General features: G+C 28.6%; 49 protein-coding genes, 9 tRNA genes and 1 rRNA gene (2 of these 59 only partly in view). 23 read left to right on the top strand and 36 right to left on the bottom strand.

Annotated features, from left to right (window positions below; genetic code table 4):
* Both T385_RS0102395 and T385_RS03580 read left to right on the top strand, forming a co-directional pair.
* Positions 1-399 carry the 3' portion of a rhoptry family protein gene (locus T385_RS0102395; RefSeq protein ID WP_029906211.1) on the top strand. Its footprint begins 10,197 nt before the window's first position, so the window shows 399 of its 10,596 coding nt (coding positions 10,198-10,596); the start codon falls outside the window, past its left edge; its stop codon occupies positions 397-399.
* 794 nt (positions 400-1,193) lie between these two features.
* Positions 1,194-2,231 (top strand): HAD-IIB family hydrolase, encoded by a 1,038-nt coding sequence (locus tag T385_RS03580; RefSeq protein ID WP_029906210.1) that lies wholly within the window; start codon positions 1,194-1,196, stop codon positions 2,229-2,231.
* A 307-nt stretch (positions 2,232-2,538) separates the two neighbouring features.
* Here T385_RS03580 and T385_RS0102385 read toward each other — a convergent pair whose 3' ends face one another.
* Positions 2,539-3,915: a M17 family metallopeptidase gene (locus T385_RS0102385; protein WP_029906208.1), complete on the bottom strand. Its 1,377-nt coding sequence runs from the start codon at positions 3,913-3,915 to the stop codon at positions 2,539-2,541.
* Between the two features lie 107 nt (positions 3,916-4,022).
* Here T385_RS0102385 and T385_RS03575 point away from each other — a divergent pair, with 107 nt between their 5' ends.
* Positions 4,023-4,667, top strand: coding sequence for a hypothetical protein (locus T385_RS03575; RefSeq protein WP_029906205.1), 645 nt, complete (start codon positions 4,023-4,025; stop codon positions 4,665-4,667).
* Positions 4,668-4,702: 35 nt separating this feature from the next.
* Here T385_RS03575 and gap read toward each other — a convergent pair whose 3' ends face one another.
* Together gap and T385_RS0102365 are read right to left on the bottom strand one after the other, a co-directional pair.
* Positions 4,703-5,710 carry a type I glyceraldehyde-3-phosphate dehydrogenase gene (gap, locus tag T385_RS0102375; protein WP_029906204.1) on the bottom strand — a complete coding sequence of 336 codons (1,008 nt, stop codon included), beginning with the start codon at positions 5,708-5,710 and terminating at the stop codon, positions 4,703-4,705.
* A gap of 230 nt (positions 5,711-5,940) precedes the next feature.
* Positions 5,941-8,319 (bottom strand): phosphoketolase family protein, encoded by a 2,379-nt coding sequence (locus T385_RS0102365; protein WP_029906202.1) that lies wholly within the window; start codon positions 8,317-8,319, stop codon positions 5,941-5,943.
* A gap of 389 nt (positions 8,320-8,708) precedes the next feature.
* Here T385_RS0102365 and T385_RS0102360 point away from each other — a divergent pair.
* From T385_RS0102360 to T385_RS0102350, 3 genes are all read left to right on the top strand, one after another.
* Positions 8,709-8,792: transfer RNA gene (locus T385_RS0102360), tRNA-Tyr, on the top strand.
* 1 nt (position 8,793) lies between these two features.
* Positions 8,794-8,868: transfer RNA gene (locus T385_RS0102355), tRNA-Gln, on the top strand.
* 70 nt (positions 8,869-8,938) lie between these two features.
* Complete coding sequence (locus tag T385_RS0102350) at positions 8,939-9,712, top strand: MAG0110 family membrane protein (protein ID WP_029906200.1); 774 nt, start codon at positions 8,939-8,941, stop codon at positions 9,710-9,712.
* 159 nt (positions 9,713-9,871) lie between these two features.
* Here the strand turns inward: T385_RS0102350 and T385_RS0102345 are convergent.
* Both T385_RS0102345 and T385_RS0102340 read right to left on the bottom strand, forming a co-directional pair.
* Positions 9,872-9,947, bottom strand: a tRNA-Arg gene (locus T385_RS0102345).
* Between the two features lie 37 nt (positions 9,948-9,984).
* A tRNA-Arg gene (locus T385_RS0102340) sits at positions 9,985-10,061 on the bottom strand.
* Between the two features lie 91 nt (positions 10,062-10,152).
* On the opposite strand from T385_RS0102340, the gene lysS reads away from it, so the two are divergent.
* Entirely contained in the window at positions 10,153-11,619 is a 1,467-nt protein-coding gene (lysS, locus tag T385_RS0102335; RefSeq protein ID WP_029906198.1) for a lysine--tRNA ligase, read from the top strand.
* Positions 11,620-12,066: 447 nt separating this feature from the next.
* On the opposite strand, the gene T385_RS0102330 is transcribed toward lysS, so the two are convergent.
* Positions 12,067-13,191 (bottom strand): hypothetical protein, encoded by a 1,125-nt coding sequence (locus T385_RS0102330; protein ID WP_156953954.1) that lies wholly within the window; start codon positions 13,189-13,191, stop codon positions 12,067-12,069.
* A 24-nt stretch (positions 13,192-13,215) separates the two neighbouring features.
* Between T385_RS0102330 and T385_RS0102325 the strand changes: the two genes are divergently transcribed.
* From T385_RS0102325 to T385_RS0102315, 3 genes are read left to right on the top strand one after another with little or no spacing between them, the layout of a single operon-like run.
* A complete protein-coding gene (locus T385_RS0102325) occupies positions 13,216-15,051 on the top strand; it encodes an ABC transporter permease subunit (RefSeq protein WP_029906194.1) in 1,836 nt (611 codons plus the stop codon).
* Positions 15,044-15,808, top strand: coding sequence for a phosphate ABC transporter ATP-binding protein (locus tag T385_RS0102320; RefSeq protein WP_029906192.1), 765 nt, complete (start codon positions 15,044-15,046; stop codon positions 15,806-15,808). Before T385_RS0102325 ends, T385_RS0102320 begins: the two co-directional genes overlap by 8 nt.
* Before the next feature lies 1 nt (position 15,809).
* Complete coding sequence (locus T385_RS0102315; protein WP_029906190.1) at positions 15,810-16,505, top strand: PhoU domain-containing protein; 696 nt, start codon at positions 15,810-15,812, stop codon at positions 16,503-16,505.
* Between the two features lie 48 nt (positions 16,506-16,553).
* On the opposite strand, the gene T385_RS0102310 is transcribed toward T385_RS0102315, so the two are convergent.
* The 4 genes from T385_RS0102310 to T385_RS0102290 form a co-directional block, all read right to left on the bottom strand.
* Positions 16,554-17,420 (bottom strand): P-loop NTPase family protein, encoded by an 867-nt coding sequence (locus tag T385_RS0102310; protein ID WP_029906188.1) that lies wholly within the window; start codon positions 17,418-17,420, stop codon positions 16,554-16,556.
* Positions 17,410-18,402 carry a DnaD domain protein gene (locus tag T385_RS0102305; RefSeq protein ID WP_029906186.1) on the bottom strand — a complete coding sequence of 331 codons (993 nt, stop codon included), beginning with the start codon at positions 18,400-18,402 and terminating at the stop codon, positions 17,410-17,412. Before T385_RS0102305 ends, T385_RS0102310 begins: the two co-directional genes overlap by 11 nt.
* Before the next feature lie 495 nt (positions 18,403-18,897).
* A complete protein-coding gene (locus T385_RS0102295; protein ID WP_029906184.1) occupies positions 18,898-19,461 on the bottom strand; it encodes a dephospho-CoA kinase in 564 nt (187 codons plus the stop codon).
* Positions 19,462-19,470: 9 nt separating this feature from the next.
* Positions 19,471-19,854 (bottom strand): YigZ family protein, encoded by a 384-nt coding sequence (locus tag T385_RS0102290; RefSeq protein WP_029906181.1) that lies wholly within the window; start codon positions 19,852-19,854, stop codon positions 19,471-19,473.
* 139 nt (positions 19,855-19,993) lie between these two features.
* On the opposite strand from T385_RS0102290, the gene T385_RS0102285 reads away from it, so the two are divergent.
* Positions 19,994-21,565, top strand: a complete 1,572-nt coding sequence (locus T385_RS0102285; protein ID WP_029906179.1) for a DUF2130 domain-containing protein — start codon at positions 19,994-19,996, stop codon at positions 21,563-21,565.
* Between the two features lie 119 nt (positions 21,566-21,684).
* On the opposite strand, the gene T385_RS0102280 is transcribed toward T385_RS0102285, so the two are convergent.
* Positions 21,685-21,760: transfer RNA gene (locus T385_RS0102280), tRNA-His, on the bottom strand.
* A gap of 65 nt (positions 21,761-21,825) precedes the next feature.
* Here T385_RS0102280 and mnmG point away from each other — a divergent pair.
* The 3 genes from mnmG (at position 21,826) to tig (ending at position 25,690) form a co-directional block, all read left to right on the top strand.
* Positions 21,826-23,688: a tRNA uridine-5-carboxymethylaminomethyl(34) synthesis enzyme MnmG gene (gene mnmG / locus T385_RS0102275; RefSeq protein ID WP_029906177.1), complete on the top strand. Its 1,863-nt coding sequence runs from the start codon at positions 21,826-21,828 to the stop codon at positions 23,686-23,688.
* Positions 23,675-24,121, top strand: coding sequence for a 23S rRNA (pseudouridine(1915)-N(3))-methyltransferase RlmH (locus T385_RS0102270; RefSeq protein ID WP_029906175.1), 447 nt, complete (start codon positions 23,675-23,677; stop codon positions 24,119-24,121). The genes mnmG and T385_RS0102270 overlap by 14 nt, the downstream gene beginning before the upstream one ends.
* Positions 24,122-24,211: 90 nt before the next feature.
* On the top strand, positions 24,212-25,690 hold the full coding sequence (tig, locus tag T385_RS0102265) for a trigger factor (protein WP_029906173.1): 1,479 nt from the start codon (positions 24,212-24,214) through the stop codon (positions 25,688-25,690).
* A gap of 98 nt (positions 25,691-25,788) precedes the next feature.
* Here the strand turns inward: tig and T385_RS0102260 are convergent, their stop codons facing one another.
* Entirely contained in the window at positions 25,789-28,491 is a 2,703-nt protein-coding gene (locus T385_RS0102260; RefSeq protein WP_029906171.1) for a DUF885 family protein, read from the bottom strand.
* Between the two features lie 133 nt (positions 28,492-28,624).
* Here T385_RS0102260 and rrf point away from each other — a divergent pair.
* Positions 28,625-28,730, top strand: a 5S ribosomal RNA gene (gene rrf, locus T385_RS0102255).
* 112 nt (positions 28,731-28,842) lie between these two features.
* Here rrf and T385_RS0102250 read toward each other — a convergent pair.
* From T385_RS0102250 to T385_RS0102240, 3 genes are all read right to left on the bottom strand, one after another.
* Positions 28,843-29,460, bottom strand: coding sequence for a hypothetical protein (locus tag T385_RS0102250; protein ID WP_029906169.1), 618 nt, complete (start codon positions 29,458-29,460; stop codon positions 28,843-28,845).
* 155 nt (positions 29,461-29,615) lie between these two features.
* The gene (locus T385_RS0102245; RefSeq protein WP_029906167.1) at positions 29,616-29,834 is read right to left on the bottom strand and encodes a hypothetical protein; all 219 of its coding nucleotides are present in this window, start codon (positions 29,832-29,834) and stop codon (positions 29,616-29,618) included.
* 83 nt (positions 29,835-29,917) lie between these two features.
* Entirely contained in the window at positions 29,918-30,301 is a 384-nt protein-coding gene (locus tag T385_RS0102240; protein ID WP_156953953.1) for a hypothetical protein, read from the bottom strand.
* A 294-nt stretch (positions 30,302-30,595) separates the two neighbouring features.
* Here T385_RS0102240 and T385_RS0102235 point away from each other — a divergent pair, with 294 nt between their 5' ends.
* The gene (locus T385_RS0102235; RefSeq protein ID WP_051677968.1) at positions 30,596-32,035 is read left to right on the top strand and encodes a hexose phosphate transporter; all 1,440 of its coding nucleotides are present in this window, start codon (positions 30,596-30,598) and stop codon (positions 32,033-32,035) included.
* 303 nt (positions 32,036-32,338) lie between these two features.
* Here T385_RS0102235 and T385_RS0102230 read toward each other — a convergent pair whose 3' ends face one another.
* Entirely contained in the window at positions 32,339-34,321 is a 1,983-nt protein-coding gene (locus T385_RS0102230; RefSeq protein WP_051677967.1) for a bifunctional metallophosphatase/5'-nucleotidase, read from the bottom strand.
* 490 nt (positions 34,322-34,811) lie between these two features.
* Between T385_RS0102230 and T385_RS0102225 the strand changes: the two genes are divergently transcribed.
* Both T385_RS0102225 and T385_RS0102220 read left to right on the top strand, forming a co-directional pair.
* The gene (locus T385_RS0102225) at positions 34,812-35,438 is read left to right on the top strand and encodes a ribonuclease HII (RefSeq protein WP_029906159.1); all 627 of its coding nucleotides are present in this window, start codon (positions 34,812-34,814) and stop codon (positions 35,436-35,438) included.
* A gap of 134 nt (positions 35,439-35,572) precedes the next feature.
* Positions 35,573-36,610, top strand: coding sequence for a zinc-dependent alcohol dehydrogenase (locus T385_RS0102220; protein WP_029906157.1), 1,038 nt, complete (start codon positions 35,573-35,575; stop codon positions 36,608-36,610).
* A gap of 93 nt (positions 36,611-36,703) precedes the next feature.
* On the opposite strand, the gene rpmA is transcribed toward T385_RS0102220, so the two are convergent.
* From rpmA to hrcA, 6 genes are all read right to left on the bottom strand, one after another.
* Positions 36,704-36,967, bottom strand: a complete 264-nt coding sequence (gene rpmA, locus T385_RS0102215) for a 50S ribosomal protein L27 (protein ID WP_029906155.1) — start codon at positions 36,965-36,967, stop codon at positions 36,704-36,706.
* A 6-nt stretch (positions 36,968-36,973) separates the two neighbouring features.
* A complete protein-coding gene (gene rplU, locus T385_RS0102210) occupies positions 36,974-37,273 on the bottom strand; it encodes a 50S ribosomal protein L21 (RefSeq protein WP_029906153.1) in 300 nt (99 codons plus the stop codon).
* A 161-nt stretch (positions 37,274-37,434) separates the two neighbouring features.
* Positions 37,435-37,740, bottom strand: a complete 306-nt coding sequence (locus tag T385_RS0102205) for a hypothetical protein (protein ID WP_029906152.1) — start codon at positions 37,738-37,740, stop codon at positions 37,435-37,437.
* Positions 37,741-37,867: 127 nt separating this feature from the next.
* Positions 37,868-38,332: a large conductance mechanosensitive channel protein MscL gene (locus tag T385_RS0102200; RefSeq protein ID WP_051677966.1), complete on the bottom strand. Its 465-nt coding sequence runs from the start codon at positions 38,330-38,332 to the stop codon at positions 37,868-37,870.
* Between the two features lie 71 nt (positions 38,333-38,403).
* The gene (gene grpE, locus T385_RS0102195) at positions 38,404-39,240 is read right to left on the bottom strand and encodes a nucleotide exchange factor GrpE (protein ID WP_029906149.1); all 837 of its coding nucleotides are present in this window, start codon (positions 39,238-39,240) and stop codon (positions 38,404-38,406) included.
* Positions 39,230-40,252: a heat-inducible transcriptional repressor HrcA gene (gene hrcA / locus T385_RS0102190; protein ID WP_029906147.1), complete on the bottom strand. Its 1,023-nt coding sequence runs from the start codon at positions 40,250-40,252 to the stop codon at positions 39,230-39,232. The genes grpE and hrcA overlap by 11 nt, the downstream gene beginning before the upstream one ends.
* 217 nt (positions 40,253-40,469) lie before the next feature.
* Here hrcA and hisS point away from each other — a divergent pair, with 217 nt between their 5' ends.
* Entirely contained in the window at positions 40,470-41,768 is a 1,299-nt protein-coding gene (gene hisS / locus T385_RS0102185; protein WP_029906144.1) for a histidine--tRNA ligase, read from the top strand.
* Between the two features lie 26 nt (positions 41,769-41,794).
* Here the strand turns inward: hisS and T385_RS0102180 are convergent, their stop codons facing one another.
* From T385_RS0102180 to T385_RS0102165, 4 genes are read right to left on the bottom strand one after another with little or no spacing between them, the layout of a single operon-like run.
* Entirely contained in the window at positions 41,795-43,939 is a 2,145-nt protein-coding gene (locus tag T385_RS0102180) for an OppA family ABC transporter substrate-binding lipoprotein (RefSeq protein WP_029906142.1), read from the bottom strand.
* 1 nt (position 43,940) lies between these two features.
* Positions 43,941-45,095, bottom strand: coding sequence for an ABC transporter permease subunit (locus tag T385_RS0102175; RefSeq protein ID WP_051677965.1), 1,155 nt, complete (start codon positions 45,093-45,095; stop codon positions 43,941-43,943).
* Positions 45,088-46,020, bottom strand: a complete 933-nt coding sequence (locus tag T385_RS0102170) for an ABC transporter permease subunit (RefSeq protein WP_220094702.1) — start codon at positions 46,018-46,020, stop codon at positions 45,088-45,090. Before T385_RS0102170 ends, T385_RS0102175 begins: the two co-directional genes overlap by 8 nt.
* Positions 46,021-46,050: 30 nt before the next feature.
* Positions 46,051-46,323, bottom strand: a complete 273-nt coding sequence (locus T385_RS0102165) for an HPr family phosphocarrier protein (protein WP_051677964.1) — start codon at positions 46,321-46,323, stop codon at positions 46,051-46,053.
* A gap of 234 nt (positions 46,324-46,557) precedes the next feature.
* Between T385_RS0102165 and T385_RS0102160 the strand changes: the two genes are divergently transcribed.
* Genes T385_RS0102160 through T385_RS03570 form a run of 3 tightly spaced genes read left to right on the top strand, consistent with a single transcriptional unit; the run spans position 46,558 to position 51,632 of the window.
* Positions 46,558-48,171 carry a CTP synthase gene (locus tag T385_RS0102160; protein ID WP_029906134.1) on the top strand — a complete coding sequence of 538 codons (1,614 nt, stop codon included), beginning with the start codon at positions 46,558-46,560 and terminating at the stop codon, positions 48,169-48,171.
* A gap of 1 nt (position 48,172) precedes the next feature.
* Positions 48,173-50,851 carry an isoleucine--tRNA ligase gene (gene ileS, locus T385_RS0102155; protein WP_029906132.1) on the top strand — a complete coding sequence of 893 codons (2,679 nt, stop codon included), beginning with the start codon at positions 48,173-48,175 and terminating at the stop codon, positions 50,849-50,851.
* The gene (locus T385_RS03570; protein ID WP_051677963.1) at positions 50,841-51,632 is read left to right on the top strand and encodes a signal peptidase II; all 792 of its coding nucleotides are present in this window, start codon (positions 50,841-50,843) and stop codon (positions 51,630-51,632) included. The genes ileS and T385_RS03570 overlap by 11 nt, the downstream gene beginning before the upstream one ends.
* 44 nt (positions 51,633-51,676) lie before the next feature.
* Here T385_RS03570 and T385_RS0102145 read toward each other — a convergent pair whose 3' ends face one another.
* From T385_RS0102145 to tuf, 10 genes are all read right to left on the bottom strand, one after another.
* Positions 51,677-52,117, bottom strand: a complete 441-nt coding sequence (locus tag T385_RS0102145) for a carboxymuconolactone decarboxylase family protein (RefSeq protein ID WP_029906128.1) — start codon at positions 52,115-52,117, stop codon at positions 51,677-51,679.
* A gap of 155 nt (positions 52,118-52,272) precedes the next feature.
* Positions 52,273-52,348 (bottom strand) — tRNA-Val (locus tag T385_RS0102140).
* A gap of 2 nt (positions 52,349-52,350) precedes the next feature.
* A tRNA-Glu gene (locus T385_RS0102135) sits at positions 52,351-52,426 on the bottom strand.
* A 7-nt stretch (positions 52,427-52,433) separates the two neighbouring features.
* Positions 52,434-52,508 (bottom strand) — tRNA-Asn (locus T385_RS0102130).
* A gap of 115 nt (positions 52,509-52,623) precedes the next feature.
* Positions 52,624-52,697 (bottom strand) — tRNA-Gly (locus T385_RS0102125).
* Positions 52,698-52,769: 72 nt separating this feature from the next.
* Positions 52,770-53,531: a thermonuclease family protein gene (locus T385_RS0102120; protein WP_051677962.1), complete on the bottom strand. Its 762-nt coding sequence runs from the start codon at positions 53,529-53,531 to the stop codon at positions 52,770-52,772.
* Complete coding sequence (gene tsaD / locus T385_RS0102115; RefSeq protein ID WP_029906124.1) at positions 53,524-54,465, bottom strand: tRNA (adenosine(37)-N6)-threonylcarbamoyltransferase complex transferase subunit TsaD; 942 nt, start codon at positions 54,463-54,465, stop codon at positions 53,524-53,526. Before tsaD ends, T385_RS0102120 begins: the two co-directional genes overlap by 8 nt.
* Complete coding sequence (gene tsaB / locus T385_RS0102110) at positions 54,465-55,022, bottom strand: tRNA (adenosine(37)-N6)-threonylcarbamoyltransferase complex dimerization subunit type 1 TsaB (RefSeq protein ID WP_029906122.1); 558 nt, start codon at positions 55,020-55,022, stop codon at positions 54,465-54,467. The genes tsaD and tsaB overlap by 1 nt, the downstream gene beginning before the upstream one ends.
* Positions 55,022-55,426, bottom strand: a complete 405-nt coding sequence (gene tsaE / locus T385_RS0102105; RefSeq protein WP_029906120.1) for a tRNA (adenosine(37)-N6)-threonylcarbamoyltransferase complex ATPase subunit type 1 TsaE — start codon at positions 55,424-55,426, stop codon at positions 55,022-55,024. The genes tsaB and tsaE overlap by 1 nt, the downstream gene beginning before the upstream one ends.
* A 126-nt stretch (positions 55,427-55,552) precedes the next feature.
* A complete protein-coding gene (gene tuf, locus T385_RS0102100; RefSeq protein ID WP_029906117.1) occupies positions 55,553-56,743 on the bottom strand; it encodes an elongation factor Tu in 1,191 nt (396 codons plus the stop codon).
* Between the two features lie 621 nt (positions 56,744-57,364).
* Here tuf and aspS point away from each other — a divergent pair.
* A protein-coding gene (aspS, locus tag T385_RS0102095) for an aspartate--tRNA ligase (RefSeq protein ID WP_029906115.1) crosses the window boundary here: on the top strand, positions 57,365-57,671 show its start. 1,409 nt of this gene lie beyond the right edge of the window; the window shows 307 of its 1,716 coding nt (coding positions 1-307); the start codon lies at positions 57,365-57,367; the stop codon falls past the right edge of the window.

Genomic DNA, 57,671 nt, shown 5'->3' with positions numbered 1-57,671 from the left:
AGTAGAGATTTATTAAGCGGTGCAACGCAATGAAATATTAAATGGCCTAATGAGGCAGACATTAAAAGTCATAAATTTGGTGATTATGAAAAAACTGATTCAATACTTACATACGCCTATAGAAAAATTGGAGAAATGAATAATCTTTCAAATGAAGATTTATATAAAGCAATTGACGATATAGCTGGTTTCGGTTTTGCTAATCATAGTGACAATAATGCACAAGAAGAACATGGACTTTATTCTGTTAAAGCATTATTGCGCAGAATAAGTAGTGAACAAAATAATAATATTGCATATCAAAAAATAATGTTAGGACTCAGCTTCCTTAAAGCCTATGATTTTTACAGGGGCGAAAAAGGTAATGTTATTGATCAATATGATTTAGATAAAAAATAAAAAGCAAGCCTTTTAAGGGCTTGGTTTTTATTTTAATTTCATAAAAATCGTATTATTACTTTCAAATATCAAACAAAATGAACCTCTTAGATAGAATTCAACTAGGGATTACAATTTGGTATGGAAAACCAGGGATATGCAACAAAAAAAGATTTAATTTACACAAAATTTTCTACACTACCCTATGTATTTTTGCCTAATGAATTTTTGTCTCTATTTTTAATTTTCTTCTTTAGTTACTTATGTTTCATAATCAAAATTAATTTGTTTTCAAGCTAGATAAAATATTCCTCAGTATACATTAATATATTAAAAAACTTCATATTAATTTCAATTAACCCATTAGTTGCTTTTTAAAATCAATTTTATTTAAATCTTCATTAGAATTTTCTAATTAAATAAATTTTAATTAAATTATGATCATGTTTAACTGAATTGTTGATTTTTTTCATTAACTACAGCAAATTGGCGATATTATTAATCATTCATGTTTTTTGCCTAGTCTAAATCTAAAGAATTGTCTGAAGGAATTTAAAGTAGATCGGTAATTAATTTATGTTCTTTAGTGTTATTACTTTTATCTGTATTCGTCGGTACTTAGATAACTAATGCTAGAGTAGTAATAGTTTAAGATTTGATAATGGCTTAATCGAATTTCTCATAGTAAGCCTTTCGTTTATTGCATTATTGTATATAAGTATAAAATTAAAAAATCGGTTATTCTATGCTTAAAAAACTTAATTTTTTTATGTAGTCAAGCAAACAATAATATAATTAAATGCAGAGGTAAAATTATGATTAAAAAAATTAATGTAAGTGATTTCGTGTTTAATGAATTGTTAAAAAATAAGCAAATTAAATTAAATTTAATAAGTAATTTTAGCGAAAGTGATTTTAATTTAAAACCAAATACAGTTTTGTTACTAACAAATCTTCAAACTGATAAAAAAGAATATTTTAAATTTAAATTCTTCGATAAAGCTAGTAAAACAGTATTTTTGGAAAAATATAAATTAAAAATAAATGATTTTGATAACTTTGTTTTTGATATGGATGGCACATTATTAAAACCTAACAAAGAATTTAATATGTCTGCCATCGAACCAATGAAAAAGCTAATAAAAAAAGGTAAAAGAGTAATTATTAATACCGGTAGAAACCTATGAATGCTTGCTCCATATATTTCATTTTTACCATATAACGAGGGTTTAATTTGTGCTAATGGTGGCATGATTCACGACTATGAAAGCAATCAAATTATTCATATGCAGGAAATTGAAACGGATATCGTTTGAAAAATAATGCAAAAATTAAAAGAATTAGATTTCGCTTACTTTTTACACCATGATAAAGGTTTTGCAGCTAATAACACCGATAAAACTGAGTATTTTAAAAAAGCTAATTTAGCAAGTTTTATGGGGCAAAGTTTGCAAATGAATATTACATATAACCAGTTAAAAGAGCTTAAGGTTGCCAAGATTCTAGCATCCTTCAAGGCTAATGAAATTGAAAAATTAAATGAAATTAAAGATTTTTTAAAGCAATTTGAAGAGCTAGAGGTTGAACAAACACAGAGAACTATGCTAGATATAGGGTTTAAAGGTGTCACTAAAGGTAGCTCATATGTTTGATATGCTAATAAATTTAATTTAGATTTAGCTAAAACTATGGCTTTTGGTGATGCTGTTAATGATATTAAATTGTTTGACTTAGTTGGATTTTCAGCTACACCTAATGATGCCATGCAGCGAGCAAAAGATGAAAGTTCTTTTACAAGCAATCTTACATCTTCAGAAGACTGAATACTAGACTTTTTTAATAGGTACAATTAATTTTGTATCTCTACAAAAAAATACAAACAATTTGTGTTTTGTATTTTTTTATTTTTTAATCAAACTTTTTTTACAATGCAATAGCCTTTTTAGCAAAAATTTTACTAAAAACAATTATTTAATTTTCCCTAATAAACAAGGTATTAGTTTTGCTAATTGACAACAATATAGCAACGAATTAAAAAATATAATTAAAATATAGTGCTTAATTTTTAAAGAAACATTTACGTTCTGTTTATCTTAAACTGCTGTGGCACAGTTTAATTAGTCAAATTTAAAAACAACACAGCTATTGTGTTGTTTTAAATTATTTAGCAAAATAGATTTTAGCAAACTCAACTAAAGTATTGACTAATACACCTTGAGGTTTTCCTGATAAATCTGCCGTGCCGGCAACATCACAGTGAATATAAGGCACATCTTTGGTAAATTGTTTTAAAAACATTGCAGCGGTATTGGAATCTGATTTTTCGTCATTATTATAGTTATTTAAATCAGCCACTAATGATGCTTCATTTGGTTCATGAAAATCATCGTGTAGAGGCATTCTTCAAACCTTTTCATGAGCTTTTTGAGCTGATTTTTCAAATAATTTTCAGTTTGTTTCACTTGTAGATCAAACACCAGAATAATCTTGACCAAGTGCTTTTACAACCGCTCCGGTTAATGTCGCAACATCAACTATTGTTGTAGCTTTTAATTTTTCAGCTGAATAGAAAATTCCATCAGCTAAAACTAATCTTCCTTCAGCATCAGTGTCTGTTACTTCAACGGTTTTTCCTGACATAGATGTATAAACGTTTTCTGGTAATGAAGCGTCACCATCTTGTCGGTTATCGGTGATGCACATCACAGCAGCCACATTAACTTTTAGTTGTAATTGGGCCATTGCTTTAAGTGCATAAGCAACTATTGCAGAACCGGACATATCAAATTTCATACCTTCCATATCATATCCTTTAGTGTTCATTCCACCGGTGTCAAAAGTTATACCCTTACCAACAAAGCTAATTTTTTTATCACTTGAAGGATTGCCATTATATTCAATTACCACAACACGTGGCTCATGAGTTGAGCCACGGTTAACCGATAATAATAATCCCATTTTTAATTCTTCAATTTGCTTTTGATCTAAAACAGTTACTTTTAATCCTTTTATGTTTTTTAAATCTTCTTCTACATATTGAGCAAGCATCACTGATGTACAATAGTTTTCAGGCATAATTTGTAAGCTTCTAGCTTTATCTCTAGCTTCAAAAATTATTTTATAATCATCTAATAGCTCTTCATAGCAGTCATTTGAGATAAACAAGCCAAAGTTTTTTTTCTCGTCCGCTTTATTTTTCATGTTTCATAACTTAGCTTCATAAAATAAAATTCTATTTGCAAAAGCATGAACAACATCCTCGCTGTGCAATTCACTATTAACGAATGATAAAACATCGATTACATAATCTCTATTAGCTTTCGAGATAATATTTTGATCAATAATTTTAATTAAATCATCATAAGTTTTGAAATCTTTTTCAATGTAAATATAAGCTTGATTTTTATCTAAAAACTCTGTAATTAGGCCGTTTTTAGCTAAAAATAATTCTGAATTTGCATAATCATTTTTAGAACTTTCAAAGCAAGCTTTTAAGATTATTTCATTTTTTGGTATTTCTTTGTAGTAAGTTTGCATATTATCCTCCATATTAATTATTTATAATTATATTATTATATTAATATTAAAAAAATCTATTTTTTTCCACTTTTTCTAAAATATTATTTTTTCAGATATAAATGAGTATGGAAAATAAAGAATTTAAAAGCACAACAATAAGTTATTATGTCTTGGTTCACTCTTATTCATCCTTAAGCATCTTAAAAAAACAAGATAAATTTATTTGTCGTATTAGATTAATGTTTCGTAAGGAATTTTTTAAACATGCAATAGGTTTACAATGATCAAAAAATAATTATAAAAAGCTTAGCGATTTAGAATTTGTTTTAAAAATTGCTAATGACGAGATCAAGTTAAGTGATATTGTTAATAATTGTGATAAAAATAGTAAGAAAATGATTATAAAAAAAATAAAAGCTCTATCTTTATTTATTAAAATCATTCAAAATAACCATACACTGGCCCTAAATAAAAATAATATATATTTTCGCATTAGACAGGCGAACGAAAAACATCAAACATATGAGCAAAGCGATTTGATTATTGCCACAAAACCAGATAAAAGCAATAAGTGTTTAGTTATTTATGCAAAAAAAGGGAATTTATATAATTTTAATATTGATGAGATTAATAATTCTTTTTATAATAGTGATCATAGTGCAATAAACAGTGTTTTTTGACCAATTTCTCTGAAGTACAGTGATTTTAGTAAATTACCAAAAGGTTATTGGATAAATTCAGATTGTTTATTTTTAAATAAAGTTAATTAAAAAAAGTCTAGGCTGCTGCATAGACTTAAAAATAATTATTTTAATTTTGCAAAGTAAGTTGTTGTACGCACTAAGTTTGAAACATAAGACATTTCATTATCGTATCATGCATAAAGTTTGTAAATTTTGTTGCCATTAACATCTTGAACTTTTGTTAAAGTTGCATCAAAAATCGAACCATAGCTTGAGTTAATTACGTCTGAAGAAACGATAGGATCAGTTTCATATTTAAATGATTCACTCGCTGCTTCTTTGAATTTAGCATTTAATTCTTCAACGGTTGGCTCTTTTTCCAAAATAACTGTTAAGTCAACAAATGAACCTGTGATAGTTGGAACACGTAAAGCGATACCATCTAATTTTCCTTTTGCTTGAGGAACTACTAATCCAATAGCTTTAGCAGCTCCTGTTGTTGAAGGAACAATATTTTGTGCTGCTGAACGTGCACGGCGTAAATCTCCCTTACGGTGAGGGCCATCTTGAAGCATTTGGTCTCCAGTAAATGCGTGAACTGTAGTCATGAATCCATTAACGATTCCATAGTTATCACTTAACACTTTAACAACTGGTGCAAGACAGTTTGTTGTACATGAAGCCGCTGAAATAATATCGTCTGAAGCATCTAAAGTTTCATGATTAACATTGTAAACAACTGTTTTAACATCACTACCGGCAGGTGCAGAGATAACAACTTTTTTAGCTCCAGCTTTTAAGTGTTTGCTTGATCCCTCACGTTTAACAAAGAAGCCTGTACATTCAATAACGATGTCAATATCTAATTCTTTTCATGGAAGTAATTCAGGATCTTTTTCTGAGAACACTTTAATTTCCTTACCATTTACATAAATTGCTTTTTCATCGTGTGTAACTTCAGCATTTAAAGGTCTAAAAGCTGTATCATATTTTAATAAGTGAGCTAACATTTTTGTATCTGTTAAGTCATTAACAGCAACAACTTGTAGCTCTTCATTATTTTTTTCAATAAGGTGACGAAGAATTAAACGTCCAATTCTTCCAAAACCATTTATTGCTACTCTTTTCATTTTTCACATCCTTCATTTTATTTATTAATACTATAATTATATTTATTCTTAATAGAAGATATTTACGAAGATAAACAAAAGTGCAAAAAAAGTGGTATTTTTTCCATAAACTTTAAAGTTTTATTATATCCGGAAAATAATTATTTTGCTTTTTTTGTTCCCAATTTTCCTGTAGTATAGTGAAAATTGAAACAAAAAAAGCAACAATATTTTTTTTGTTGCTTTTTAAACTATTTAACTTTTTTAACACCTTCTCATTTTCATTCCTTAACTTCAGGAATATCTGTACCATATTGACGTACATAATCGTGGTGGAATTGTAAAGTTTCCTTCATTTTATCGATAAATGTACGAGCTTTTTCACCATAAACAGCTTTAGCTGCATCAATAGCAATGTGGTATCTATCCATATCAGACATTTGGCGAATATCAAATGATGTAGTAATATCACCTCTTTCACGGTAGCCATGAGGAATTAAATTGTGATTATTTCTGTCAAAGAAAATAGTTTTTAATAATGATTCATAACCATGGAAAGCAAAAACAACTGGTTTATCTTTGGTAAATAATTTATCAAAAGTAGTGTTATCTAAACCTCTTGGGTCAACTTTAGGGCTTCGTAATTTTAATAAATCAACTACGTTAACATAACGAATTTTAAGTTTTGGGAATTCATTATTTAACAATGTGATTGCCGCTAAAGCTTCAATGTTACTTTCTGTGCCGGCTGAAGCCATAACTAAATCTGGTTCATCGCCTAAGTTGCATGTTGATGCTCATGAAATGGCTTTTGCACCTTTTTCAACTATTTCAGCGGCTTCGGCTTTAGTGAAGAATTGTTCACGTGGTTGTTTTGATGCAACAATAATGTTAATTACATTCTTTTCTTGTAAAGATTTATCCATAACAGCTAATAATGTATTAGTGTCAGCTGGTAAATATTCACGAACAACTTCAGGTGTTTTATCAGCCATATGACCTAAAAGCCCTGGGTCTTGGTGAGTATATCCATTGTGATCTTGTTGGAATGCGTTTGATGTTGCTATTAAGTTTAATGAAGGTAATTCATTTCTTCATTTATAGTCTTTACATTTATTAATTCATTTGAGGTGTTGTGTAATCATTGAGTCAACAACTCTTAAAAATGCTTCATATGAGGCAAAAATTCCATGTCTTCCGGTTAAAACATAACCCTCTAAAAAACCTTCCATTTGGTGCTCTGATAATTGTGAATCGATAACACGGCCTGCTGGAGCCATAGCTTCATCTAACCTTGCATCTATTTTATCTAGTCATTGACGTTTTGAAACACTTAAAGCATCAAAAATTCTGTTTGATTTTGTTTCATCTGGTCCGAATAATCTGAAATTCGTTGGGTTTTTGATAAATAAATCACCAATGAATTTACCAAGATATTCCATATCTTGAGCTATAACAGTTCCAGGTTTTTCAAAATCATGTCCAAAATCTTGCCATTTACCCATGCTTAATGGTTTTGAATTATAGCCACCATTTGTAGCTGGATTCATAGCCATTCTTTTGTCGCCTTCTGGTGCTATATTTCATTTTTTTAATAGTTGGCCATTTTCATCGAATAATTCTTCTGGATGATATGAACGTAATCATTTTTCAAGTAATGGTAGGTGTTTTGTGTCTTTCGAATTAACGGGAATTGGTACTTGGTGAGCTCTGAAGCTTCCTTCAATTACGTTATTTCCAAATGTACTTGGACCAGTTCAGCCTTTAGGTGAACGTAAAATGATCATTGGTCAAAATGGTCTTTTAGCTACCGCTGCACTATTTTTTCGTGCTTCAGTTTGAATTTTAATAATTTTTTCAATTACTTTATCTAATGTTTTAGCCATCAACGCATGAACATCTCTAGTTTTTTCAGTTTCAACAAAGTGAACATCTCATCCGCAACCAAAAAAATATTGTTTTAATTCTTCATTTGAACGACGAGCTAAAATTGTTGGGTTTGAAATTTTTCCACCATTTAAGTGTAAGATTGGTAAAACAGCACCATCATTTACAGGATTAATAAATGTGTTAGAAAATCAACCTGCAGCTAATGGTCCGGTTTCAGCTTCACCGTCACCAACAACTGTAGCGGCAATTAAACTTGGATTGTCTAAAATTGCTCCGGTAGCATGTGATAATGAATATCCTAATTCGCCACCTTCGTGCATTGATCCTGGAGTTTCTGGCGCAGCATGACTAGCTGTTCCGCCAGGGAATGAGAAATATTTAAATAAGTGTGTCATACCCTTGATATCTTGAGTAACATGTGGAAATCTTTCAGTATATGAGCCATCTAAATATGAGTTAGAAACCATAACTTGTCCACCATGTCCTGGTCCTTCAATGTAAAGCATATTTAAATCATATTTATTGATAGCACGGTTTAGGTGTGCGTAAATAAAGTTTTGTCCAGGGATTGTACCTCAGTGGCCAATTGGATAAACTTTAATATGTTCTCCAACAAGGGGTTGTTGAAGCAATGGATTTTCACGTAAGTACATTTGACCTAGTGAAATATAATTAGCAGCTCTTCAAAAAGCGTCGACTTTTTGTAAGTAAGCTTTACTATCGTAAATTGTTTTAGCCATAATTCTCCTTTTATTTTTAGTTGATATATTATAAATTAGTTTGTTTTTTTATAATTCTATTATATCTAATCAATAAAATAAAATGTGGAAATGATTACAAAAATAAACTTTTTTAATTTTTTTTCGCGTAAATAAAAAAATCATGTTCCTAAAAGTACTGTAGAACAGGTTTTTTGGAAACAAACAATAAAAATTAATTATTTTTTTATTGAGATATGCTATGGGCCAGAAAACAATAGAAAATTAATAATAAATTCTGCAAAATAAACAATAATATTTAATTAAATATAGCATTGGTATATGTTTTTATAGAAATTCAAATTATAAAAACAAAAAAAATAATTATTGTTTTCTTCTAAAAAAAATTTAGTTATAATATTAAAGCATTTGGAGGGGTAGCGAAGCGGCCAAACGCGGGTGGCTGTAACCCACTTCCTAACGGTTCGGGGGTTCGAATCCCTCCCCCTCCACCATTGCCCTTTAGCCAAGCGGTAAGGCAATAGGTTTTGGTCCTATCATGCGTTAGTTCGAATCTAACAAGGGCAGCCATTTCATCACATTGTGATGATTTTTTTTATTTTTCTAATTTATTAAACTAATATAAAATATAAATATGATTATGAATGAATACAATGTTTTACAGGAAAATGACCATATTAAATATAAACATAAATTAGGTTTTAAAGGTGCAACCTTATTATGATTTGGTTTATTTTTTATTTTAGCTATTGCTGGTGCATTTTTAATGGCTTTTTATGGTCCTGATGTGGTAAATTATGTCTATTCACTAAGTTTGTATGCACAAATATTTATTATTGCAGGAAGCCTAGCAACATTATTTATTATAGCTATGATAACAATGATTTTTGGCTACAAGTTTAAATGATGGCTATTATTAATTTTTGCTTCGATTTTGTCATTATTTGTGGGTGGAATCGTAATGTTAATTGCTTTTGCAGGTTTAGCAATTGCTAATGACAATACAATTGATATTAGTGTTGCTTGAAAATTTACCGTTTTACTTTTCATACCAGCATCAGCATTTATTTTTTCAGGTGTGTTAAGCTCAATTAATCGTTTAAATGAAAAATTTATTTATGTATTAATTAGCATTAGCTTTTTTGCTTTATTAATATCAGCAACTGTTGGATTTTTCATTAGAAGAAATTGATTGGATGTTTTAATTTTAAGTATTGCATTTATCTTGATGTACCTTTATATAATTATAGATATGTACTATATACACAGATTAAGTAAACATTTTAAAAATCCGGACAATGCTGATAAAAAAGAATTTTTAAGATTGAGCATTTTCTTTGGATTTAGACTTTTCTATGATTATATGGTTGCACTTTATTATGCCTTTAGACTTTATAGCTATATTAAGGGATAAAAAATCAGCATTAAGCTGATTTTTTTACTAATTATCCTGTAATATAGAACTTTTGGAAGCGACTAATTGATATTTGTTTACTGCGATTATTAACACTTTACAAGATTTATTTTTTAATATTTTAGGCTTCAATTATTGAAAAAAAACAAAAATAAAAAATGGCGTTCCCGACTGGAATTGAACCAGCTACAACTTGCTTAGGAGGCAAGTGCTCTACCTGATGAGCTACGAGAACACTAATGGTATTATATCAAAATTTTTAATAAAAAAAATGGCGATCACGAGAGGATTCGAACCTCTGACAACAAGCTTAGAAGGCTTGTGCTCTATCCTACTGAGCTACGCGACCACGTATACATATTTTATACATTTTTCTAATAATTCAAAGAATAAAATTTATAATATTAATTATATTTCTATATTTATATTAGGAGAAAACCATGAGAAAATTCACTGAACAAGAAAATATTAGGCGGATGAAATTAGATTTTTATAAAGAAAATAATATTCCCGCATACCAAAAAGCCTACGATTTAGGTATTTTAGAAAACTCATTTGATATTAGAAATGAATATGAGAATTTCGAAAAGGATGCGTTAACTGGATTGAAAGTTAAAAAAAATGTTGCTGGTAGAATAATGACTATGCGCGGTCCATTTATTGTTATTAAAGATAAATTGGGCACTATTCAACTATATTTTAATAAAAAAGAACATGAAGAATTAGCTAAATTAGTCTCTACACTTGACTTAGGCGACATAATTTGAGCATCTGGAACCGTAATGAAAACGCAAACAAATGAAGTTTCAATTAAAGTTTCAAACTTAAAATTATTAGCTAAAGCTTTAAAACCATTACCAGATAAATTTCATGGTTTAGTTGATGTTGAAGAACGATACAGACACCGTTATTTAGATCTAATAATGAATGCGGACAGTCGAGAACGTTTTAAGATGCGTACTAAAATTGTGACTTGGATAAGAGAATATTTTAATAATTTAGATTATTTAGATGTTGATACTCCTATTTTACATGATTACCTTTCAGGCGCAGCTGCTAGACCTTTCAATACTTTCCATAATGATTTTAAACAAAATTTTGTGCTTCGTGTAGCCACTGAAATTCCACTTAAAAAGCTTGTGGTTGGTGGTTTTGATCGTGTTTACGAAATGGGAAGAATCTTTAGAAATGAAGGTGTAGATACAACCCACAATCCTGAATTTACTTCGATTGAATTTTATGAAGCTTACTCAAATGTTGAAGGCATGATGCAACGTACAGAAGCATTAATAAAAGAATTATGTTCAAAAATTGGTAAATATAAATTTACAATTAATGGTACTGAAGTAGATTTATCGCAACCTTTTAAACGTATTAATATGGTTGATGCAGTTAATGAAAAAACTGGAGTAGATTTTAGAAATATTTCATACGAAAATGCTGTAGCAGTGGCTAAAAAGCATAATGTTAAATTAGAAAAATTCTTCACAATCGGCCACATTATTAATGCTTTATACGAAGAATTAGTTGAGCATGAATTGGTCCAACCAACATTTTTAACGGGTCATCCAATTGAAATATCACCTCTATCAGCAGTGGGCGAAGATCCCCGTTTTGTTGAACGTGCTGAATTATTCATTAATACTAAAGAATATGCAAATATGTATACTGAGCTTAATGACCCAATCGATCAGCTTCAACGTTTTGAAGAGCAAGTGGCTGAAAAAAATAAAGGTAACGATGAAGCTAGCGACATTGACTGAGACTTCGTTAATGCGCTTGAATATGGTATGGCACCAACAGGCGGCTGTGGCATTGGTATTGATAGGTTAGTTATGTTATTAACTGAAACTGATAGTATTAGAGATGTATTGCTATTCCCAACATTGAAAAAAATCAAGCAATAAGTTTCGCAACTAAAAAAATGCAAACCATTTTTTTAGTTTTTTTTACTTTTTTCTATTAAAGCGTTGTTAGTCATTGAAAATTTACAATAAGCATCAAAAAATGCACAAATATAGCTAAAAAATTATTTTCTTTTGTTAAAAGTTATCGTTTTTAAATGAAATAATATATCCTTGTTATCATTTTTTTATAAGAATATTAAAAGGGTAAATTTGAATAATGAATTTTTATTATTTGCAGCTACCCCTTTAGCCACAATTTTAGTTATGTTATCAGTAAGCCGCAACACAAAGAAACTAAAAAAGAGTCTTTAAAAAAGAGCATTCATTAAAGCCGATATTACTAAAAAAACTGCGGTTGCAAGTGCAAAAAACACAACAATAGAAAAAAATGTTTAAGATAAAAAACGCATTATTTGCGGATTTTTATTTAATGATTTAATCTAAAGTCTATAAATTATCAAATTTTAATTTTGTAATTCCCGCAATAAGGTTATTTCAATAAGTATCATCTATTTGAGATAAATCTTTTTCATCCATAAAAAATTTTTTCGGAAGTGATACAGCATTATTTTCATATATTGCTTTAACTCCTTCTTTCTTAAATGAATAAAATGATTTTAAAAAAGAATAAATTTTAGGTAATTTTTTGCTATTTTTTAGTGAAAAAGCCAGGTAAAGGCTACGATTAAATATGTAATTATTATTTTCCACATCAATAAGTTCATTGCCTTCGCTTTTGTTTTTTAAGATAAAAAAACCCGAGTTCTTTGCACTATTGCTATTTAAATTATTATTTTTAAAATAACTGTAATTAAGGACGATTATTTTAGCTTCAGAGTCATATTCTTTAAAAGTTTTAAAGCTTTGCGTTGCGTTATCCTGTGTAAAAATAACATTACTTTTTGTTCCTAATTTACCTGTAGCTAGCAGTTCTTGGTTATTTTCTAAATTAATATTATAAGGGTTATAATCAGGATGTGCAAATGCTAAAGCAACCGAAGATGTATTGTAACCACCGTCTTTATAAAAGGGCAAAATACTCAAGTTCTTTTCCTCGCCATAATGTTCATTTACATCTAAAAGATCATTAATTTTTAATTCTCTTAAACCAGAAAAAGCTTCTAAAATTTTTTGATAATTTTCTTTAGAAAAATGATAATTTTTAATTTCATACCCTTTTGGCAGCTTTAATAAAAAAGCCATTTTTTCATTGGCAATTTTTGCAATTTTTATTTCTTTATCTCTTCACTTATTGTATATGTCTTGATTGATTTGCTTATGTCCATCTTGATCAAAACTATACAAAATATCTTTAGGATTTACAGAAGATAAGGCTAAATCATTTTCATTATTTAATAAGGCTAAAATTGACGATTTAGAGCCAATAGGTATGATATTGAACTCAGTATTACCTGAATAATTCTTAGCTATATCTTCAATTAAATTTATCATGCTATGCGAACCTTTAGAATTCAATACTTCACTATTATAAACACAAGAGGATGCAAAAATTGAGCTAATTGAGATTGAATTTAAGGTTAAAAAAGAATATAGAAGCTTCTTAATTTTCATAACTAAATTATATATAATATTGTTATGTCTTTAAATAACAAAGATGTTAAAAACGATAAAATAAATCAAGTATTTGTGGCTACAATTTCAACATTCGTTGTATCGGTCTTTTTAGGCATAATTTTATTTATTTTAATTAGTTCTTCTTTCGGATTTAAAGAGTTTGGGGTAAAAATCTTATCCCTTAATTTTAATTATGGTTCACTTAGTGCTGGAATATGGCTACCATTATTAACCAGCTTCTTAATCGCGTTTTTTGTTTTAATTATAAGTTGCCCATTAGCTCTTAGAATAGCAATTTTTGTGCAATTTCGCTTGAAAAGACAGAAATTAGTAAGATGGCTAAAATATTTTATTAAAGTTAGCTCAGTTTTACCCTCAGTTGTCTACGGTCTATTTGCTTTGATTGTTTTAGCAAAGACAAACCAATTTATTTTCGGCTCAAAAAGTGGACGAGATTTAATTAATGCAATCTTTTTAATGGTTTTTATAACTACTCCAATAATAACTAATAATTTAATTATTGCTTTTGACAAGGTTGATAAAAATAAAAAATTAGCAGCCTTAACATTAGGTTTAAATGATAGCCAAATTATTTATAAAATTATTTTAAAAGAAATTAAAGTTGAAAAATATAAAGCTTATATGATTGGTTTTACTAAAAGTATGGCCGAAGTAGCTGCGCTATCTTATATCTTGTCTAATCAAAATTATTTACAAGTTTATAACTCTGATTTTATTACGCTTTTAAAATCTTCTTTAAAACCTATTTCTGTATTTATTCAAAGCAATTATTTTAGTGAAAGTGGAGGAATAGCTCAGCAATATGCGCTTTATATTTATGCTCTAATACTATTATTAACTATCTTAATTACAATAACAATTTGAAATATTTTTGCAGCCAAAAAACCTGTAAAACAGATAAATTGGCAACAAAGTTTATTTGATAAATTATTAAAAAAATCCAATAATAAGTCTTTAAATAAAGCTTATCACATCAATGCTTTATGCTGGGAAATTTTAGCTTTTATTATTGCTGCAATAATGATGCTATCGGTAGGTATAGATATTATTTATAATGGTTTTAAATCCACAATCCAAGCTAATAATACAATTTTTACAACTGATTATGATTCTACTTCACGAGCTCTTTTAAACTTAGTGTATGCAGCTGCTTGGGCAATATTAATTGCCTTGTCGCTTTCACTTTTTGTAGTAATTTATATTAATGAGTATTTATTAAATAAATCAATTAAAAAAGGATTATGAATTTTTATAGATTCATATTCGGCTATACCAACATTAATCCATGGCTTATTTGGGTATGCTATTTTTATCCATTTATTCGGCTGATCACTTGGCGGTAAAAGTTCAGGCAGCTTATTAGCAGCGATGCTTACTGGTGTATTAATCATTATGCCAAACATGTTAAAAAATATAAATAGTTCATACAATAAAATTGCTTCCGAAATACGTTTAACTGCTTATTCACTAGGGTTTTCGAAACACAAAGTAATTTATAAAATTATTTTTCCAGCTTTATGACCTTCATTAATTGATGCTTTAATTATTGGTTTTGCCACATTTGCAGCCGAAAGTGTTGCATTCACTTTAACTAGTGGTTTAACTTCTTCAAAAGGTTTTTCATTATTATTGTTTGGCCAATTTTTAACAACAAGAATGGGTGCACAATTAGTTTCTAATCGAGCTAATGCATTAAATATTATGTATGAATGTGCTTTTATTTATTTAATAATGTATTTAGGTTTATATGCCTTTAGTACTTTTGCTTTACCAAAAATTAAGTTAAATATTGAAAAGAAGCAAATTAAAAAGCGCAGTGGGGAGATTTATGAATAAAAATATTTTTGAAATAAATAATCTTAATTTTTATTATTCAAAAGATAAGCAAGCTCTTTATGAAATAAATATGAATATTCCTGAAAAGAAAACTGTGGCTTTTATAGGTCCATCAGGATGTGGAAAAAGCACACTTTTGCGAATTTTTAATCGCATTTATAAGGATTACTCAGGTGGCTTTTATACTGGTGAAGTTTATTTTGATAATAAAGACTTATTTGACCAAAAAGCCTATAGTGATATTGTTTTAAGAACAAAAGTAGGAATGATTTTACAAACTCCTTCTGTGTTTCCTATGTCTATATATGAAAATATAGCTTTAGGATTAAGGAATATTGGCATCCGCGATAAAAACTTATTGGATGAACGAGTCAAACAAGCATTAATTGACGCAGCTTTATACGATGAAGTTAAAGATAAATTAAATTATCAAGCCGAAAGTCTATCTGGAGGACAAAAACAACGATTATCAATTGCAAGAACAATTGCTTTGCGTCCAGAGGTTTTATTAATGGATGAACCCACATCTTCATTAGATCCAATTGCGACTCAAAAAATTGAAACACTAATAATGGAGCTGAAAAATGATTATACAATCATTTTAGTTACTCACTCAATGTCCCAAGCACAAAGGGTCAGTGATTACACTGCTTACTTCGATGCAGGAAAATTGATAGAATATGATAAAACTAGAACAATTTTTACAAATCCAAAGATGCTTCAAACTAAAAATTATCTAACAGGAAAGAAGGCTTAAGATGTCACAAAACTATACATTACTAAAGCGTAGTGAAGAAACAATTATTGAAAATTTCAACAATTATCTTAAATTTGCTTTCGATATGTTTTCAAAATATAAAGCAATTATTGAAAATTTTAATGAGGAAAATATAGTTAATGGTGTTAAAGAAATAGATGATTTAGAAAAGCAAAGTGATTTAATGCACCTTGATTTAACAGAAGAATTAATTTGAGATTTATCCAAAGATCAGCCTTTGTTAACACACTTAAGATGGTATGTCTGCGCATTAAATTCAATTAGAGATATTGAAAGAATTTGTGACTATATTGATTTAAATATTAAATCACATAACAAAATGAAAATAATGCCTGAGTTTTTGCAAAGGCGGCTATTAGAGATAATTAATTATATTTATCTTATTTTTGAAAAATTTTTAGCTAAAGTAACCAATATGGAAGCGGTTGATTTTTTTGAATCATTCATGAAGGAAATGAATGAATTTGATAATTATTATCAAAATGTTTTAAATAATTTAATCAAAGATTTTGAGGATGTTTTATTATTTAGTCAAAAACACAGAATTAGAATCGGACTTATTTTCCATAATTACAATCGTATAATGGAAAGATTAGAAAATATTATTGAAAACATTGTTTTTATTCATGATCCGGAATATTTTAGAAGAAAATTAAATCAAGAAAAAAGCCTGTAGTACAGGCTTTTTAAATAAAAAGCAAGGAAATGTTTTCTTGCTATCTTTTTATTCATCTAAACTGTATATCTTTGATTTAGTTTTTAATATATCTCTAAAGATTTGTAATCTTGTTTTTTCACCTTCAAAATATTTATGTTTTTGATACATCTCAAAGAGTTGTTCTAATGGAAAGGGACTAAAAATATTTGTGGGTAAATTATTATTTTTTCTATGCTCTATTATGTCATATATTACATCTAATAAAAAGTAAGGGGATTTACGTTCCATGCCGATATCATCGATATTTAAAACTTTTACTATTTTGAGTTTATTAATCATATCGGCCGACAATAATTTATCTTTGGCATTTAGTGCTGCTTGTAATTGGTTTGCTTTGACATAAGCACTACTTACATTATGTACTGAACAATAAACAGCTAAACACATTGATATAAATGATTTACCTGAGCCGCTTTTTCCATATACATATATATTATTAACTTGCTTATTGTTTTTAATAAGATTAGGCAAAGATGAAATGTAGGTTTTTAAAGCTTTTGTGCTTTCGTTCGAAGCAACCAACTGACGTAAAGTAATGTTTCGATTTATGTTCGTTATATCGGTGAATCATAAATTTTCATTAAGTCTGATTTGTCTCAAAAATCTCTTATTTACAGTTTTATTAAGCAAATTTAATTTTCCATCATCTCTAGTTGCAATGTAGATATATGGATAATGTTTACGATTTTGAGCAAAATTTCTAAATTCTATTATATCAGGTAAATATTCAATTATTTCATCATCGGTAATATCTAGTTCTTCAATTAATTCAATTAATAAGTTATCACTTTTGATTGTCTCAATTGTCTTCTTTCTTGCTTCCTTTGCATCAGTCAGACGATTATCCTCTTTAAAAAAATCTTTAATATTCATCGCTACCTCTATGGATATCGTTTTCGATTCGAGCTAAATTTTGATAGTAAGTAGCTTTATAAAGATCTTTTTTGCTAATTAATGAACCGTTTTTAGCCTTTAGCATTTGATCCAAGTATTTTTCAATATTTTCGAAATTATCAATTCCTTTTTTAATAAAGTCTTTTACTATTTTATCGACATAAGCATAAACTATTTTATTATTAGATTCATATGCATAATAAAAAATTAAATTAATGCAAGGGTCATTAAATGTATTATCTCTACAATTTTTTATTAAATTAATGATATTTAAAGAAGGGAATTGTCCTGTCAATTGTGAATAAAAGAATCTAGAGTCGGTTTTTAGTATTGCTTCGTATGGATTAGGGTATTGGAATGAATTTAATTCTAATTTTTCTTGTAAGGCAACATTAATTTCAGAAGTAGTCAATTGTGAACTGTCTAATTCGGCTTTGTCGTTTTTTTGTAAATTATTAATTAATAAGTCATCTTGGATATTAAAAACATCATCATATTTTGCAGAAACATCAACTAAATACTTAGTTTTAGTTAAATAAATATTTCGTTCCAATCCAAGTAATTTATCAAAATTTTGACGGCCAATGATTTTAGTTAGTTTATTTGCAAGCAATAAATTACTTCTAAAACCTTGTTTATTTAAAGGTTTATCAAGCATAAACATTGTTTTACGATTATATTCATCTATAAAAGTGCTAAGTAATGAAACACTTTCTAATTTGATTCGAGCATCATTTAGTTGTTTTTGAGACATAGATAACAATGTGCATAAATTCTCATAATCATAATAACCGGCTTCTTGGGTATTGTTTACGTATAAATCTCTTAAATATTCATAAAGTAAAATAGCGTCAGAGCCTAAAATCGGAGTATAAAAAGTACGGAGATTTTTTAAATCTTCACCATGAATATCAGTCGTTGAACCAATAGAAAAATAATGATATTGAATATGTGAAATCATATAAATAACCTCCGCCAAAAATATAGGGCTTTTCGACCCTTTATAACTATTTTAGATTATGCTAAAGCAGAAAAAAAATATTTTCTGACTTTGTGTATTTTTCCCTAGATTATAAGGATGGTTATAAACATACATATAGCATTAAAAGTTCATTTTTTCATCTTAATATCAACCATTTAATCAACTTTTTTCATTTTTAAAAACTTATCCACGATTATTTTATTAGGTTTTTTTCCCTATTTTTTTCCCTAAAAACAATTAAATTTTTTTTGAAAAAAATATTTTCATATTTCGAGAAATGAATATTTAATTTTCGGTTTAAAAATATTAAAAATTTTTATTTTCCATTTTACTTTTTTAATCTATTTACAATATTTATTAATCAGTCAAAAACAAATATTTCTATTTTATTTTTTTCTTTTTTTGTTTGTGTTGGAAAAATGAAAAAAAATATTTTTTTTAAATTAAAAAAGTACACAAAAAAATACCTTGTTCTTAAGTGTAAAAGGTATCTGTGCCGATAGATTGTAAAGTTAATTTTATATTGTCTGTCGTGATTTTTATAAGGTTTTTTTCACCTTTTAGCTTTTTAAAAATTTCTTTAGGATCATTTTTTAAATCCATAATTTTAACTGTTTCTGGTTTTTTTAGAGCTTTGATAATATTTTGCTGCCTTTGTTTTTCCGAATTATTAATTCATATAATTGAAGAAAATAAGTCGGAATAGTCAATATTTTTATCAATTAACAAAGGAATTTCTACAAAATCATAATTATTTTTTATTAATTCTTCCTTAATTATTTTTTCAATGATTTGATTAAATTTATCCGCTTCTTTGTCATCAGTTTGATATAGAGTTCTGATCTTATTCTTATCGAGCCCATATGCATTATTTAATTTTGTTCCAAAATGGCTATTTACAGCATTATAAGTTGAATTATCTTTTAAATAAGATATTGCTAAAAAATCATCACAAACCAATGTTTTATATTTATTCTTTTGAAGGAAATTAATAAATGTGCTTTTTCCAGAGCCTATTTTACCAATTATTGCAATCATATTTCTCCCTTAAACTAATTCTAGCTGTTTATAGCCTTTTAAGGCTAATGAAGCGGAATTGTTATAAGCTCGACCTAAACCTCCCGCACCAAGCATTTTTCCGCCAAAGTAGCGTATTACAAAGATTATAATGCCTTCAGTGTTGGATTTAATTATTAAGTCCCTAATTGGTTTGCCAGCTGTGCCTTTAGGCTCGCCATCATCATCAAAGCCACCGACAATTATTCCATTTTCACGAAAATAATAACCATAGCAAATGTGATTGGGGCTTTTTTTAATATTTAACATTTCCAAAGTTTTAGTCTTAAATTCATTAATTTGTTTGCGATCTACAATTTTATAGGCAATCGAATAAAAGCGAGATTTTTTAATTTCGTAGTATTGAAATTCCATAATTTAATTATATATAACAAAATTAAACTTAAAAAAGTATAATTAAATAAAGCAATATTTTTGATTATTTTAATTTAAATTATGTAAAAATAATTTGTTGCCAAAAATACTGTTTTATAGGTTTTTTAGGGGAATGGATATGGAAAAAAGTAAATTTGTTAAATTCAGTGTTATTAATAAATACACTATTAGGTTAGAAGAAGATGCCAAAGTTGGCGATATAATCGACTTAAGAGATAAAATTGAAATTGATTTAAGTAATTTAGAAAAAGAATTTGATTATCAAAAAGATATATTAGTGGAACAAAAAATCCAAGCCAAATTAACAGAATATGGAAAACAGCTTGAAGAAAACTTTGCAAAAGAAAAAGATTATCTAACAGAAAAAAAAGATATCGAAAAAAACAAAGCTATTTTAGAAACTGAAAATAAATTAACTAAACAATTTGATGCTGAATCTGAGCAGTTAAAATCTCAAATTATAAATTTGGAAAGTACTATTCAACAGCTAAATAACAGTATATCATTATTAAACAAAGATATTGAAAGCAAAGACAAAGAGATTAATAATAATAAGTTGACATTGCAAAAAGATATTGCTTCTGGAATAGAGAAAGAAATTAGTGAATATAAAGAAAAAATAAATAACTTAAAAGCAGATGAACTGGAAAAACTCAGAAATGAAAAAGATACTAAAATCAGCCAACTACAGGATAATTTGAATCAAAAAATAGAAGAATTTACAAAACGTGAAAAGGATTCTCTTAATGATTTAAGGCTTGAATTAGAAAAAAAACAAAAATTAGAATTGGATAAAAAAGCTGAAGAACTTAAAAAATTAAGAGAAGAAAAAGACGAGCAAATTAATTTATTAAAAGAAAAAAATAATAAATTAGAACGCGGAAGATTACTTTTGAATAATAAAGAGCTTGGTGAAGAACTTGAAAAATGATGTGAAACTGAATTTAGAAATGCACAAATGAATTCTTTCACTTTTTCTAAATTAGAAAAAGATAATGAGGTAATTGAAGGCACAAAAGGGGATTATATTTTTAGCGTTTATAATCCAGAAAATCAAAATGAGATCCTAACCAGCGTCATGTGTGAAATGAAAAATACAATTGGTAAGGGATCTAAAAAAAATATAAATCATATTGCAAAATTAAGAGAAGATGCAAACAAAAAGCACTGTAAATATGCGCTTTTAGTAACGGAGTTGGAACCAGAATTTTCATTACCAATATGGAGAATTAATTACGACAATAATGGCAATAGTGTTAAAGATACATATGTTGTAAGACCACAATATTTCATTTTATTTTTATCTTTAATAGAGGCAATCCACCACAAATTTATTGATGAACTTAAACTCGGTCAAGAATTAAAAGAACAATATGCTACTGTTGAAGAAATCAAGGATGTTATAGATGGAATAAGAGATAAAATTTTAACTTCCCATGCTTTTAAAAAGTTAGGTAATAATGTAAAAAAAATATTAGATAATAATGAAGAAATAGAAAAAAATGCCACTAATATTTTAGAACTAGCTACAAAAAATCAACTAATGGCCGATGAATTGATTAATACTACAATTGAAAAATTTAAAACAAAAATAAATAGTTTTAAAATAACAAAACAAAAAATTAAAGAATTATCTGAGTCATTAAATAAAGCAAATGACTTTTTACTAGATGATGAAGAATCAGAATAATTTATTTTAAATTTAGCTAAAAATCCTGTAGTGCAGGTGAATTATTATCAAATGAATCAAGAATAATTATTTTTTATTGTTCTTGGTTTTTATTTAAATAAAAAAGGATGTAAAAAAAATGGGGCGGATGACGAGATTCGAACTCGCGCATGATGGGACCACAACCCACTGTGTTAACCGCTTCACCACATCCGCCACATGATAATAAGCCTAAGAATTATACATTGAAAATTTAAGAATTAAAATAAAATATAAATATTATGGTTAATCACAAGAATGAAAAAATAGATGGAAATTTTGATGCAATTGTTGTTGGCGGAGGACATGCAGGTTTAGAAGCTGCATTCGCTTTAGCTCATAAGAAACATAAAACTCTTTTAATTTCGCTAGATAAAAATAAATTAGGGAAAATGCCTTGTAACCCTTCAATTGGGGGGCCAGCAAAAGGTATCATAACTAGAGAAATTGATGCATTAGGTGGAATGCAAGGTTTATGGGCAGATAGAGCAATGATCCAACTTAAAATGCTTAATTTATCAAAGGGTCCTGCTGTAAGGGCTTTACGGGCTCAAATTGACAAAGAAGCCTATTCTGCACTAGTTTTAGAAGATTTAGAGCAAGAAAAAAACTTAACTTTAGTTGAAGATATGGTTAAAGAAATTTTAACCGATGAAAACAATAATTTTATTGGTTTTAAAACCTTTAAAGATGATATTTATTATGCTAAAGTTGGAGTTATTACAACTGGAACATATTTAGATTCTAGAGTTTTAAGAGGTCATAGTTCAATTGTTTCGGGTCCAGATAATGAAGCAACAAGCGATGCATTGAGCAACAGTTTACGCTTAAAAGGTTTTGAGCTGCAACGTTTAAAAACTGGTACGCCTCCAAGAATTATTTCTTCAACCATAAATTATGATGAGGTTGAAGAAGAAATATTGGATGATATTCAAACTTCTTTTTCGAATAGGTCAAACATTAAAATGCCTAAGCAAATTGCCTGTTATCTAACTTATACAACTCCAGAAACCCATAGAATTATTCAAGAAAACATTGAAAAAAGTGCTATGTATTCTGGATTAATTAAAGGAATTGGACCAAGATATTGCCCTTCCATAGAAGATAAAATTGTTAAGTTCGCAGACAAAGAAATACATCAAATATTTTTCGAACCAGAAACTAGTAAAGGCGATGTTACTTATGTTAATGGTTTAAGCACCTCATTTCCGATCGAAATTCAAGAGAAAATTGTCAAAACTATACCAGGGCTTAGAAATGCAACTGTTTTAAAATGGGCTTATGCAATTGAATACGATGCAATTGACCCAATGCAATTAAAATCATCTCTAGAAACTAAAAAAGTGAATAATTTATATTGCGCAGGACAAATTAATGGGACTAGTGGTTATGAAGAGGCCGCAGGACAAGGTTTAATTGCTGGAATTAATGCTTCTTTAAGATTAGAAAATAAAGAGCCTTTACAACTATTAAGAAGTGATAGTTATATTGGTGTTTTAATTGATGATTTAGTGACAAAAGGTACACAAGAGCCTTATAGAATGTTAACATCTCGTGCCGAATACCGTTTATTATTAAGAAATGATAATGCAGATATTCGCTTATTAGAATATGCTTATTATGCTGGAATGATTGACCAAAATTACTATAATACAGTCAAAAACAAATATTTAATGATTGAGCAAAAAATTGAAGAGCTACATAATACTTACTTATCGGGCAAATCTGAATTAGCTCAAAAATATCAGATTTTTGATGGGCAAACCTTACTAAAGGTTATTTCAAGACCGGAGGTTGATCCATATGATGTGGTTAAAGATTTTCCTTATGTTGAAGAGTTAACAATTGCAATTCGTTTATATGGCTACATTAACAAACAAAAAGCAGACGCTGCTAAATTAACTAAATTAGAAAAAATTAAAATTCCTGCTAACTTAGATTATTCAAAAATTAATAACATTGCAATTGAAGCAAAGCAAAAATTAATTAAAATTAAACCAAGTACAATTGGACAAGCTTCTAGAATTAGCGGTATAAATCCTAGTGATATTCAAATGCTAATGTTTTATCTAGAAAGTGAAAGAACCAAGAATGAGAAAAATTAAAATTATTGCATTTGGAACTTTAGAAAAAGACTTTAAAGCACTGTGGGACAGATATTTTAGTAAAATATCCCTTGATGCTTCATTACAAATAATTGAATTAAAAGAGCTTATTAATGAACGTAATTTAGATCTAAAAAAACAAAGAGAAACTGAATTGCTCTTAAAAAAAATAACTACCGAAGATAATATTATTTTATGCTCATTGCAAGGACAAAATATAGATAGCATTGAAGTGTCAAAAATATTAGAAAATAATGCAAACTTAACTTTTATCATTGGTGGTTCGGACGGTCTAAGCGAAAACTTAATCCCTTATAAACAACGAATTTGTTTTTCAAAAATGACGTTTCCGCATCAATTATTTAGAATAATGCTAGCAGAGCAAATTTATAGAGGTTTTCAAATAATTAAAAAAAGCAAATATCATAAATAGCATATTATCATTTTTATAAAAATTAGATATTAATATTAGTTTTTATATTAAAATATTAATATTATAATTATTTATTAAATTAGGAGAAAAATGAGTAAAAAATCAATAATCATCGATGAAAAAAATGTCGAAATTAAAAAAATCGTTAAGCTTGAAAATGAAGCTTGAGCTAAATTATTAAGTGAAGCCGAAAAAGAATTATTTAAAAAAGTTAAAGTAAACGGCTACCGTCCAGGAAAAGTGCCTGCACATATTGCAAAACAACACGTTTCACAAGCTTCATTATTTAACCATGCAATCGATTCATACTTTAGAGCTAATGCAAAAGAAATTTTTGAACAGCTTAAAAAAGAAACAGAAAGAGTTATTGCGGCTAGCCCAGCAATTAATATTTTAAAATTATCTGATGCTGAAGCGGAATTTGAAATTATTTATCCATTGGCTACAGATGTAAAAACCTTTAAACTTGATAAAATCAAAGCTAAATTCCCACAAATCAAGGTAACCGAAGCTGATGTTGAAAAACTAATCGAAGAAAGATTGCAACAAAGTGCATTACAATTACCTTTAACTAAAGACCAAAAAACAAAATTTGGTGATACAGTTACTTTAAATTACAAAGGTTATGTTGATGGTGAAGCATTTGAAGGCGGAGAAGCTGAAAAATACGATTTAAAATTAGGTACAAAAACATTTATCGATACATTTGAAGATCAATTAACTAATAAAAAAGTTGGCTGAAAAGGTACAATAAAAGTTACTTTCCCTGCTGAATATGCAGTAGATAAATTAAAAGGCAAATTAGCTGAGTTCGAAGTTGAAATTGTTGAAGCAAAAAGACCAGAAGAAGTTAAGTTAACTGAAGCTAACTTATCATCGTTACATGCGGGAAACGCTAAAACTATTGCTGAAGCTAAAGAAATTTACAAACACACCATCTTAAACAATAAATTAACTGAACAATTAGCTAAATTCTTAGAAGATATTGCTCACCAAGTAATGAAAAATAACGATATCAATGTTAACAGAATGTTCGTGCAACAACAAGTTGAAAAAAGAAGAGCTACAATAGTAAAACAATTAAAAGACCAAGGTATTAAATTGGAAGAATACTTAGGTTTAATTGGAAAATCAAGTGAAGAATTTGATCAAATTATTGCTGATGAAGAAACAAAACAAATGCAATATCTTTTAGCTGCTCAATCATTAGTTCAAGATTTAAATGCTAAAGTTGAAGTTATGGAAGAAGATTTCAAAGCTTGAAAAGATATGACTTCAATGCAATCTGGTCTTTCAACCACAATGATTGATACATTCTTCTTTACAAATGAACAAAACAAAGAAAATATTAAATTACAAATTGAAGAACGCAAAATTCAAAAACTTTTAGCTTCAAAATGAGATTCAAAAGCTGCTAAAATTATTGAAAAAGTTGAAAAAGAATTAGCGAAATTTGCTGGTAAAATTTCTGAATCAATTTTAGAAGCTGAAAAGAAAGAAGCTGAAAAGTCAGCTAAAAAAGAAGAAGAAAAACCAAAGAAAAAAACAAATAAAAAAGCTGTAAAATAGTATTTTTAGTAACAAACATTAAAATAGCTTTTATGCTATTTTTTTTAATAAAAGCAGAAATAAAAATCCAGAGTTAATCTGGATTTTTTAATTAATTATTATATGTTGTATGCTGATTTAATAACTGCTGATAATGCATCAAGAGGTAATGCACTATTTCTTAATAAGTAGTCAAAGAATTTTTTAATTTCAGCATGTTTTACACCGTCAACTTCTTTGTTTAAGAATTCTTCTCTACTCAAGCCAAGTTTTTTATACACTTGTTTGTATAAATCAACCATAACTTCTTTACCTGAGTTGTAAGCTGTTGCTTGTCCAGCTAAGTTAAAGTATCTCTTGCTTTCTGAAGTAATATCACCAATTCCTAAAGCTGAGTTTTTCTTCATAAATTCACGAACTTGTTTAATTGAAGCACCAGCTTTAAGGTTAGTGTCTCCCGTACCTTCACCGTGGTAGTTGGTATCAACAGCTAAACGCATATTACGCAATTGTGCTTCATTTAAAGCACCAAAGTATTGTAATAAGTTTGTTAACTTAATTGCAGCTTTAGCATGTTCTTTATCATTTTTATAAATTGATTTTTCATTAACTTTTGTTCAGTATACGCCGCCATGTAACGTTTTTATTTGGTTAACCATATCATCAGTTATATCTTTGTCTTCTTTCGCGGTAAAGAAGCTTGTGATACCTTTAGCTAATGAGAAATCTTTTAATGCTGAGTTTGCATCATCGGTGTTTAAATCTCTAGTTCCATAGAATCCATTTTCAATTCCAAATCATTCCATGAATAGAGCTCACCCTTCAACGTATGAAGTGTAATCAAATTGACTAGCGCCTAATGATTTGCCATTAACTTTAGCTAAATGGTGTTTAGCATAAGCTAATTGGTTGTGGTGTCCCATCATTGATTCGTGGTTAGCAAATGAAGTAACAGATCATTTTGGTAAGCCATAGTAAGGGTCAACGTTGAATTGGAATTTTAATGAGTTTGAGTTGTAAGCGCCAACACCTTGTTGATCTCTACCTTCATATTTGTAGGTATCAATGTTGTAGTCTGGAACCTCTTTTCCAAAGAATGTTCTTCCATATTCTTGAGTTGTATCTTTAAATTGTTTGTATCATCTAAAACCTTCTAAAGCTCCAAAGTAGAATTGTTCATTTGTAATTGAGCCATATTCTTTGTCTTTGTTATCTTTGGCAATTAAAACGTCATAGCCATATTTAGTTAATTCTTCTCTAGCTCACTTAAATTCATCAGATTTTAATTTTGCTTTTAAATCATCTGTATAGTATGATTTATCTTCACGACCAAAGAAGAAGTCTTCAGCATTTAATCATTTTAAGAAGTTTTCGAAGTTAATGTTTCCACTTTCATCTCTGATTTCAAGAGTAACTTCTTGAACTTTATTTGGACCTAATCCATCATCGTCATATTGGAATTTAGCTTCTCATTTACCTGTTGCGCCAACAATTAAATTAGCTGCTTCTTTGGCAACTAAAAGCATATTATCTTTAGCTGCTAAAGTTGAAGCGATACCTTTATCAAATACTTGTTTTGGTGTATAAGAGCTAGTTGTAGCCATTTTAAGCAATTGATTATAAAGTGTTTTACCATTAATTGAGCCTTCTTCTTGTTTTCCAGGAATATTAACAAGACCAATGTTTTCTTGGTTTAAGTCTTTTTCTGTTAAACCAAGACCATAAATTTTATATTTTTTGTCATCTTTATCCACTAACTCAATGGTATTTTCTTTTTCTGTATCGTTATCATTTGTTTTGGTTAATTTAAGCTCACCAGCGTTTTCACCGAAACCAAATTTAGATGCGTTGTAATAGGTTGTAGCATATTCTGTGTAGAATTTATCAATTCAATCTTGTGCTGTATAATCAGCTTCTTTTTTACTTGTATCTAAGCCAATTAAATCTTTAACTGTGATTTCATTCTTACTTTGATCTTTTGCAAAAGCTAAAAGTTTATCTTTATAAACATTTTTAACAACGTTATTTAAGTTATTTTTAATTTGAATTTTTGAAATAACTAAATCAAGTTCGACTGCTTCGCCTAAGGTTTTTGTTCAAGCTTTGGCTTTTTCTAAGTCATTTTCAGCATCTAATAAAATTGATTCATAGAACGAGTTAGCAGCATAAGTTGTGGCTGTTCCTCATGCGAATGAAGCAAATAAGTATCTTAAACCACTTGTGTAGTTTCCAGCTTCAATTTCTCAGTTATATGTAAGACCTTTATATCAAGCTAATAAGTCACTTTGAAGTTTTACTCCTTCTAAAATAGTTAACTCTTTAATAGTCTCTTGTAAAATGTTTGCATATTTTTCTGCTGTTTCTTTTGAAGGATAACCTAAATCAGTTAATTTAGCAGCTTTAACTTTTGCATCGATGCCATCGCGTACCGATAAAATGTAATCAGCAATACCATTTTGGTATTGTTCTTTTGAAAGTTCTTGCTTAATTGTTTCAATTTTCTTTTCAACTGTTGCAAGTTCTTCTTCATTAACTTTTAACTGGTTTTTTAACTCTTTAGTTTTATTTACACTAGCCTCGTCAGTTTTTCCTTCTAATTTTTTAATTTCTTTATTTGTATCATCGATTTTTGCTTTAACTTCATTTACTTTTGTGGTTTGAGCTTTTAAATCATCGATTTGTCTTTGTGCTTCTTTTTTTTGCTCTTCATCTTTTTGTTTTTCATCACCACTGCGGTTGCAACTTAATGCAATCATAGGAGCAGTTATTAAAGCAATGCTGCTTCCTAGTACTAAGTTGAAAATTTTTTTATTTTTTTTCATAAATAACCCTTTCTTTTATCTACATATTTAATTTATATATGCACATATATTTTACTACGATAACATTTGTAGTGTCTTTTTCACTTTTTAGCAAAAAAATATTATTATTTTAAAAAATATAGTGTGTTATATTAATAGTGGTCATAGCAAAGGGGATCAGCTGAATCCATTCCGAACTCAGTAGTTAAGCCCTTTTACGCCGAAGGTACCAAAGATGGGAGAATAAGGAGCCGCTTTTTTTATTTCTTTTTTAATAAAAAAAGCAAAAAAATTATCTTTTTAGCTTGAATAAAAAACAAACACTTAAAGGCGTTTGTTGTAAACTAGTATTTCTAGTTTATTTTTATTTAATTAATTTTTTATATTCTTTAAGACTTCTATTTTTTCTCTTTCTAAATCAAGTTTTTTAGCTTCTATTTCAAATTGTAAATCAGTGCTATTTTTAGATTCATTCATTAATTCTTCAAGTTGTTCCTGAACTGTTTCTATATTTTTTACCCTAAACAAAGTTAGTTCTTTTTCTTTAGAATTATTTGAACCAGAAACAAACGTTAAATGTAAATTTGATCCATTAGAATGAATTTCATCAATTTGATCGATTCTCATTGAAAAATTATATAAGCTACTAAAACCAATAATTTTTTTATTTATTGAATTTGTATATATCGATCCTTTTATTTTTTTATTAGTAATAATAACTTTTTGCTTTTTGTTTTTTAAATATAATAGAATACCTATTATTCCAATTTTAATACATAAGAAAAACCCAAAACCAAAAGCATAACTCAATTGTGAAATATAACTATGCAGAGAAAACGGATGACCTTTAGATCATATCATTAAAAAAACAAATGAAAAAACCAGTATAATAAAAAGTAAAATTCCTAAAACTAAGAATCCTATTTTTGGGATAAACTCAATTCTAAGTATTTCTTTTTCCTCAGAAGAATCTTTTCTTATTTCATGCATTTTTTAACCTTTCTAGACATTGTTGTCTAAATTCATTTTATATAAAAAAAAAAAAAAAAAGAAAAGAAAAATGCAAAAACAGAGCTTTTTTGAATATGTTTTCACATAATTTTCTAAACTTTCGGTAAAAAAAATTATACTAACAGCAATTATCATTATTTTTTTAATCTTAAATTTAGTAAATTTACGTATTGCAAAAGCTGATTCGTATCTAATTCAAGATCATTTAAAATCTCTTTTTGTTTAGCTGTAAATGCGTTTCTACGAAGATATGTATCTGATATTTTTGTCACTTCAATTTTGGACAATTCATTAATTATTGTGATGTATGTTTCATTTCTCTTCCTTGCTATTAAATCTTTGCAATAAAACATTATGTAGGCCCTTACAATACCACTAATAAAGGTTAGAAATGTGTTAGATTCTAAAACTCCATCAGCGTATGAATAGTTGTTATTTAAGTTGGTTTGAGTTTTGAGCCATCAAACATTTTTTCAATGCTGTCTCTATCGTGATATGCATTTTGCTCTTCATCAATTGTTTTTTCAGTGTTTGTTACTATGACACAATATCAAGCGTTTTTTATATGTTTTTCAAATGATTCTTCCTTTGGTGTTACACTTAAAATTCTTCGTTTTTCATCAAGCTCAAAATCAAGATATTCAGAAAAATTATGTTCAACTTCTTTTGTTAATTTTTTCATATTTTTAACTTGCTCAACTAAGCGTGTAAAGTACTCAGTGTAAAATGAAACTCTTTCTGATTCTTTAATAGGTTCATAGAGCAAAGCAATATTAAATTTCTTATTTACATCATCAAAAACTTTGTCTTTCACAATCATTTTGAATGATTTTTTATCATTTGTTAAATTACTAATTTTATGTTTAAAATAAAAAACAACCATTTTTGAAGAAAAAAATAGTTATTTTATGAGATTTTGGTTGTTAGTATAATTTTTTACCGAAAGTTTAGATTTAACAAGCTTTGCTTGTTTTTTTATACTCAAATATGTGTGTTTTGGTCAAAAAATGTAACTTTTTTTGCATTATGAGCAACAAAATGTGGAAACATTTTTGTTTTCCATTATAATTAAAAAGCAAAATTTAATTTTGTAAATATACAAATAAAGGACAAAATGAAAATCACACAAAACTCTGATCGTGTTTTAGATCCTAAAAAGAAAATTTTGTATGGCTTTTTCTTATGAGGTTTTATTTCCTTTGCATACCTATTATTCGTTGCTAACTGAGGTTTCGCAGTTGGTCTTGCGGGTGGTGGTAAGGGAGATCCTGGTTTTTTAGGATACTTTGGTATAGAAAAAACACCATCATTTGATCTTATTAGCAATGCAGCTAACTGAGGTATTACAATCGGCAGGGGTATTGGTTCAGTAATTGTTGCAATACTTTTAGTACGTTTTGCACACAAAAATGCAACCACAATTGCGCTTGTATTAACTCTTCTTGGAATTCCTGCTCAATACTTGCCAGGTCAACCATGAGGTTATGCATTATTTTTAATTTTAAGAACTTTTATGGCAATTGGTGGAACAATGTTAATTATTTTAACTCAACCTATTGCTGCTAATTTCTTTCAAAAGAAACAAAAAGCAATTGTATCTCAATTTGGAATTTGATTTTATCCATTAGGTACAATTATTGCTGTTCTTCCATTTGTTGTTACTGGAAACACTGCATCAATAAGAGAACATTGACAAACTATTTTTACTACTATTTCAGCACTAAATATTATTCCATTAATAATCTTTATCTTCTTTGGTTCTAAATTTGATAAAGTACCTAAAAACACTGAAAGTAATGAACCAAAAACTAGAAGTTGAACAATTTTAAAAGGTTATCTCAAACAAAAAAGTACATGAGTATGAGTATTGCTTTATGGTGGATGACTTTGTGCAGTTGTGTTTCCAACATCACTTTCACACTTTATATTTAATTCATTAAGTGGTGTGGACAGAAAAAGTGAAGAATTTACATATTTTACAAAGCTAATTAGATATTGATATATAGCATTCCTTGCAGCTGTTTTTGTTGGACCAATTTCAATAGGTCTATGATCAAAATACAATTTAAAAAGAAAAACTTATGTTGCTTCTGTAATAATGATAGGTATCATAATGTACATACTTTCATTAATAACATTCATTTATGGTGTTTCTAAAAATAGTGTAGTCGCAACTGTATTCTTCTATATTTTTGGCTTCTTATGCGGTATGTGTTTATGAGGAATTCAAGGTGTTATATTAAATCTCCCACACGAGTATAAAGATAACAATCCTAAAACAATAGGCTGAATGTTTAGTTTAATCTGAGGTCTTGGATATATTGCATTTACAATTGTTCTAATCATTATAAGCTTAGTTTCGCTTATTGGAAAAGAAATTGGTGTCGGAAGCGATTTTAGTTACAGAATTATTGAGTTTGTAATTATTATTGTTGCTTCACTAATTGCAATTATTGGAACACTTTTACTTAAAGAACCATCAGATGATGCACAATCAATGCCAAATTGAATGAGAAAAATATTTAAATCTAAACGAAATTCAGCAAACAAATAATTAATGCACAACTTTTAAAAAAACACGTAAATACTGAAATTACGTGTTTTTTGATCTTTATTTAACGGTTTAATTACATACTAAACTTTCAAAAAAATTATACTAACAGCAATTATCATTATTTTTTTGCATAGTTTCGGAGCAAAAAACAAAAAAGTGTATTTTGACTAAAAATAACAGTCAATTTTACACTTTTTGTTTTTTACTCCGAATCTCAGGATTTTTGAAGAAAAATAGGTGTTTTATGAGATTTTGGTTGTTAGTATAATTTTTTAATGAAAGTTTATTATTAATTATTTTTAACTAAGCTATATGTTTAATTTTTTGAATTGTTGAAGCTTCACCGTAGTATGAAAGTTTATGTGCAAATGGATTATCTTTTTTATCTTTTCCATCATCTTTAAAGTTTTCATCTTTATTTACATAATTTCCATAAGCAATAATAGTTTCTAACATTGATTTGTTTTCATAGTATGGAGTAGTTTTCAACATTGTGTAATTATCTCCAGCTGCCACTAAATAGTCATTAGCAACAATAATATATTCTTGATTATCTACAATCTCTTTGCCATTGATTTTAATTGATGCATCTTGTGCAACTCTTTTTTCCTTACCGTCAACCATTTCTTTTTTAATGTCAAATTCAACATTTGAAGATCATTGGCCAAAACCACCTTTGCTAAACGATTCTGCTCCAAACTTAATAGTTTTTCTTAATACATCACCCTTAACTTTAACCGCACTTACACGTCCACCAAATGGATTCATGGCTATCATAGTTTCACGGGTAATATCGCCAGTTGGGACATCAATGCGTAAATCACCAGCATTTACTAAACCAACAACATTATCTAATGTTAAACTATCATTTGGATTTGGTTTAGCTTCATAGACTTCATAAGCAATTGCATCAGCTACAAAGACACCTAAGTTAGTTTGTCTTAAACGTCCAACTGTTCCATTAACTCCATCCACTGTTTCATTGCGCCCATGGATAAACTCAACAGTGTTTTTAAAGACTACAACACTATTTTTTTCTCCGTATTCAGCTTTAAGATCATTTATTAGCTTACTTTCAGATTTTTTAAGCTCAATTCCTAAGATGCTTGAAGTAATTTCATTAATATCACGAAGTGTTGAACTAATATTAACAATTTTGCCTGTTTTAGTATCAAAACGTAAGTTAATGTCTCCTAAATATTTAGTATATGCTTCTGTTTGTGTTTGATATGTATGACTATCGATACCTTCTTGATGTAATTCTACTTTAGTATGTGAGTGCCCGTCTAATAGTAAGTCAATATTTGGAACTTTTTTCAATAATCAATTAGATTCTCATTCTTTATTTTGTTCTCTATTAACACCTAAGTGAGTAATTGCAATTGTAAAATTAACATTTTCTTGTTCAATTTCAGCTAACACTTTTCTAGCTTCTTCCACTGGGTCTCCGAAGATAACATCAACTGAATTTTTAGGGTGTGAAGTGAACGCTGTATCTGGTGTTGTGATACCAAAAATAGCTATTTTAACACCTTTTATTTCCTTAATGATGTATGGTTTAAAAACTCTATCACCTTTATTGTGGCCATCTTTAGTTTCTTTCCAACGAATATTTGATGATAAAAATGGCATTTGTGGTTTATCTTTATCAGGGTTAATTTCATTATTTAAATCAATAATATGTTGCAAACCAAAGTCAAATTCATGGTTTCCAACTGCCACAGCAGCATAATTCATTTCCTTGGCAAGTTTAGTGATTGTTTTACCTTTATCACTGTCTGATAAAGGTAAACCTTGAATTAAGTCTCCAGCTGAAAGTAATAGGTCATAGTCGCGTCCTTGTAAATATTTACTTAATCCAACCATTCCTGAATAATTAGAATATTTTCCACCATCATATTCAATACGTCCATGCTCGTCATTTGTATGGTAAATTTTGAAGGTTTTGATGTGTGATTTTTCTTCAGCTTTACTTAATTCTTTGAATAACTTATTGTATTCTTCCTTAAGTGTTTTTACTTCAGGCGCAATATTTTTTAGATATTTGTCTAAATCTGCTTTAGCTTGAGTTTTCTTAGCTTCATCTTTACCGTTAATATCTTTTCTAAATTCTTTGATTTTTGTTGCATATGAAGCAATTTTTTTGTTATATTCTTCGTTGAATTTGTCATATTTTTCTCTAACTTTATCAATTTCTTTTTCCTGATTTGAACAAGAAACAACTGAAATAGTTGCTAATGCAGTATACATAACCCCAATCACAGGGAATAGTTTTAATTTTCTCATTTATATAACTCCTTTTATTCTTAATAATATTATAAAAAATAATTTTATTCTTTTATTTATATTTTAAGTTAGTAGGATCTAAAAAATACTGAATATGCATATTCTCCAATATATTTATTTTAATCAGCCATATACAGTATCTTTAGAAAAAAAACATTTAACTATATATTTATATATAAGTGGAATTTTTATTCTGAATTAGCTAAAAAATATGGGTTAAAATGAAAAAATCTAAGTCAAAACTATTATTTCTTTATTATTCTTTGAAAGTTTGTATCTCGATGGTATTTTCTTCCGCTTAATGTAATCATTCATAAATGATGATAAAAATATTAATAATGCTCAAAACCCTGTAGTACAGTCAAATTAGCAACCTAAACCAGAAGTAGAACTAATGCTAAAAGACAATTGTAATAGTCAAACAATAAATAAAAACATTATTTTTTGTGTGATTTTGGTAATTTATTTTACCTTTTGGTATTATTTTACTATGCTTTTAAAAGAATCGTTAAATTATGAACTGACTAATTTTCCTAATGAAAAAATAATAGCTGGCTTTGATGAAGCTGGTCGTGGTTGCTGTGCTGGTCCGTTGGTAGTTGCATGTGTTGTTTTTAATAATAATTATCAAAATAATTTGATTAACGATAGTAAAAAGCTAAGTATAAACGAACGAAAATTATCTTATGAAACAATAATTAAAGACGCTTTAGACGTAAAAGTAGAGATTATTGAACCTGCTGAAGTTGATAAATTAAATCCAAAGCAAGCTTCTAAAATCGGTATGCTTAGATGCTTGGAAAAGTTAAAAATTAAGCCTAGTTTATTGATTACTGACTTTGAAAAAATAGACCAAAACACCTATAAGCAGCTAAATTTAGTAAAAGGTGATAGTAAAGCTATTACTGTGGCAGCCGCTTCGATTATCGCTAAAGTCACACGTGATAATATTATGGATAATTATGCTAATATTTATCCACAATATCAATTTCATAAACATAAAGGATACTGCACTAAAATGCATCAAGAAGCAATAGAAAAATATGGTATATTAGATATACACCGTAAAAGCTACAAAAATATTAAAAAAATAATTGATTTACAAAAAGTGGAATAACTGAAAAATTTTTCATATTTTTTCAGTTCTTTTAATAATAGATTATCAAGCTTGGCAGAATGTAATAAAATTTATTCGTAGAACAAAATCTACGTTAATATTCATTATTTTCTAGGAGTAAAAAAATGGCAAAAATGAAAGCTTTTGTGGTGCGCTCACCACGTAACTGAAGTGTCGAAATGGTAGACATTCCAGAACCAAAAGAAAAAGAAGTATTAATTAAGATGGAAACTAGTGGAATTTGCCACACTGACTTACACGCGGCAAACTTCGACTGATTAGTTGAACCTAAATACCCACTTATTCCAGGACACGAAGGTATTGGTATTGTTGAAAAATTAGGACCTGGATGTACACACCTAAAAGTTGGAGACAGAGTTTGCTTAGCTTGATTACACGATGCTTGTGGACACTGTGAATTCTGCTTTACAGGTAAAGAAACATTATGTCCTACACAAAATATGTCAGCATACACCAAAGATGGTTCATATGCTGAATATGCTATTGGACATGAAGACTTCGTAGGAGTTGTTCCTGCAGGATTGGATATCATTTCTGGTGCACCTGTTGTTTGTGCTGGTGTTACAACTTATAAAGCTGTTAAACAAACAAAATTAAAACCAGGTGAATATGTAGCTGTTATTGGTGTTGGTGGATTAGGCCAAATGGCTATACAATATGCTAAAGCTATGGGTTACCGTCCAATTGGTATTGACTTATCAGACGATAAAGTTGAATTAGCAATTAAATCTGGTGCTGAATATGCATTTAACAGTAAAAAAGTTAATGCAGTTGAAGAAGTTGTTAAAGCTACAAATGGCGGTGTTCATGCTGTAATTAACACATCTGTTGCAACCCAAGCAGCTATCCAAGGTATGGAAATGCTTCGTCGTGGTGGTCGTCAAGTATTAGTTGGATTACCAGCTAAAGATAAATTAGGTAAAGACGAATTCCCAGTTTCAGTATTCTGAACAGTTCTATTTGAACGTGAATTAGCAGGTTCAATTGTTGGTACACGTAAGGATTTACAAGAAGCATTAGACTATGCGGCTCGTGGATTAGTTAAATCAGAAGTTACTAAAGTTGTTAAACTTGAAGAGGTTGCGGACATTTTTGAAAAACTTCAAAAAGGTGAATTCCTTGGTCGTGCAGTTATCGACTTCCGTAAATAATAATTTAAAAAAATGGCCTTAAAAGGTCATTTTTTATATGTTTTTCGCAAAATAAACAAAAAATTATCCCTAACATAGGGATAATTTTAACGTTTATTTACTTAAACGTGTTTCATATACAGAGGCAAATGTACGGTTTCTACGTTTTTCAAATTTTACATATCCTGTAATTAAAGCATAAATTGTATCGTCTTTACCAATTCCAGCGTTTGTACCTGGGAAAATTTTAGTTCCTCTTTGACGGAAGATAATTGATCCCGCTGTACAGAATTGACCATCACCTAGTTTAATGCCTAGTCTTTGTCCGCGACTATCACGACCGTTTCTAGTCGATCCACCGGCTTTCGTGTGTGCCATTTCTTATTATCCTAAAATTGATGTAATGTTAACACGTGTGTAAGGTTGACGGTGACCTAATTTACGCTTGTGAGTTGATTTTGCATTGTGACGATATACAATAATTTTTTTAGCTTTTCCTTGCTTTTGAATTAAGCCTTCTACTTTTGCTTTTTCTACATATGGTTTACCAATTTTTTCGCCAACTAGTAATACCTTGTCGAAAGTCACTTTTGAGCCTTCTGCTCCTTCAATTTTCTCAATAAAAATTGTTTGACCTTCTTCAACTAAAATTTGTTTGCCTCCAGTTTCAATAATAGCTTTCATCTATTATGCTCCTGATTTTGTGGCTCATCTTTAAGGCGGAATTACTTCACTTATAGCCTGTTCAGAATGGTTACAAAGTAACATGGTTATTATAGCTTTAATTAATTAAAAAGATAGTAAATTTTTCAAAAAAATAGGAGCATTTTATACAAAATTATTTATTAATAAGCATAATAAATTGGCATAAATACTGGTTGTTGATTTGGCACGACTGCTGGAGCAGGTGCTTTTGTTTTAGGTGAGTTCGGTGTTAAGGCGACTGATTTTGGTTCATTTTTTTCTCATTTGATGCTTGATTTACCTGTTTTAGCTTCGCCCTTAGGCACTGTAAACATCCGCACAATATTAGTGATTAGTGAAATTCCTTCAAAAATTAATCCACCAATGGCGATGGCAGCAGTAATAGAACCACCATAAGTATTTGCTTGCTCATTTTCAGTTAATTTTCTTAACTTAGTTTGATTCATTTTACCTCCTTTCATAGGTTTATAACCATTAGCTTAATAAGTTTGTAAAAAAAGAAAAAAATAGAATTTTGCATTTTAAAAAATAAAACTTACCACCTAGGTAAGTTTTAAACTCCTGTTTTACTAATTAGTTTCTATGTCGAGTTCTAAAAGCTCTTGAATTATTAGCCGTTAATCTTGCACCATGATTAAATGTTTTGGTGTTATTGATTCTTTTTAACTCATTAAGAATTTGTTCTTCATTAGTTAATACTGGTTCCGCATTTGATTCTTCAGCCTTCTTTTTACGACGATTTTCAGCTAAAATGAAAATAGTGTAAATAACCATTAAACCAATATAAATGAAAAGTGAAACAATTACAAATGAGATAAGATTACTGATAAATTTACCAATAAGCATACCATTTTCTAATTTTCATTCTTCTAATTTAACACCTTTTAAATATTTAGTTATAGGAGCCATTATAATGTCGTCAGCCAAAGATCTAACTACAGAATTGAATACAGTTCCTAGTAGTAAACCAATAGCCAACATGAACATATTTCCACGTTTAACAACGCTTCATGCTTTTTTTGACGCTTTTTTTAACATAAAAATATGTTAACATATTTATTACTAAAAGCCAAATTAAAAACGGTATTTAGCCGTTTTTTAATGTTATTTTAAACATTTCTATTGATCGTGACATCAGCATATTTGATAACTCTGTCATTAAGTTTATAGCCTTTATCATTTACTTCAATAATAATGTTATCACCAACTGTCTTATCATTTTTAACATTTAAAACTTTATGTAATTCTGGGTTGAATTCGCTTCCAATGTTTGGCTCAATTTCGACTAATCCAAAGCGTGCAAAGACGTTTTCGATCATTTTTAAAACCATAGTGAAGCCCATAACATAATTTTTAACATCTTTATTATTGCTTTGCAATCCTGAGATAACAGCTCTTTGTAAGGTTGAGTATGTTGGTATAAATTCTTCAAAATATTTTTGTAAGCCATGTTTTTTAACATTTAAAAGCTCTTTTTCAAAGACATTTTTCTTAATTTCTAATTCGTTTTTTAAACCTTCAAGTTTAACTTCTAATACTGCTTGCTCTTTTAACATCGAATTGCGCTTCGCAGACATTTCAGAAAGAATGTTTTCTGTTTTTTTGATTTGAGATTCTTGAAGTAAATTTTCCTTAATTAAGCCTAGTACAGACTTAGGAGTAAAATTTGTTATTTTAATTTTGAAGATTATTTCATGATTTTGTCATGCTTTAATTTCAAAGTCTGAGGGCATCATGATTTTTAAGGTAATTGTTTCTTTTAGCTCTGTATTGATGAGGTTTTCGCTAATTATCTTTTCTTGTCATGTTACTTTATTGCCTAAAATTAAGTGGCAATCAGAATTTGAATATTTTTTATACTCTTTTTTATTTTTAGGGTTTTCGACAATTAGAGTATAGATAATTTCATCCCCTTCATTAAAAAATTTAAATTCATTAATGTTCATAGTCTATTCTTCCTTTTTCATCTTGCTCGATTATTTCTTCTAATAGTTGTAAGGCACTTAAACTTTTGCGATAGTCCATTTTATCGGTTCCAATAGCAGATATTTCAGTTATTTTTCCGCCTTTTTGTAATTTTTTAGTGATTATTGCACTGTGATCTGGATTTACACTGATACGTATATTGCTATCATCGTCGAAATGCTTTTCGATTGTTTTTCAAATTGACTCCGTTTCAATATAATGCAAGATTTTAGTTAGATCAGTTCTTGAAATTTCATCCGCAAGAATAATGTTTCCTTTGCCATAAACAATATTTTTGTTTTTAAGCTCAAAATTGAATACTTCTGTAACGAAATTATGAATCAGACCTTCATAATTTTTAATGTAGTTAGCTAAAATTGGTGAAATACTTTTAACATAAATAGGCAATTGTAAAATTGGTACGTTAATTAGTCTCTCTTTGAATACTCTTATTGCGATTCTTAAATCATCCATTGAACATTCACGAGAACTAAATTTAATTGTCTTATGTGAAACTTCGCCATAAGAAGTAACTAAAATGACTGTAGCTTGATTTTCGGTTAGTGGTACTAGTTGGATGCTTTTTAATGTTGCATCTTCGTTAGTTTCGCTTGTGACTAATGTGATGCCAGCCGCATCTGAAATTATGTTAGCAGCTTCTTGAATTGTTGTTTCAATTCCAACTCTTCTTTTAGCAAAAATATCGCTAATATGGTTTTTGATTGCTTCAGTATCTTTAGATACTAAAAACTCTGCATAATAATTATAGCCAATATTTGAAGGAATTCTTCCGCTTGAGGTGTGAGTTTTTTGTAAATAACCTTTGTCTTCTAAGTCCTTCATAATATATCTAGCTTTAGCTGATGACATTTTTAAGCCATGAGTTTCTATTAGATATTTTGAACCGATTGGGATACCGGTGCTAATATAATCTTCAACTATTAAGCGCAATAATTGTCTTTCTTCCGGGTCTAATTCATGTAAATATAGCATAAATTAATTATACTAGAAAATAGCAATAAGATAATAAGAGTGCTAAAAGTAAAATATTACCAATTTAACTGTGCTATAGTCAAAACGGGAACAAACGAAAATAAGAAATCAAACAATTTACATTATTCTGCTAATATAATTATCATTTTATTCATTGTTATATTTAATTATTGTAGATATTAGAATATAATTAAGATTATTAACTAAAGGAGCTAATATGTTTAATAAAATTAAAGGTACAAGAGACTTAAATCCACAAGAAATGTCTGTTTATGAATTAATTCGTAATGTTTTTATCTCTAGTTCACATAATTATAATTTTAATTTGATAGATACGCCAATAATTGAACCAAGCGAACTATATCGAAGATCAGTTGCTTCTAGCGATATTGTTAAAAAAGAAATGTATGAATTTGTTGATAAAGGTGATAGAAAAATAGCTTTAAGACCAGAAGGAACAGCAGGATTTGTGCGGGCTTTGGTTGAAAATAAATGATATGCAACATTAAAAAATAATAAGTTCGCTTACTTTGGCCCAATGTTTCGTTATGAACGTCCTCAAAAAGGACGTCAACGCCAGTTTTATCAAGCGGGAGTTGAAGTAATTTCTGACGAAAATGCCTATACTGATGCTGAATTAATCATTTTAGCTAGCCAAATTTTAACTATTTTAGATTTACCTTATACTTTGAAAATTAATTCAATAGGCACAATGGAAGAAAGAGAAAAATATCAAAAAAACTTAAGAGAATATTTCTCAAATTATAAAGAACAGTTAACAGAAATTAGCTTGGATCGCCTCGAAAATAATGTATTAAGAATACTGGATGACAGAAACGAAAACTTTAAGCCTTTTGTTAAAAATGCTCCTAAAATAACTCCTTTTTTAAGCGAAAAAAGCAAGAAATATTTTGATGATGTATTAAAAATATTAAAAGAAAATGACATCAAATATGAGATTGATACTAATTTAGTTAGAGGTCTAGATTATTATGATAATGTCGTTTTCGAGTTTGTTTCAACCGCTGATGAAGCAGGGACACAAGCCACATTAATAGCTGGTGGACGCTATTCAAATTTAGTTAGTGAACTAGGAGGACCAAATACTTCGGCTGCAGGATGAGGATTTGGAGTAGACCGCAGCGCAGAGCTAATTTTAGACAAAAAAAGCAATTACGATGCTGAGTCAATTGATATATTAATGGCTTCAACCTCTGAAGATAAAATGCCAAAAATGTTTTCTTTAGCTAATGAGCTTAGAAGCCTAAATATACGTACTGAATTTGTTAAAAACCCTTTAAAAAGTAAAAAAATCTTCGAAAAAGCCGAAAAGAATAACGCGAAATTTGTTATCTTTGATGATCCTGCAAAAGAAAACCTTTTCTTAGTTAAATCATTAGAATCCGGAGATAAAATTTATTTCGCTTATAATGAAGATGGGTACATGGATTTATTAGATTTTTTAGCTGATAATGGTTTAGAAAAACTAAATCAAATTGAAATTGAGGAAGAATAATTAAAAAAGTCCGTGCGTGGACTTTTTTAATCATTAACAATAATATCTTGAAAATTAGTAATTCCTTGGTCATTTAAAGGTTTTTCATAATAAAATTGGACAATTTCTTGATCAAAATCATTAACATAAGCTGTATTATTTTCAGTTGGGAATACTCCAATAACTAAATCAAGGGCCTTAATTAAGGATAATTGTTCTTCGGTGGTAAGACTTTGAGCAAATTTAATTATTTGTTTATCTTTATTTGCATCTTGGCTAGTCAATAATATTTTTAGAGGTTGTAATATATTTTTTATTTTAGTAGAATTTATTATATTCTCATTTTGCCAGAATGACTGTAGTATAGATGAAATGGAAGAATCATTAATAATTTGTTTTAAATATTGGCTAAATGTATTAATATTTGTTTCTATTGTTTTATATCTTAAAATAGCATTTAAATCATTTTGTTTGGCGTAATGATAAGATACATTTAACCTTGGATCAATAGAATTAAATAAATTTATTAGTTTTTCATAAAAAGAGTCTAAAAAAGAGTTTTTTTCTGCATAAACAGGTATTGAAAAACTCATTTTTTGATTTTTATATTTTGGATTCTGTATATAAAAATCATCAATATTATTTTTTAAAATTTCTTTGTAAATTTCAAAATCCGGAGATTTTATTTGTTTACTTACATCAATAATATTTTCATTTTTAAAAAAGTTATCAATATCATTGTTCGGTCCATATTCAGTGTGTTTAACTATTAAATTAAATTTATTATTTTTTGTCTCTCAAATTCATTTTTGATTGATTAAATATCTATATTCATAGGTTTTTTTAGCATTTGTTGTAGCTGCATTTATACTATCAAATAATAAGTTTTGCCCAATTAATGAATTTCAATAATTTCTTTTATTTAAGATATTTGCCAATGTCTTTGTATTAAATATATTACTGAATACATTCCTGAAAATAATTGAATTATAATTAAAATAATTTTCTTTAGCTAATGACGGATTTTGTTTAATTTTGTCAATATCATAACCAAAATAAAATTTTGCTAATACATCATTAAAATAGATATTTTTAGACAAATCCAATTCATTATTTCATCAAGTTTTTATAGTGTTTGTATTGGTTGAATTTGGTATTGAAAATGTCAATCCATATAATTTAAAAAGCTGAGATATTTCTTTTTGTTGTTTAGAATTAAATTCATTATATGGCGCTTGTGAAATTAAATTTTGCCTGAAACCATTAAATAGTTGCAATCGAAAAGTTTGGCTGTCAATTGGAAGTGGATTAAATTTAATACTTATTTTATTAATTCCGTTGTTTGAAGCTTTGTATTCTTCATTTTTTATGAATTTTTGGATGTTTGGTTTATTTTCCTTTAAGATAAATGGACCTGCAAAAAGTAAATTGTTAATATTTTTATTTTTAATATTCTTGTGTCCAAAAGCACTGTATACAAGATTATTTGGTAATTCATTCAAAATAAAATTTTCTAATGATTCATTAGTTAAAAATGTTATTTTATTTTCCTTAAAATCTACTTCTTTTGGTATGTTTATAGATAGTTCTTTATGTAATTTTTTGACTTTTTCAAAATTATCTTCGTAATTAAGTGAATTTCAAAAGCTTTTGGCATCTACTCTATAACTAGTTTTGTTGCCGTTATTATCTACAAAATATAAGTTATCTTTTAATACAAAAGTAATTTTTTTAGCCTTTGCTAGTGAAGAAAAGAAATTTTCACTATTAATATTATTTTTATCATCAGAATAAGCATTAACTATTCCGTTTTGATTGGCTTTTTTTCTTAATTTCTGATCGATTTCGTCCTTAGTAAATGAAATTGTTGTGCCATTAACATCTAAAATAACTTCTTTAGCTAAAGCAAACTCTAATGACTTTAATGTCACACGATAATATTCATTATTTACATAATCATATCTAGCCTTACCGTGATATTTTCATCTAATCAATGGTGCAAAAAGTGCTGATTCATAGTGCTTTTCGACACGCTTTACTCTATTTATTATTCCGCCGTCTTCTAAATCATTCACGTCATTATATTGAATAATATAATGTGATGCATCAGCTTTTGCTCGCACATTAAAACATGAAATTGAGCTAAAGGGCAAGGCAATTAATGGGGTTAAAATTAGTATTCTCTTTTTCATTTTAATTACCAGCCTTTCGACCAAAAACAGGGATAGAAGCAACGTATAAATTTAATCCAATAATCTTTAATAAAACAATATAAAGAGATGTTAGGGAGATAACAAAAACTGTATAGACTACATTATCTAATTGATCAAGGACATTTTTAAAAACATTTCCTATGTTAGCATATTTAATAATATTTTCTATATTGAAAAATGCTAAGGCTGCTAAAGTCAATAACATTAAGGCAATATTATCTGTTAAAACGCTTAATAATTTAAATAAGATTTGAGGCATTATTATTTTTCAAATAATTCTATTGTTTGATAAACCACTAACAATATATGAGCTAATAAATTCTTTGTTTTTAAGTTCATTGCTATAAGCAAAAGCTGAATAAAAAACCGATATTGTACCAAGCAATCCTAAAATCAAAATAGCATTTACATGCGAATAACCAGTGTAATTAAAGATTAAAAATGCTAAGATTAAATATGGAATTATAGCCACAGTGTTAAATAAGTATGAACTTAGTTTAGAAATATTTTTTAGTGCAAAATAACCTAAATAGGTTCCTAATATTGCGCCTATGAAAAGTTGAATTAGACCAGCTATTATGGTGATTAGAATTGAAAAACCAAGTGAATTGATGAATAAAGAAAATAAATCAAATCCATTTGCATCGGTGCCAAAAACATAATAAACTTTTTTCCCAAAAACACTGTAAATAAGGGCATATGGATCATATGTTATTAAAATTTGATCATTGCTTTGAACCAAAGATTTTATGATATCGTTATTGATTTTATGGTGTTCAACAATAAAATTAATCATTGGATCATTATAATTGAATTTTTGGAATGTTTGTGGATTGCTAGCATTAGGCAAGTTATAAAATAAGAAGCTATTTTGTACACTTTCGTTGTAAGGCTGTCTATAAAAAATGGCCGATAATATTAAAAATAGTGATAATAAAAACGAAATAATTACTGCAATAATCGCGATTTTATTATTGCTAAAACGATTAAAAAAAAGCTTAAAGGTACTTTTTTGGAAAGCAAAATTATTTGAATTATGTTCATGAGTAGTTAAATGAAAAAGGCTTTTGTGGAATTTATCTTTATTATTATTTTGAGGTAAATGAGGGTGATGACGATTTGAAAAATTATGCATTTAATACCCCCTTTTTGAAAAATTTTTTCTTTTTATAATGCAAAACAATCCTGCTAAAATACATTTTAGTTATATCGACTCTTATGAAATCATAAGTTAATTCAGCAAAAAAGTTTAAAGAAAAGAAAATTATAATCTTAAAAAACATCAAACACATTATGGTATTGATTTCTTTAATTTTAAAAAGAGAAAGTAAAATTATGGATTGGCCTGGTATTTGGAATATTCTTTCTATAATTAATGAATAACTATCCAAAAGCAATAAAAGAGGCATTAAATATAAACTGATTTCTGCTATTAGATTTTTCAAAACACCTTTAAAAAAGATGCTTTTAGACGAAAGACCTGATGCCTTCATAATTAAAATATAATCAGAAGACAAAATTATTAATGTTGCTTTTTTTACAACAATAGCCATAAAAGCTAATCCAGTTAGTGAAAGAAGTAAAACAGGAAAGGTGTATGAGAGAATAAAAAAACCAAATCCATATTCTGAAATAGTTACAGGCATAATTGGTATATCGTTTATTTCTGCAATAACTAAAAGAATTGGCGCAATTATAAAGGTCGGTATTGCGGCTAAAGCAAAAATTATTATTGAAAAAAAACTATCAATATTTGTATTGTTTTTATAAGCACTAATACATCCGAAAATAAATCCTAAAAATAAAGCAATAATAAATGAAACAAGTAAAAAACCAAATGAAACAGCATAGTAATTTCAAAATAGTTCTATTGAATTATTAAATGAAGTTTGCAACTGAATATTATTTATAGGACCAAAACCACGAAAAATATTTTTAAAAAAGTCTAAAAAACCTATAAATAAGGGTTTTTCGCTACTTAAAAATAAATTTACTGCGATATAAGCAAAAACGATACTTATAAGTATCGATAAGATTGTGAGAATAATTTTTTTAACCAAATATTTATTTATGCTCATCTCTTTTTTAAACTAGCAAATTTTTTCGTTTTCTAAAAATTCTACAATTAAATTTGCAGCTTTTTCCGCATCACTTCCTACGAATTTAATTTCAATTTCATCATGTAATCTAATGTTTAATGACATTAAATTAATTAAAGATTTTAAATCACCTGATTTTCCTAATTTCGGTAATGAAATAATAATATCGCTAGCGAATTGAGAAGATAATGATGTCAATTGGCTAGCTAATAAGGCATCTATACCTATCTGTGATTTAATAATTTTATTAACTATTTTAGTCATTTTACCTCCAAAAAGCTATCTTAAATTATTTTATTATTATATTATACTAAAAGTTGCTTCATATTTTTAAATAATAAATTTATCATTTTATATTTTACTAAAATTGCTGTGCTATTGTATTTTTAGCCAAATATAAAAATAATTTTTTTATAATCGTTATTCTCTTAATAAAACAATATATATTTAATTTTTTATTTAAATATTAATATAAAATATTGTATTAATGGAGGTATTATGACTAAATATATCATTACAACTGGAGGAGTTCTATCTGGGCTTGGCAAAGGCGTTACCAACGCAAGCATTGGAAATCTACTAAAAGCACAAGGCCACAGCGTTTTTGTTGTTAAATTTGACCCATATTTAAATATTGATCCTGGAGTTATGTCGCCTATTGAACATGGTGAAGTATATGTGACTAGTGATGGAGGCGAAACTGACCTTGATTTAGGCCACTATGAAAGATTCATTGATGTTGAACTTACCAAAGAAAGCAACTTCACTTCAGGAAAAATTTATTCAAAAATTTTTGAGAAAGAACGACAAGGAATTTATGGTGGTAAAACTGTTCAAATTGTGCCGCACGTCGTTGATGAAATAAATAACATTTTACTTAGCTTAGCTAAAAAATATAAAACAGATTTTATTCTGATCGAAATAGGTGGAACTGTTGGTGATATTGAAAGTAGTCCATATATTTACGCTATGTCTAAATTTAAGATGATGAACCCTAAACAAACATTTTTTGCTCACTTATCTTTTGTTCCGTTTTTAAACTCATCAGGAGAATATAAATCTAAACCATCACAAGCTTCGATTGCAACATTGCGTTCATTCGGAATTAATCCTAATTTATTGCTACTTCGTTCACAAGGACCAGTTAATAATTCTATTATTAAGAAAATGGCAGAAAGTGCCTTCCTTAAAGAGGAAGCTGTTATTAATATTCCAGATATAGCAAATATTTATCAAATACCTTTATTCTTACATGAGCAACACATTTTAAAGCTTATCTACAGCCATTTTGGCATCAAAAAACCAATTAATAATGAAGCTAATAATCAGTGAGCTAACTATGTTTCTAAAGTCATGGAGCCAAAAAAATCGCATACAAATTTATTATTAGTCGGTAAATATACAGCATTAGAAGATGCCTATTTATCAATTGTAAGTAGTTTAAAAATTTCAGCAACACATCAAAATACTGAACTTAAATATACCATGATGGATGCTGATGCAATTAATCAAAGTAATGTTGATGAAATCATGAAGCAATATGATGGAGTTGTAATTTTACCTGGTTTTGGTTATCGAGCTTTCGAACAAAAAGTATTTATTGCTAATTACACTAGAGATAAAAAAATTCCAACCTTGGGAATATGTCTAGGTTTTCAAGCTATGACTATTGCTCATGCGCGCAAAAAAGGGATTTTAAATGCTACTAGTAAAGAATTTGAAAATAATAAACAAAAACAAACTTTCATTTTAAAACCTTTCTATGAAAATGGAGACAAAATGCCTATAGGTGGCACTCTTAGACTTGGTTCAGATTCTGTGCAAGCTAAACCAAACTCACTAGCTGCAAAAATATATGGTAATGATATTTTTAAAGCTCGCCATCGTCATCGTTATGAAGTTGCTGTGGAATATAGAGAGAAATTACAAGATGATGAATTCAGTTTCAGTGGTAGACACCCTGAAACTGACAATGCAGAAATTTGCGAACTTAAAAATCATCCTTTTTACGTGGGGGTTCAATATCACCCAGAGTTTTCTACTCGGGTACTTTCATCAAATCCGCTGTTTGATGAATTTATTAAAAGCACTAAAAAAATAAAAAGGAGTTAATATGAGTGAAAATAATTATAAAGATACTTTAAATATGCCCCAAACAACATTTGATATGAGGGCTAATTTATCAACTAAAGAACCAGAATATAGAAAAAAGTGACACGAAAATAAGCTGTATACTAGGGTTTTAGAAAAAAACAAAAATAATCCATCATTTATTTTGCATGATGGCCCACCTTACGCAAATGGTGCCATCCATATAGGACATGCATTAAATAAAATTCTAAAAGACTTTATTATTCGTTACAAATCAATGAATGGTTTTTATGCTCCTTTTATTCCAGGGTGAGATACTCATGGGCTTCCAATTGAACATAAAATGCTCCAAGAGGCACATTTAAGTCACAAATCATTACCACCTCTAGAGCTTCGTAAAAAAGCTAAGGAATATGCTTTAAAACAAGTTGAATCTCAAAAATCACAATTTGAACAATTACAATTACTTAGCGACTTAGAACAAAAATACATCACACTTGATCCCAACTATGTTGCTAACCAACTCAAATTATTTAAAAAAATGGTGCTTTCTGGTTTAGTTTATAAAGGCCTTAAGCCCGTTTATTGATCTCCATCTTCACAGTCGGCATTAGCTGAAGCCGAAGTTGTTTATCATGATGTTATTAGCCCTTCGATTTATGTTGCTTTCGAAATTAAAAATAATCAAAATCACAGCAAAATTAATCCTGGAGATAAATTAATTATTTGAACAACTACTCCATGAACATTATTAGCTAATGCTGGTGTTGCCGTGGGTGAAAATATTGCCTACATTTTAGTTGAAATAAATGACCAAAAATACATTATAGCTGAGGAATTATCAACAAAAATGTCACAAGTTTTTGGTGTCGAGAATCTTAATGTAATAACTAAAATCTCTGCTCTTGAGCTTAAAGGAATGACTTATATTTCACCTTTAAACCATAATGAATGTCCAGTTGTTTTTGGACACCATGTTAATTTAGAAAGCGGAAGCGGTTTAGTTCATATTGCCCCTCTTTTCGGTGAAGATGACTTCATGATTGGAAATAAAAACAACTTAGTTAATATTATGCATGTTGGTGACGATGGTGTTATTAATGACGAAGGTCGTAAATATGCTGGTCAATTTTATGAAAAAGCCAACTCGCTAATTATTGAAGAGCTTAAAAATCTAAAATTATTAGTTTATGCAACTGAATTAAGCCACTCATATCCACATGATTGAAGAACTAATAAACCAATTTTATTTAGAGGAACTCCACAATGATTTGTTTCAATTGAACAAATCAAATTACAAATTATTACAGCCTTAGAAAAAATTACAACCTATCCAGAATGAGCTAAAAAGCGTTTGATTGGAATGATTGGAGAACGTCGCGATTGAACAATTAGTCGTCAAAGAACATGAGGTGTACCAATTATTATTTTCTATGATGAAAATCAAAAAGCAGTCATCAAAGAAGATATTTTTGATTATGTAATTAAATTAGTTGAAGAAAATGGCGCGGATGTTTGATGGGAATATGATACAGATATGTTGCTTCCCGAAGAATACCGAAACAAGGGCTACACACGTGAAAAAGATATAATGGACGTATGATTTGACTCAGGTAGTTCGTTTATTAGCATTGCTGAAATGTTAGAGCACAGTACACCTTTTGATCTTTATTTAGAAGGTAGTGACCAATACAGAGGCTGATTTAACTCTTCGGTTATCAACAGCATAGCTTATTCTAGTGAAGCCCCATATAAAATGATTTTAAGCCACGGCTTTGTTTTAGACGGTAAAGGCGAAAAAATGTCTAAGTCAAAAGGAAATACCGTTGATCCGCTTAAAGTCATTCAAAAACATGGTGCTGATATTTTGAGATTATGAGTGGCAAATGGAGATTACACTAATGATGTAACTATCAGCGAAGACATTTTGATGCAATCATCAAATCTTTATAGAAAATTACGTAACACAATTAGATTCCTTTTAGCTAATTTATATGATTATTCTTATGATCCCTCACTTAAAAGAGTTGGTGTTCATGCCTATATTAAAGAAGAATTAGAAAAAATAAAAGCTGAAGTCAAAGAAGCTTATGATGAATATAAATTTATGAATGTGGTTAAAATAATTAATAACTATGTTGTAGATCTTTCAAGTTTTTACTTAAATATAACTAAGGATATTTTATATATTGAAAAATCAAATTCAACAAAAAGGCTGATGACTCAATTGAATTTTTATGAAATAGCAAGCTTTTTAATTAAAGCTATTGCACCGATTTTACCGACTACTGCAGAAGATGCATATCAGAATGCAAACTTTAATAATAAAGTTGATTCGGTTCATCTTGAAAATATGGATGAAATTAAGCCATATGATCATGAGATTGTTGATAAATGACAAGAATTTTTCTCATTAAGAGATGAAGTTAACTTGCTAATTGAAAAGTTTATTCAATCTGGCCAAATCAAACGTAGTAATGAGCTTAAATTAACTATTAATACAAATAGCGATTTTATTAAATCACTTGATTTAAGAGTTCTTCTAATGGTTGGACAAGTTGAATTTGGCTCGGAAACTAAGGCAGAAGTCTTTGAATCGCAAAAGTGTGTAAGATGTTGAAATCATTATTATGTGGATCAAATTAAGGACAACCTATGTTTGCTATGCTACAGCATAATTAAGGAAAATGATGGCAAGTAAAGAATTCAAACCTGGTGATAAAACCTTCAAGCAAAAATGAAATGATTTTTGAACTAATGTAGCCCAAAAATTCACTAGCTTTAGCAAGGGTATTGCGACAAGGTGCAAAGAAAACCCTAAAAAAATTCTTATTAATTATTTAGTTTACTTTTCTATTTTTGCTGTCTTATTAATATTAGATCAAGTTACAAAAAATTTAATTTTTAATCATTCGACCGGTAACCCTTACACTAATGGTGGCGATTTTGCCCAAAATATTTCAACCGATATAATCGATTTAAATATAATTGGTTTTAGGTCTCTTGCTCACTATGGTGTCACAATAATATCAAAAAAAACAACAGCAGTTATTGTTGGTGTTCAAATCGTCTCAGTGATTTTATTTTTATTGTTTATATTTGTGCCTTTAATAAGCGAAAACTGATTAGTAATAATTTTTGTGGCAATTATCAACTCTGGTGTTGCGGGTAATATGTTTGACAGGTTTTTCTTTAAAGGTAATGTTAAAGATATTCTATGAGTACCCTGATTAGAAAAATTAAAGGGGCAAAATATTGGTACATTTAATTTTGCTGATGTATTTTTAGTTGTTGGTTCAATTGCAGCCGTTATTTATTTTATTATTTCGTTAATAGTTGAAATTGTGCAAGAGAAAAAAGAAAAAGAACAACAAGCTAAAGCTAATATTGAAAATAACCAAGCAAGCGGAAAAATCGAACAAAACAATGAACCGAATGATTTCGTGATAAATCCAGACGATGAAGAAGACTTAATTAATTAAGGCAAAGCCTTAATTTTTTTAATAAAAAAAGTGGTTTAACCACTTTAATTTTTGTGTTCAACTTTAGAAAATAACATAAAACGATTTCACATATTAATATTAATAGCTGCAGTAACAAGAACGGCAATTTCTTCGTTTGTAAAATGTTTTGTTAATTCATCATATGTTTGGTCAGTTACGCCATTTTCGTGAACTTTAGCAATTTCTTCTGTCATTTGTAAAACTGCTTTTTCTTTTGAACTAAATAATGGCGATAATTCTCATGCTGGTAAAGAAAAAATTCTTCTTTCAGTTTCTCCTGCTTCAATTGCTAACTTAGTGTGGATATCTAAACAATAAGCGCATTTATTAATTTGTGAAGTTCTTACTCTGATCAATTCTAGCAAAATCATTGAAAGATTTTTGCTATTGACGTATTGTGTTGTAATGCTTGCCCCATCAAGCAATTTTGCATCAATTTTAGAAATAGTTAATCTTTTAGTCATTTTTTACTCCTCTTTTCAAACTTTTATGATTATATTATATTTAAACATTAACAAAAAAATAGAAAATTAAGATAAAAAACAAACTAAATAAAATAATTATTATTAATTATTTATAAATAAAAAAAAGAATAAAAAAAACTAGCGATGCTAGTAAATGGTGGAGAATGAGGGGTTCGAACCCACGACATCCGCCTTGTAAGGGCGACGCTCTCCCAGCTGAGCTAATTCTCCAATGGCAGTCTGTACGGGAATCGAACCCGTGTATGCATGGATGAAAACCATGTGTGTTAACCGCTTCACCAACAGACCTTATAAATGGCGCCGATTGCGGGGATCGAACCTGCGACCAACTGGTTAACAGCCAGCTGCTCTACCGCTGAGCTAAATCGGCATCTATAAAATTGCTTATTTATTATAATATAAAATTTAAAAATACAAATATTTTTTTATTTTTTTTAAACTATATAAAAATAAAAAACACCATAATGGTGTGGCGATTTAACATATGGAGCAAACGAGGGGAATCGAACCCCCATTACTAGCATGGCAAGCTAGAATTTTGCCATTAAATTACGTTTGCGATAGCCATATTATTATAATAGTTTTTTTAATTATAAAAAATAAAAAATGAAATATTATACGTTAAGTTTTATTAATTTTTTGGGTATATTTGTGTTAATAATTTTTCATGTTCTCAAATACCTACTTTATTATTTTTAGCTTGTTTTTGGCCATATTCTAATAAATAATAATAATCTTTGTTTGTGGTATAAAAGCGATTATATGGGTTAAGTGAAATATATTTTTTAAGAGCAAAACCATTTTTAACTAATTCATAATTTAGATTTATCACTTTATTGTCTTTGTCTAAGCCGTAAATTATAGCAACCACCCTGCCATAATGATCATAAATATCTTCGCCACCAATTGGGCTTGAACTAGTTTTTTGTGGAACAATATAAATATTTGTGATTTTTTTACTTCGAACGAAGTTTTCAGTGTAATTACTTGCTTTTAAGGCATATTCATATTGTACGCCTTTAGTTAATTCTTTGGTTTTAGGGTTATATTTTTCTGGAGTGTCAACACCTGAAAAGCGTATTCTTGTTGTTCCATCTTTTTTAGGATTAATAATTTCAAATGTATCACCATCAATTGTTCTACTAATTTGAACCTCAGTGGCTTGATTGATTTTTAATTCCCTTTTTTTATTAATCTTGATTTGTAAATGTTTATTTTTATGATCAATAAAATCTAATTTGTCTATCTCTTTTTTAATCTGATCTTTTTTAGTATCAATCTTTTTAGGTTTTTCTTTTTCTAATTCTTGATGGTTTTTATATTCACACGAAAATGTAATTAATGGTAGTTGTAATGTTACCAAAAATGCTGTAGCTAGCCTTTTTTTATTCATTAATGCCTTTTCATTTTAGTTGTTGATATGCACACATCGCTATCATTGCTCCGTTATCGGTTGCGTATTTTAAATCAGGAATAATTGCCTTGGGGCTAAGTTTTAAAAATCTCTTTCTTAGCTCTGTATTAGCACTTACACCACCTGCTAATACTAAGGTTTCGAATTGAAAATCTTCAGTTGCTAATTTGATTTTATTTATTAAATATGATACCGCAAGTTCTTGAAACGAACAAGCTAGTGTAACCTCATCAATTTTATTTTTTCTTGCTATGGAATTATTATATAAGTTTAGAACTTGACTTTTTAATCCAGAAAATGAAAAATCATATTTATTTTCTGTGTGTGGTTCAGTTAACTTAATAAATTCGCCATGATAGCTTCGATAAAGTTTATCAATTTTAGGTCCACCTGGGAAACCTAAGTTAAGTCTTGATGAAACTTTATCAAAACATTCGCCGACTGCGTCATCTAATGTTTCGCCCAAAACTTCTATATCATAGGGGTTTTGGATTAATAGTATCTGAGTATGACCTCCTGAAACTAATAAACATAGTGCAGGGAATTTAATTTCATTATCAATTGCTGCTGAGAAAAAATGTCCGTGCAAATGATTAATAGGAATTAATGGTTTATTCAAAACCAAAGATAAAGCATGAGCAAATAAAAAACCAATTTGTAAAGTTCCTATCAAACCCGGTTTTTCTGTGTACGCGATATAATCAATTTTGGATAAATCAAATTTATTTAAAAAGATTTGCTGAATTAAATTGATGTTTTTAACATGCTCCCTTGAGGATAATTCGGGAATCGTGCCACCAAAAGCAGCAAAAATATCGATTTGACTAATTGTTTCTTGGTGCAATACTTTTCCATCTTCTAATAAAGCGATAGATGTATCGTCATGACTAGTTTCAATACCTAAAATTAACATTATTTTTTTGATCCTATTTGTGGTAGTTTTATGTAGTATGGTTCAATTTCATGCAAATTTTCATAATTTTTAAAGTTATAGACATAATCTTTAAAATTATTAAAAAAATCATCATAATTTATTGAATCATAATTTTCAAATATGCCCTCTTTGATTACAATATTTTTAATATCAAAATTTGATTTATCATTAGCATAAAAGTAATATTTATTACCCATCGCATTAGTTATAAAAAAGTCTTTTTTTGGATTTTGTTGTCTAATTATTTGCATAGTTGAATAGGTTTTTATTGTGGCGTGGCTAACTAAAGCGATTGTTCTTAAATAAACCAATGAAATTCTTACTCCGGTAAAATACCCTGGCCCTAAATTAGTGATGAATGTATCTATTTTTCCTATGGTTAGGCCATTTTGGGAACAAATCTGTTTGACATATTGAGGTATTAAATCAACTTTTTTTGGATAACCCTTAAGAATAATTTTGTCTATCAACTTATAATTATTATCTAAAAGAGCAAGAGCAAAATCATCTACTGCCGTATCTAAAACTAAAATCATTATTCAACTACCTCCAAATTGAAAATATGATTATTTTCTTCATCCATAACAATATCTATTTTTATATATTTATTATATCTAATATCTAATAAATTGGCTCATTCAATAGCTATGATATTATCTTCAAAATAATCTTCAAATTCATCCAAATTTCCAGTTAAATTATACGCGTCGATGTGAACAAGACCATCATAAACCTTTATATAATTAAACGATGGAGAGGTAATTTTTTCTTCTATTCCAATCTGCTTTGCAATTTCTTTTACTAAAGCAGTTTTACCATTTCCCAATTCACCATTTAAAAGTAAAACTTTAGTTTTTTGTGTATTTTTAAGAATTTCTTTGGCAACATTTTTCAGCGATTCTCCGTGCGGAATAATGAATTTAAATTTATTAGAGTGCATAATATTATTTTACATTAATATATAAAATTTTTTAAACGATTTTGTTCCCTTTTCGACTATAACAAAGGAAAAACGGGAACAAAATAATAAAAAGACAAGGCTACCCTTATCTTTTTATTATTTAAATTATTTAATAATTTTTGTAACGTTACCGTAACCTACTGTGTGTCCACCTTCACGGATTGAGAATTTTGTTCCGTTTTCAACTGCGATAGGAGCAATTAATTTAACGGTTAATTCAACGTTTTCGCCTGGTGTAACCATTTCACGGCCAGCTTCAAATTCAACACCACCTGTTACGTCTGTTGTACGGAAGTAGAATTGAGGTTTGTAGTTTTTGAAAAATGGTGTGTGACGTCCACCTTCATCTTTAGTTAATACATAAATTTGAGCAGTGAATTCTGTGTGAGGAACGATTGATCCTGGTTTTGCAAGAACTTGTCCTCTTTCGATTGATGTTCGGTCAATACCTCTAAGAAGTAAACCAGCGTTGTCACCAGCTTGAACTTCCTTAAGGTTTTTACGGAACATTTCCATACCTGTAACAACAGTTTTTTTAGTTGGTTTAAAACCAATAATTTCAACTTCTTCGTTAAGGTTTAATCTTCCACGTTCAACACGACCTGTAGCAACTGTTCCACGTCCTGTGATTGTGAAAACGTCTTCAACAGCCATTAAGAATGGTTTGTCAAATTCTTTAACTGGAGTTTCGATTCATGAGTCAACTGCAGCCATTAATTCTTCGATGTATTTTTCACCTTGAGCTGAGCCTTTAAGAGCTTCTAAAGCTGAACCACGAATAATTGGAGTGTTATCTCCGTCAAATCCATATTTAGAAAGCAATTCACGAACGTCCATTTCAACTAAGTCAACCATTTCTTGGTCTGATTCTGGAATCATATCGCATTTGTTTAAAAATACTACCATACGAGGAACACCAACTTGTTTTGCAAGTAAGATGTGTTCACGAGTTTGAGGCATAGGACCATCTGTTGCAGCAACAACTAAGATTGCACCATCCATTTGAGCAGCACCGGTAATCATATTTTTGATGTAGTCGGCGTGACCAGGACAGTCAACGTGTGCATAGTGACGAGGTTCTGTTTCATATTCGATGTGAGCTGTGTTAATTGTAATTCCACGTGCTTTTTCTTCTGGTGCAGCATCGATAGATGCGTAGTCACGAGCTTCAGCTAAACCTTTTTTAGATAAAACAGTTGCAATAGCAGCGGTTAAAGTAGTTTTACCATGGTCAACGTGTCCGATGGTACCAATGTTAACGTGATCTTTATTACGGTTAAAATCTAATTTTGCCATTTGTAATTTTCCTTTCGTTAAAAATTAATTAATTTTAGCGCTAAAACCAACCAAAGTGCGATCTTTCAGTCGCAACCTATCCATTCATAACAATAGTTATGTTAGCGTAATATAAGACTATTTTAGCAAAATAAAAAATAATAATAAATATATTTAGTATCGATACTATATTAATTATATTATTTATATTAGCTGATTGAATAAATAAAAAACGAAGTATTGGTTTCTACCAATTTTATTTAGAGAGTGGTTTTATAAAATCATTAAAACTTTTGGTTTGTAGATGTCGAATATTTACTATCATATTTAAATATAATAAAAAATGTCTCAATTACATTTTGCCAAAAAAGTTCTATTTTTTTATAGCTTTTTAACAGTACTGTTTTAAATTAGATATTTTTTTCTTTTAATTATTAATTTTCTTAAAGCACTGTGCTACTGTATTTTTAGGAACATTAAAATTTAAAAAATATATTATGATTTAGAATAAAAAAGAAAATGTAATAGGCTTAACTTATAAAAATCTAAAGCATTTAATTTTTATTTATATTTACTTAAATCAATAATTTCATATTGATATACAATTATATATATAAATTTTATGTATTTTAAGGATTAGATATGCATTCAAAAACAATTAATAACAATGAATTGAGAATAAGTAATGTTGGTCAAAAAGTAACATTATCTGGCTTTGTGGCTAATAAACGTCGTTTTGGGGAACTAACTTTTATTGATCTCAGGGATAGATATGGAATTATTCAATGCGTTTTTCATGAAGATGTCCATATTTCAAAAGAAAGTGTCATCGAAGTTAGCGGTATAGTTTCTGAAAGAAAACAAAAAAATGCAAATATTGAAACGGGAGAAGTTGAGGTTTTAGTTGATAATTGAAAACTTTTTTCACCAAGCCAAGATGAATTGCCGT

This window comes from Mycoplasmopsis opalescens ATCC 27921 (assembly GCF_000712185.1).
Classification (GTDB): Bacteria; Bacillota_I; Bacilli_A; order Mycoplasmatales; family Metamycoplasmataceae; genus Mycoplasmopsis; species Mycoplasmopsis opalescens.
Note: the sequence above shows the minus strand (reverse complement) of the source record. Positions and strands in the feature narration are given on the sequence as shown.